Origin of the sequence: Marinovum algicola (genome assembly GCF_900109145.1) — a bacterium.
Lineage (GTDB): Bacteria > Pseudomonadota > Alphaproteobacteria > Rhodobacterales > Rhodobacteraceae > Marinovum > Marinovum algicola.
Genome location: NZ_FNYY01000030.1, coordinates 1 through 48,135 on the forward strand (window position 1 = coordinate 1; position 48,135 = coordinate 48,135).

At 62.0% G+C, this 48,135-nt stretch carries 44 protein-coding genes and 2 pseudogenes; 24 read left to right on the forward strand and 22 right to left on the reverse strand.

Annotated elements, in window-relative coordinates:
- Window positions 1–315 precede the first annotated feature (315 nt).
- The 5 genes and pseudogenes from BMW90_RS23655 to BMW90_RS23675 all read left to right on the forward strand — a co-directional run.
- Window positions 316–2,100, forward strand: a pseudogene (locus BMW90_RS23655) (strawberry notch C-terminal domain-containing protein); the annotation flags it as partial.
- 122 nt (window positions 2,101–2,222) lie between these two features.
- Window positions 2,223–2,609, forward strand: a complete 387-nt coding sequence (locus BMW90_RS23660) for a DUF6878 family protein (protein ID WP_074839938.1) — start codon at window positions 2,223–2,225, stop codon at window positions 2,607–2,609.
- Between the two features lies 1 nt (window position 2,610).
- Window positions 2,611–3,072 carry a DUF6915 family protein gene (locus BMW90_RS23665; protein WP_074839941.1) on the forward strand — a complete coding sequence of 154 codons (462 nt, stop codon included), beginning with the start codon at window positions 2,611–2,613 and terminating at the stop codon, window positions 3,070–3,072.
- Between the two features lie 100 nt (window positions 3,073–3,172).
- Window positions 3,173–3,475: a hypothetical protein gene (locus BMW90_RS23670; protein ID WP_074839943.1), complete on the forward strand. Its 303-nt coding sequence runs from the start codon at window positions 3,173–3,175 to the stop codon at window positions 3,473–3,475.
- Window positions 3,476–3,599: 124 nt separating this feature from the next.
- On the forward strand, window positions 3,600–4,328 hold the full coding sequence (locus tag BMW90_RS23675; RefSeq protein ID WP_074839945.1) for a DUF736 family protein: 729 nt from the start codon (window positions 3,600–3,602) through the stop codon (window positions 4,326–4,328).
- 159 nt (window positions 4,329–4,487) lie between these two features.
- On the opposite strand, the gene BMW90_RS23680 is transcribed toward BMW90_RS23675, so the two are convergent.
- The 5 genes from BMW90_RS23680 to BMW90_RS23700 are packed head-to-tail and all read right to left on the reverse strand — an operon-like array spanning window position 4,488 to window position 7,994.
- Entirely contained in the window at window positions 4,488–5,210 is a 723-nt protein-coding gene (locus BMW90_RS23680) for a DUF6602 domain-containing protein (RefSeq protein ID WP_074839947.1), read from the reverse strand.
- Between the two features lie 12 nt (window positions 5,211–5,222).
- Window positions 5,223–6,122, reverse strand: a complete 900-nt coding sequence (locus BMW90_RS23685; protein ID WP_074839948.1) for a CBASS oligonucleotide cyclase — start codon at window positions 6,120–6,122, stop codon at window positions 5,223–5,225.
- A complete protein-coding gene (locus BMW90_RS23690; protein ID WP_074839950.1) occupies window positions 6,119–6,622 on the reverse strand; it encodes an HORMA domain containing protein in 504 nt (167 codons plus the stop codon). Before BMW90_RS23690 ends, BMW90_RS23685 begins: the two co-directional genes overlap by 4 nt.
- Window positions 6,619–7,089 carry a hypothetical protein gene (locus BMW90_RS23695; RefSeq protein WP_074839952.1) on the reverse strand — a complete coding sequence of 157 codons (471 nt, stop codon included), beginning with the start codon at window positions 7,087–7,089 and terminating at the stop codon, window positions 6,619–6,621. Before BMW90_RS23695 ends, BMW90_RS23690 begins: the two co-directional genes overlap by 4 nt.
- Window positions 7,089–7,994, reverse strand: coding sequence for an AAA family ATPase (locus BMW90_RS23700; protein WP_074839955.1), 906 nt, complete (start codon window positions 7,992–7,994; stop codon window positions 7,089–7,091). Before BMW90_RS23700 ends, BMW90_RS23695 begins: the two co-directional genes overlap by 1 nt.
- A gap of 181 nt (window positions 7,995–8,175) precedes the next feature.
- On the opposite strand from BMW90_RS23700, the gene BMW90_RS23705 reads away from it, so the two are divergent.
- The 8 genes from BMW90_RS23705 to BMW90_RS23745 all read left to right on the forward strand — a co-directional run bounded on the left by BMW90_RS23705 (window position 8,176) and on the right by BMW90_RS23745 (window position 18,942).
- Complete coding sequence (locus BMW90_RS23705; RefSeq protein ID WP_074839957.1) at window positions 8,176–9,237, forward strand: helix-turn-helix domain-containing protein; 1,062 nt, start codon at window positions 8,176–8,178, stop codon at window positions 9,235–9,237.
- A 7-nt stretch (window positions 9,238–9,244) separates the two neighbouring features.
- Window positions 9,245–9,730 carry a PIN domain-containing protein gene (locus BMW90_RS23710; RefSeq protein ID WP_074839959.1) on the forward strand — a complete coding sequence of 162 codons (486 nt, stop codon included), beginning with the start codon at window positions 9,245–9,247 and terminating at the stop codon, window positions 9,728–9,730.
- A 597-nt stretch (window positions 9,731–10,327) separates the two neighbouring features.
- Window positions 10,328–11,257 carry a DUF2493 domain-containing protein gene (locus tag BMW90_RS23715; protein WP_074839962.1) on the forward strand — a complete coding sequence of 310 codons (930 nt, stop codon included), beginning with the start codon at window positions 10,328–10,330 and terminating at the stop codon, window positions 11,255–11,257.
- 537 nt (window positions 11,258–11,794) lie between these two features.
- Complete coding sequence (locus BMW90_RS23725; RefSeq protein WP_074839964.1) at window positions 11,795–12,001, forward strand: hypothetical protein; 207 nt, start codon at window positions 11,795–11,797, stop codon at window positions 11,999–12,001.
- A gap of 518 nt (window positions 12,002–12,519) precedes the next feature.
- A complete protein-coding gene (locus tag BMW90_RS23730; RefSeq protein WP_074839966.1) occupies window positions 12,520–13,113 on the forward strand; it encodes a transposase in 594 nt (197 codons plus the stop codon).
- Window positions 13,100–15,433 carry a relaxase/mobilization nuclease domain-containing protein gene (locus tag BMW90_RS23735; protein WP_074839968.1) on the forward strand — a complete coding sequence of 778 codons (2,334 nt, stop codon included), beginning with the start codon at window positions 13,100–13,102 and terminating at the stop codon, window positions 15,431–15,433. The genes BMW90_RS23730 and BMW90_RS23735 overlap by 14 nt, the downstream gene beginning before the upstream one ends.
- Window positions 15,434–15,441: 8 nt before the next feature.
- Window positions 15,442–17,445, forward strand: a complete 2,004-nt coding sequence (locus BMW90_RS23740) for a type IV secretory system conjugative DNA transfer family protein (protein ID WP_074839971.1) — start codon at window positions 15,442–15,444, stop codon at window positions 17,443–17,445.
- Between the two features lie 111 nt (window positions 17,446–17,556).
- Window positions 17,557–18,942, forward strand: a complete 1,386-nt coding sequence (locus tag BMW90_RS23745) for an IS1182 family transposase (RefSeq protein ID WP_074839973.1) — start codon at window positions 17,557–17,559, stop codon at window positions 18,940–18,942.
- A 417-nt stretch (window positions 18,943–19,359) separates the two neighbouring features.
- Here the strand turns inward: BMW90_RS23745 and BMW90_RS23750 are convergent, their stop codons facing one another.
- The 13 genes from BMW90_RS23750 to BMW90_RS23810 form a co-directional block, all read right to left on the reverse strand.
- Entirely contained in the window at window positions 19,360–20,859 is a 1,500-nt protein-coding gene (locus BMW90_RS23750; RefSeq protein WP_074839975.1) for a CoA-acylating methylmalonate-semialdehyde dehydrogenase, read from the reverse strand.
- Between the two features lie 77 nt (window positions 20,860–20,936).
- Window positions 20,937–21,743, reverse strand: a complete 807-nt coding sequence (gene iolB / locus BMW90_RS23755) for a 5-deoxy-glucuronate isomerase (protein WP_074839976.1) — start codon at window positions 21,741–21,743, stop codon at window positions 20,937–20,939.
- On the reverse strand, window positions 21,736–21,960 hold the full coding sequence (locus BMW90_RS23760; protein WP_244526604.1) for a hypothetical protein: 225 nt from the start codon (window positions 21,958–21,960) through the stop codon (window positions 21,736–21,738). The genes iolB and BMW90_RS23760 overlap by 8 nt, the downstream gene beginning before the upstream one ends.
- The gene (gene iolE, locus BMW90_RS23765; protein ID WP_074839978.1) at window positions 21,945–22,874 is read right to left on the reverse strand and encodes a myo-inosose-2 dehydratase; all 930 of its coding nucleotides are present in this window, start codon (window positions 22,872–22,874) and stop codon (window positions 21,945–21,947) included. The genes BMW90_RS23760 and iolE overlap by 16 nt, the downstream gene beginning before the upstream one ends.
- A complete protein-coding gene (gene iolD, locus BMW90_RS23770; protein ID WP_074839980.1) occupies window positions 22,874–24,706 on the reverse strand; it encodes a 3D-(3,5/4)-trihydroxycyclohexane-1,2-dione acylhydrolase (decyclizing) in 1,833 nt (610 codons plus the stop codon). The genes iolE and iolD overlap by 1 nt, the downstream gene beginning before the upstream one ends.
- A gap of 94 nt (window positions 24,707–24,800) precedes the next feature.
- A complete protein-coding gene (locus BMW90_RS23775; RefSeq protein ID WP_074839982.1) occupies window positions 24,801–26,711 on the reverse strand; it encodes a bifunctional 5-dehydro-2-deoxygluconokinase/5-dehydro-2-deoxyphosphogluconate aldolase in 1,911 nt (636 codons plus the stop codon).
- Entirely contained in the window at window positions 26,704–27,696 is a 993-nt protein-coding gene (gene iolG, locus BMW90_RS23780; RefSeq protein WP_074839984.1) for an inositol 2-dehydrogenase, read from the reverse strand. Before iolG ends, BMW90_RS23775 begins: the two co-directional genes overlap by 8 nt.
- A 34-nt stretch (window positions 27,697–27,730) precedes the next feature.
- Window positions 27,731–28,504 (reverse strand): TIM barrel protein, encoded by a 774-nt coding sequence (locus tag BMW90_RS23785; protein ID WP_074839986.1) that lies wholly within the window; start codon window positions 28,502–28,504, stop codon window positions 27,731–27,733.
- A 1-nt stretch (window position 28,505) separates the two neighbouring features.
- The gene (locus BMW90_RS23790) at window positions 28,506–29,465 is read right to left on the reverse strand and encodes a sugar phosphate isomerase/epimerase family protein (RefSeq protein WP_074839988.1); all 960 of its coding nucleotides are present in this window, start codon (window positions 29,463–29,465) and stop codon (window positions 28,506–28,508) included.
- Complete coding sequence (locus BMW90_RS23795; RefSeq protein WP_074839989.1) at window positions 29,462–30,487, reverse strand: Gfo/Idh/MocA family protein; 1,026 nt, start codon at window positions 30,485–30,487, stop codon at window positions 29,462–29,464. Before BMW90_RS23795 ends, BMW90_RS23790 begins: the two co-directional genes overlap by 4 nt.
- Before the next feature lie 95 nt (window positions 30,488–30,582).
- Window positions 30,583–31,407: an ATP-binding cassette domain-containing protein gene (locus BMW90_RS23800; protein ID WP_074839991.1), complete on the reverse strand. Its 825-nt coding sequence runs from the start codon at window positions 31,405–31,407 to the stop codon at window positions 30,583–30,585.
- A gap of 11 nt (window positions 31,408–31,418) precedes the next feature.
- Entirely contained in the window at window positions 31,419–32,456 is a 1,038-nt protein-coding gene (locus tag BMW90_RS23805; protein ID WP_083416190.1) for an ABC transporter permease, read from the reverse strand.
- Between the two features lie 89 nt (window positions 32,457–32,545).
- Window positions 32,546–33,505 carry a substrate-binding domain-containing protein gene (locus BMW90_RS23810; RefSeq protein WP_074839993.1) on the reverse strand — a complete coding sequence of 320 codons (960 nt, stop codon included), beginning with the start codon at window positions 33,503–33,505 and terminating at the stop codon, window positions 32,546–32,548.
- Window positions 33,506–33,941: 436 nt separating this feature from the next.
- Between BMW90_RS23810 and BMW90_RS23815 the strand changes: the two genes are divergently transcribed.
- Complete coding sequence (locus BMW90_RS23815) at window positions 33,942–34,970, forward strand: LacI family DNA-binding transcriptional regulator (RefSeq protein WP_211569028.1); 1,029 nt, start codon at window positions 33,942–33,944, stop codon at window positions 34,968–34,970.
- An 18-nt stretch (window positions 34,971–34,988) separates the two neighbouring features.
- Here the strand turns inward: BMW90_RS23815 and BMW90_RS23820 are convergent, their stop codons facing one another.
- A complete protein-coding gene (locus BMW90_RS23820) occupies window positions 34,989–36,044 on the reverse strand; it encodes a LacI family DNA-binding transcriptional regulator (protein ID WP_074839995.1) in 1,056 nt (351 codons plus the stop codon).
- A 142-nt stretch (window positions 36,045–36,186) separates the two neighbouring features.
- Between BMW90_RS23820 and BMW90_RS23825 the strand changes: the two genes are divergently transcribed.
- From BMW90_RS23825 to BMW90_RS23855, 7 genes are all read left to right on the forward strand, one after another.
- Window positions 36,187–37,212: a sterol desaturase family protein gene (locus tag BMW90_RS23825; protein WP_074840021.1), complete on the forward strand. Its 1,026-nt coding sequence runs from the start codon at window positions 36,187–36,189 to the stop codon at window positions 37,210–37,212.
- Between the two features lie 8 nt (window positions 37,213–37,220).
- Entirely contained in the window at window positions 37,221–38,291 is a 1,071-nt protein-coding gene (locus BMW90_RS23830) for a Gfo/Idh/MocA family protein (RefSeq protein ID WP_211569032.1), read from the forward strand.
- A 17-nt stretch (window positions 38,292–38,308) separates the two neighbouring features.
- Window positions 38,309–38,620: a MocE family 2Fe-2S type ferredoxin gene (locus tag BMW90_RS23835; RefSeq protein WP_074839997.1), complete on the forward strand. Its 312-nt coding sequence runs from the start codon at window positions 38,309–38,311 to the stop codon at window positions 38,618–38,620.
- 45 nt (window positions 38,621–38,665) lie between these two features.
- Complete coding sequence (locus BMW90_RS23840) at window positions 38,666–39,853, forward strand: NAD(P)/FAD-dependent oxidoreductase (RefSeq protein WP_074839998.1); 1,188 nt, start codon at window positions 38,666–38,668, stop codon at window positions 39,851–39,853.
- A gap of 19 nt (window positions 39,854–39,872) precedes the next feature.
- Entirely contained in the window at window positions 39,873–40,691 is an 819-nt protein-coding gene (locus BMW90_RS23845; RefSeq protein ID WP_074840000.1) for a 3-methyl-2-oxobutanoate hydroxymethyltransferase, read from the forward strand.
- A 124-nt stretch (window positions 40,692–40,815) separates the two neighbouring features.
- A complete protein-coding gene (locus BMW90_RS23850; RefSeq protein WP_074840002.1) occupies window positions 40,816–41,676 on the forward strand; it encodes a sugar phosphate isomerase/epimerase family protein in 861 nt (286 codons plus the stop codon).
- 31 nt (window positions 41,677–41,707) lie between these two features.
- Complete coding sequence (locus tag BMW90_RS23855; protein WP_074840004.1) at window positions 41,708–41,962, forward strand: hypothetical protein; 255 nt, start codon at window positions 41,708–41,710, stop codon at window positions 41,960–41,962.
- 351 nt (window positions 41,963–42,313) lie between these two features.
- Here BMW90_RS23855 and BMW90_RS23860 read toward each other — a convergent pair.
- Both BMW90_RS23860 and BMW90_RS23870 read right to left on the reverse strand, forming a co-directional pair.
- Window positions 42,314–43,473 (reverse strand): IS3 family transposase gene (locus BMW90_RS23860; protein ID WP_244526606.1). Its coding sequence is split into 2 segments (ribosomal slippage): window positions 42,314–43,224 and window positions 43,224–43,473, totalling 1,161 coding nucleotides; the frame shifts between segments, so codons are not numbered across the junction.
- 35 nt (window positions 43,474–43,508) lie between these two features.
- Window positions 43,509–44,294: a LysR family transcriptional regulator gene (locus BMW90_RS23870; RefSeq protein WP_074840006.1), complete on the reverse strand. Its 786-nt coding sequence runs from the start codon at window positions 44,292–44,294 to the stop codon at window positions 43,509–43,511.
- An 87-nt stretch (window positions 44,295–44,381) separates the two neighbouring features.
- Between BMW90_RS23870 and BMW90_RS23875 the strand changes: the two genes are divergently transcribed.
- The gene (locus BMW90_RS23875) at window positions 44,382–44,576 is read left to right on the forward strand and encodes a hypothetical protein (RefSeq protein WP_074840008.1); all 195 of its coding nucleotides are present in this window, start codon (window positions 44,382–44,384) and stop codon (window positions 44,574–44,576) included.
- Window positions 44,577–44,713: 137 nt separating this feature from the next.
- On the forward strand, window positions 44,714–45,886 hold the full coding sequence (locus BMW90_RS23880) for an IS5 family transposase (protein WP_074840027.1): 1,173 nt from the start codon (window positions 44,714–44,716) through the stop codon (window positions 45,884–45,886).
- A gap of 474 nt (window positions 45,887–46,360) precedes the next feature.
- Here BMW90_RS23880 and BMW90_RS23885 read toward each other — a convergent pair whose 3' ends face one another.
- Window positions 46,361–47,491, reverse strand: coding sequence for a phosphotransferase (locus BMW90_RS23885; protein WP_074840010.1), 1,131 nt, complete (start codon window positions 47,489–47,491; stop codon window positions 46,361–46,363).
- 415 nt (window positions 47,492–47,906) lie between these two features.
- On the opposite strand from BMW90_RS23885, the pseudogene BMW90_RS26905 reads away from it, so the two are divergent.
- Window positions 47,907–48,135 (forward strand): annotated as a pseudogene (locus tag BMW90_RS26905) (tyrosine-type recombinase/integrase); the annotation flags it as partial.

The window sequence follows — 48,135 nt, forward strand, 5'->3', positions numbered from 1 at the left end:
TCGGCATCCAGATCGGCCAGACGCGCTCGAACCCGCGCCATTTCCTCCCCGATGTCGCTCTTTTCTGCCACCCGCGGTTTCCACCCAATCTTTTCCCTTCCGCCAAGCATAAAGCGCGAAACGGACTGGCGTAAGCGGGTCTTCCCGATCGTCAGCACGGCCACTGAGCGGAGAGTTGGAGGGGGAGTTCATGGAAGATGTCCTTCTGCGGTTGAGAGCAGAGGCGTCATGATTATCCAAAGTGGAAACCCGAAAATGAATCAGCAGAACAACAGGTTGAAATCCCGAACTCCGCATAACGGTGACGCGGCATATTACGTCCTGGGCTACCTCGAACAGGCCTTCCCGATCCATGCGCAAAAGCTGGTCGAGATCGACGGCAATATGGTGGCGGAACCTTTGCGGGATGAGACCGGGGCGCTGGTTGTCTCGCGCGAGGCGCTCGCTTTGCGTGACGCGGCCATGATGGAGTTGATGACGCTGGCCCCAATCCCTTCGGCGCTGGATCAGATCCTCTGGGCCCTTGGCGACGAGGCGGTCGCGGAAGTCACGGGCCGATCGATCCGGCCACTGAAGGCCGAGGACGGTCATCTCTTCATTGAGAAGCGCGCCGCCAGCAGCAATTCGTCGGAGACCCAAGCCTTCATGGACGGCGAAAAGGATATCCTGATCTTCTCCGATGCCGGCGGCACGGGCCGATCCTATCACGCGGCGCAAACGGCGAAGAACCAGAAGCGGCGGCGGCACTACCTGTTGGAGCCCGGCTGGCGCGCAGATGCGGCCATCCAGGGGCTGGGCCGCACGCATCGCTCTGCCCAGGTCAGCGCGCCCTTCTTTCGGGTCTGCACCTCGGATGTGCATGGCGAGAAACGTTTCACCTCGACGATCGCCAAACGCCTCGACCAGCTGGGGGCCCTGACCAAGGGCCAGCGCGAGACCGGCTCGCAGGGCATGTTCCGCGAGGAGGACAATCTCGAAAGCCCGATCGCGCGGGCGGCACTGCGTGGGTATTTCGCCGATCTTGCCGCCGGGCGCGCTGAGGCGATGAGCTACGAGAGCTTCACCGACTGGACAGCCCTGCGGCTGATCGACAAGGACGGTGTGCTTCTCGAGGAGCTTCCCCCGATCCAGCGGTTTCTGAATCGGGTGCTTGCCCTTCCCATCCACATGCAAAACGCGCTCTTTGCCGAGTTCATGCGCCGGATTGCCGATCAGACGGAACGGGCGCGCGCGGCGGGCACGCTCGATCTCGGCGTCGAAACCCTGCGCGGCGAAAAGATCGAACAGGTCTCCACCGAGGATCTCTGGACCTGCCCGAAATCCGGCGCCGTAACGCGGATCATCGGGCTGGAGGTCACCGACCCGGTCCACGTCCTTTGGGCAGAAGAGGCTATATCGCGCAATCCCGACAAGCTACCGATGATCAATCGCGCTTCCGGCCGCGCGGCGCTCATCTCTGCGCGCCCTATGCAGATGTATGACGAGGACATTGTCACGCTGATGCGCAAGGCGGTGCGGCCAAACGGGTCCAGCTATCTGGAGGAGGCGCGGTTCGAGTCCTCGGCCTGGGAAGACATCGGAAGGCCCGAGTTTGCAGGGCTTTGGGATACCGAGGCTGCATCCCTGCCAAAAACCACCACGACCAAGCTCTACCTGCTGACCGGACTGCTGCTGCCGATCTGGAAGGATATTCCGACCACCAATGAGCGCATCTACCGGGTCACGCCGGACGGGGCGACCGCCATGATCGGGCGCACGCTGAGCGAAGAAGGGGCGGCCGCGCTGCGCGCCCGCTTCCTCGTCTCCAATCCGCAAACACCGCAGGAGATGTTGACCGCCGCCCTCGGCACCACCGCACCTGTCGATCTGGGCCGGGGTCTGACCCTGACCCGTCGCCGGGTCGCAGGCGAGATGCGTCTCGAGCTGGGTGGTGCGGATCGGGGCATGATTGAAGGTCTCAAGGCCATGGGGTGTTTCACAGAGATCATCGCCTTCCAGTTGCGGGTGTTCCTGCCGCATGGGGATGGGATCGACGCGGGAAGCATTCTGGCCCGGATCGTTGGGCAGGGAGCCGCTAGAGCTGCAGAACAAGCCGCCTGAAAAGTGAAAGAGGGCTGTGGGCCGGGCGTCGCGGATCTGGATTTCACCGGTCTGCGCTTTCCGGGCGCGCGCAGACCAATGCCACGCCCGGTCCCCCCAAATTCAGACAAGAGGACTGACCCATGACCAATCCCCAAATCGATTATGCCGCAATGGCGGCTCAGTGGCGTGCAGAGCGCGAAACCACCTTGAAGGCATCCCGAGCGGAGCTGATCGCGCAACTACGTGCGCTTGGCATCAGCGAGGTCACTGCCGAATACGAAGGCTATGGCGACTCCGGCAATGTCGAGGATGTGACGGTGCAGCCTGCGGACGTTAACCTGCCGGAGGCGCTTGTCACAGAAGTTGGCGATTTCGCCTGGTCGCTTGCCTATCACCATCACCCGGGGTTCGAAAACAACGAGGGCGGCTATGGCACGCTGACCTGGGAGATCACCGGCGACAGCATCACTCTCGATCACGCGGACCGCTATGTCGAATGCGCGCACAGCTATGACGAGGGGCTGTGATATGGCCCATCCCCTGCATCATGCCGAGAGCTCCGCCCGGAAATTCGGCGGGGTGCCGTCTGACTATCAGGCTGTACACGACTGGTTCGATGCCTCGAAAGAGCACCTCGCGCTCTTCACGCACCGAGCCATGCGCCACCATGCCCAAGGCCTGTTTGATGCCGAACGTGTCTTCGGCCTGACCCTGACCAATAGCGCAGGTCGGGACATTCCCGTGCGCTGGATCGGCGAGCAGCATGTCCGCGAAGACTGCCAGGGCCGCATCCCGAGCATGGCGGACTGGCTGCGACGGATCCAGCCTGAGCCATGGATGGCCAATGGCCACATCGACCGGCATTCCGGCGATGAGCCCTGCGGCGACCCAAGGGTCGCCTGGGCCTCCGAGGTCGCAGCCGGAAGAACGGTTCTTGGCCTGAAAGATTGGATGGCGGCGCGCGCGACGCAAGCCACGCAAAGCGCCTGACAGGTCTCGGCCGTTTGCCAAACAAATGCTGCATGGAAGCCCGGTCGGAAGATCGGGCTTCTTGCGTCGTTTCCCCACCAATCTTCTTAAGGAGGATCACATGACACTCGATGAAATCAAAGCCGCGGTCGATGCCGGCCAGACCGTGCATTGGGCCAATACCGGCTACGTTGTCCACAAGGACCGGCTCGGTCAGTACCTCATCATCTATCTACCGAATGGTAGCTGCATCGGCCTGACCGACCGGGGCGGGCACCGGTTGAACGGAAAAGAGGCGGAGTTCTTCATCGCGCCATCGGAGGACGCCGCAGAAAATCCGGGCAGCCAATCAAGACCAGACGGGCAGGGGAGGGGCGCAGCACCCGGAGGCACGGGGGCATTCCCTCTCGGACGGCAGCTCTGAGCTTTGGGCGGGGCTGAAAGGAAAGCAGGCTTTCTGATTTGTGATCCCATGAGGGATCGAGAAAGCAATCCCGGATGCGCTGGCAAGGACGTCAGACACCGGCCAATCCAAAAGGAACCATCCCATGTTCGCAGGAACCCTCATCCGCAATGTCGAGACCGCAGCCGCTCAGTACACCGGCATGATCCACTCGACGCGCTTCGATATTGCCATCCAGTTGGAGGCGCGGGCCAAGATGTCCGAGCGCAGCCCGGATTTTGACTTGACGGCAGTCAACAAATCAGGCCGCAAGGTGCGCATCGGCACGGCCTGGAACGAGACCGGCAATACCAGCGGCAACCCCTACATCTCGATGCAGATCGATGTCGGCTTGGGCCCGTTCCGCGTCAACGCGGTGCAGACGAAAGAGGCGCGCGCGGCCCAGAGTGGCGAATTCGAGATCATCCCGCTGGTCTCGAACGGCCTGATGAAATCCGGCTCGCTCTCGGGCGAGCTCACCGCCATGGACGCCGACAACGCCTTCACGGGCTACATCGCCAATATGATGTTCGATCTGGAGTTCATGTTGATCGAGAACAGCTACAAATCCGAGGAGACCCACCCCGATTACCGCATCGAGGTCAGCTCGCCCCGGGGCACACCGATCCGCGTCGGCTCCGCCTGGATTGCCAAAAGCAGCCGCACGGGCAATGACTACCTGTCGCTGCTGATCAACACGCCCGATGGCGACCTGCGCGTCAACGCCGTGCAGAACGAAGAACAGCGCGGCGGGCAGACCTTCTCGATCATCCCGTTCATCGACAGCGGTGATCAGCCGCAGGACGCCGGCGCGGGGCTCTCGCTGGTCGCCTAATTGGCGCGCGAGGGGAGGACGATCTGAACACAAAGGGGAACCGTGGGATCACGGTTCCCCTTTTGGCGTGTTTGTTTGGGTATATGATTGCTCTACCCGTTAGGCAGGGTTTTTGTGGCGTTGGAAGGCATGCCAAAATAAATATTAACTCTACGGCTACTATTTGGTCAGCCAATCTCCATAGGCATCGATATCAATCATTGGTACGGTGCCGCTGAACTGGAGGCGTGAGATCAGCGCAAACAAGAAGGCTGTTGCCGGTTTCGACCCCTCGACAAGGTCATATTCGCCCTCTTGGTCGAACAGGAAATGCCCGTGGGACGCTACACACCCGATGTCCAACCTTCTATCGCCAGCGCCTTCGTTGAGTACCTTCTCGAAAGATGCTCCCAAAGGAGGCTTCCACTCGCTCTCGAAGGTCAGAAGACCACCAATAATAGGAATGAGTTGTTTTGGTGGATAGACCCCACCAGCGTGTGGGATCGGTAGACTGGTCCGATGCAAGCTTCTGACTGATGCGACCTTGTCTTGAGCATATTTGACAAGATTTGCGTCTGCCGTCTGCTTGGCCTCGAAAACGGCATAAACACTCTCAGCCGGGACAATGAGTTGCTTCTCGTACGTGAAAATAAAAGGCGAGTACTGGCGGTCAAAAACGACAGCATCAATCTGGTCGCTGAAATTCCCAGTGCTATCGACGACGTGCGCGCTCGCAACCTGATATCTTTCGGGCAGGTACTGGGCGAGCAAATCAATCCAAATGGCTTCGCTTGCATCGCCTTTTGTACCCGGATGCTTGAAGGACTTCCGCGCTGTCGACAGCCGATGCTGAATATCCTCGTGCAACGACGATAGAAGCAGTGATAGAGACCACTCAGCCATTGGTTTTTCCTTCTAAGACAGCGGGAATTTTGGCCCGAAGAAAGAGCGCCACGCTTTCAGAGCGTCCCCGTTCTTGCCCTGGCGCGCCAAGTGGATTGCGGCAGCGATGTCGCGGTTCGCTTGATCCAGAATTGTCTGGGCGCGTGTTACCATCGCCGCGTCCATTCGATCGCTGACAGAAGACCCGAGCCCGGCCGGATCTGGCCAATCCTCGTGAATTCGGTCGCGCAACGTAGCGAAGAATGCTTGGATTTCGCGATCGTGTGAGCCGCCCCACCCGCCATGTAGACACTCCATCGCCATGACCTCGATCAGAAAGGATGGCTTGATAGGTTTTTCTCCATGGCGGACGTTTTGGTTCCAGTACTTCACCATGCGCACTAGGCCTTTCCACTCATTGCCATAGGCTTGGTGGGCCGCAACAGCCTTCTGTGCATGGATTTCGGGATTTGTTCCCATCCACTTCCCGGTTGTGTTGTTGGGGATCTCGTAGTCGTCTCCGTTTGCGAATGCGGGCACGGCATCCACGCTTACAACCCGGTAGTCTGTGTTGTCGTCTGAATCGACAACAACACCGAAATCTACACCTACGGAGCGTCCCTGTTTCTTGACGGCGCTGCTTCCATAAACGTCAACCAACTTATCGTAGAACGCGGTCAGTATCTTGTCAGGGTGTTTGTCTCGATAGTGGTCCTCGTCCTTTCCGAGAACGAAGAAGATATCGACATCCTTGAGTGGTTTGGACTTGGTCCAGCGGGCATAGCTTCCTGTCAAAAAGCTACGGTCGATCTGAAAGGCTTTATCCAGGTGCTCGCGAACTTCCTTCTGCCGCTTGGATGCGTTCTGCCGCTCACTCTCGTTCAACTCCAGTCGGCTTTTGAACTTCTTGAATGCGTCCGGGAGTGAAATCATGATGCCTGCCTCCAATACGATGCAGTCGCTCCCAGACCATTGTGTTCGATGGTGGAGCCAAGGCTTTGACGAACCATACCGTCCGTAGAGCGAGCAGTGGTTCGGTACCAACCAGGGACATCAGGTCGTCCAGGCTTTGTACGTAGAAGGAGGTCATACTTGGCGCTTGCCGGTGCCACGCCCGCTTTGCGAATTGCCCAACGGAGTTGATCGGTGTCCGTCCAGAAGTTTCCATCTCCAGCAGACCAACTGTAGGCCACGTCAATGTCCCAACGCAGGATCAAATTATTGGATGCCGGATCGTATATCTCCAGTGTGATCTTCTCGAGGTCTTCGCTCTCCAACCATACCTTAATGCCGCGCATGTTGATTTCCGTGTCATTCACGAAATTCGTCGGGTCCATGCCACTCAGACGGATAATGTCTTTGAGGCTCTTGAGGATGTTATCAGCCACATAGGTGACAGACTGGGTGCGGGAATATGTGATGACCGATGTCATGGTTTCAACAACCCCTCAAGATCAATTTCGAGCGTAGCACCCTGCGAATTGTTGGCGGTATCTTGCTTTTTGGTTTCGTTTTTGTCGCGGGCTGTGATGCGCTCACTTTTCTGTTTCAAACCCGATTGAACCCAACCGAGGTCATCGGGCTCACAGGGCAGCGAAATCGACCAATCACCTTTTAACGGGTCAAACCCGAGAACGTCTTCGTTCACGTCCGACCCATCGATCGCATCGTCATCGTATAGACAGTAAATGCGCGTCTGCGGTCCCTCACAGCTGACAATGATTGGCGAGTTTTCGCAGGCTTTGTCCGCAATTATGCTGCTTGCAATACCAGCGACACTGCCGAGTTCTTGCTGCGCTCCGGTATTTGTCCGGGTGAGCAAGGCGCTGATGGCGGCCCATGTCGCGAAGGCGTCGCGATGCGGAGAGCTCCGGAATGTTCGGCGGGTTACGGTCGGCATCACTTCCCCCGATTTGCTTTTTTGTTGGTTTGGGCTGATTTCGCGGCTGCTGCCAACTGCGACAGTGTTAACGAACCAGGATTCAGGGCCACCTGAGTGTTCGAGGCGAGCGCGTTTGCAACGGTTTTTCGGATCGCCCTTCCGTCAAGGCCGACGAATTCGCCGGCACAGGTATCGAAGCTACGGTCTCTGGTAAGCTCTTCTACCTCAGGATACGTGCTGCCTAGCCCCAACAGACATTCCCGCAAAATGGTCTTGCAGGCTTCCTTTGCAGGAAGGGGGACTTCAAGAACCAGATCGCATCGGGAAACGAAGGCATCGTCCACCGCTTCCGGGTAGTTACTGGTCGCCACAAACAGCAGGTTTTTGTGGGATTCTGCCAGCAGGTCAAGCTGAACCAGAACGGCGTCCGTGGCTCGATGAATGTCGACTGGGTTGGCATCGAGACTGAGCCTGGACCGGTCGACCGCAAGTGTTTCCACCTCATCTAGCAGCACAATCGTTGGGCCTGCATTGGCAAGCTCTGAAAGGGTCTGCGCGAAGAGGTCGGAAACCGCCCGCTGCGTTTTCCCCATTGCGGAACTCGTCAGGCCATGCGCTTCAACCTCGACCAGTTGGAAGTTGCCTCCCTTGAAAGCCGCTGCTGTCCGGTTGGCCAAGCCTCTTGCAAGTGACGTTTTGCCTGTCCCTGGCGCGCCAACTAAGAGGATAACGCCATGGAGCGGCAACACGGCTCGGCTCATCTTTGGTCGCATAGTGAAGTTCAGAACCGCCTGAGAGAGCAGGTGCTCCTTCATCTCGGCTTCGACGATGATTGAGTCCCAAAGTTCTGCCAGGCCGGGGTCCGGCAGCGCCGTGATCTTCTGAATTCCTTTTGGCAAGTCGCCCGCAAATGGCGCGTTCATGACTGCTTCCTCGCTTCTTTGCCTCTCTAGCGCCTCTTGGGGCGATTGGGCGGTTTACAAATTTGCCTTCCGTTTGGCCTCGTGTTACAGAATAGGGACAAAAAGCCGCGCTTTCAAGCGTTGTGGTTTACACAATATCAATCATATGGGTGAAATGTAAACCACCCACTGGGAGGACGCTATGATTGGCAAGAGACTCAAAGGAGCCCGGGCGGCATCTGGCCTTTCGCTCCGTGCACTTTCCGATGCCATGGATAACAAGGTGTCCGCTCAAGCCATAGGCAAGTACGAGCGCAATGAAGACATGCCCGGATCGGGCGTGCTGCTGAGTCTTGCCCGAGCACTCGAGGTCTCTGTGGATTTCCTACTGAGCGACGACGAGCTTGAGTTGGAGGGCGTAGAGTTTCGCAAGTCAGCCAGCTCGTCGGCCAAGGAGATCGCGACGATCGAAGCCAAGACGCTCAATATGGTTGAAAAGTACCTGGCTGTCGAAAGCTTGCTGAATCTTTCGAGCCAGGAGTGGGATGCCCCGCACGAAGCGCCCTACTGGGTGACCGATGTTCGTGATGCAGAGGACGCGGCTCGAAACATGCGTGCCTCTTGGCAGCTTGGTCATGACCCGATTCCAATGCTTGCCGAACTCCTCGAGGAGCACGGGATCAAGGTGTTGTCTCTGGACGTTGATCGTATCGATGGCCTTGCGGCCAAAGTCCGTCGAAAAGAGCATCACTCCGCGCGGGTGATCATGATCAAGAAGAAGACCTGGTCTGAACGGAAGCGCTTCAGTTTAGCTCACGAACTGGGCCACATGGTTCTTAAGGTCGCCGAAGGGTGCGATTCAGAACGCGCCGCAAATCGATTTGCTGGTGCGTTCCTCGTTCCGGCAGAAGTGCTACGGCAGGAGATTGGTGCCCGCAGAACGGACATAAGCATTGGTGAGCTCATTAGTCTGAAGGATCGGTTTGGCGTCAGCATTCAAGCGCTGACGTATCGATGCAAGGATTTGGAGATCATCAACCAGGCAACATTTGCGCGCCTTTTCAAGGTCTATAAGCAACGAGGTTGGCGGGATGAGCCGTTCGAGGAGCCGAATTCCATTCCTTGGGACCGAGAAGAACCGGACCGCTTTCAAAGGTTGTGTTTTCGTGCCCTCTCCGAGGGGTTGATTGGGTTGTCTCGTGCGGCTGAGCTTCTCGAAATACGAGTAAAAGAACTGGAAGAACGTTTGGACCACATGGCATAGTCGCTGTGTGCAAGTTCTTGTTTCTGATACCTCCGTCCTGATCGACATCGAGAGAGCCTCGCTGACAGCGAGGCTCTTTGACCTCCCCTATGATTTTGTTGTTCCAGATATTCTTTATGAAGCGGAACTTCTCGACTGGATGGGCCCTGATCTGATCGATCTGGGACTAAGAGTGGAAGAGCTCACGCCGGAAGAAACTGCACGCGCGACTGAGCTTAAGCGGGCGAAAGCTATGCTATCGACGCCAGATGTCTTTGCATTTTGCCTCGCGGCTGAGAGGGGTTGGGTTCTCCTTACCGGAGACGGAGCACTCAGGGTTGAGGCGGAGCGCCAAGAAATCGCGATGCACGGCGTCCTGTGGGTCTTCGATGAAATGGAACGTCACGAGGTTTGTTCGACCGTCCTCCTCAAGTCGGGCCTCGAGGCGGTTCGTGATCACCCGAGATGCAGACTTCCCATTAGGGAAATCAATAGGCGCCTTGCGAGATACTAGCTTGTTTATTCAGCTTGCTGGAAGGAAAATGTTGCGAAGCTCTTCTTCGCTTTAGCCTTGCGGCCTCCCCTGCTCGGCTTCGCGTGTCGCAGGGGAGAACGGCCCTTCGGTCCGTCGCGCATTCGGCCATGCGGCCTCACCGCGGCGTTGCGCCCGGCATCCCGGTTTGCCCGCCTCGCGAGCACGTCCCTCCCCGGCCGCTCCGCCGGATTGCGCTCTGGTCTGTTTTGGCCCGAGGCCAAAACGATCCCGCCGCTCCATTCGTCTCCCGCGTCCGGTCGGGCCGTTTGCCTGCTCGTGTCGGGCAAACCTACCGTCAAAACACACACACATGAGCGCGGAAGCATATCCTCCGGATGGCCCCCAAATCAGCCCGCGTCAAGGATCGCAAAACTTTTCGGCGAGGGCGGGGCGAGTGGCATGGGGTGGTCCTGTGCGGGAGGGCGCGCATGTGTCCGGTGCCGCGCTCGGAAAACTTTTGCGCCCGGCAAGCCGGCGGCTGCGCCGTCCCTGACCCGGGCAGATTCGGAAACCAGGCATTCGGCCATGCCCCCACACTCACGTGGTGGCCTTGCAACTGAATACTGGAGACCAGACATGGCTTACGACACCGCGAACACCTACGAGACCATCGAACTTTTCGGACTGACCGAGAAGAACGCACAACTTCCGATCCCGGAAGATCACGTTCTGACCGACCGCATCATCCGCGAGAGCTTCGAGGCTCTGCTCGGTCAATTGCGAGGGACCGGGCTTGAAGCAGAAATCGAACCGCTGGCCCATGGGCTCGCGACGATCCTGCAGCGGCGCAAGGTGGCACTTGGCAAGGAGATCGACCGCACCGCCGACAAAATCGGCGCGCTGGCAAAATCCCACGACGGATCGGAGATCGCCGAGACCGCGCTCGAAGAGGCGCAGGCGCGCTTCCTGCAGCTGCGCGAGATTGTCAGCGCCATCGAGGTGATGAGCGAGGCGGCGGCGGAATGCTATGAGATCGAGACCGGCCACGCCTTCATCCCGCCAGCCGGGTCGCGCGCAAGCGTCCGGGCGCAGGAGACCGGGGCGGTCTTCGAGGCGCGGCAGCTGCTGGAGCAGCACGACCGCGAAACCGCCGAGAAGTCGAAAGTCGAGGGGGTGCCCCTGATCGTCTCAGGCGCCACCGACTGGACCGATGTCGATGTGATCTTCAACACGCTTGACAAGGTTCGCGAACGGATCAAGCAGAACCGCAACCAGGAGATCTTCCTCTGCCACAAGGGTGGCAAGCACGGGGCGGAGATGATTGCGGCTCGGTGGGCCCGGGCACGCGGGATCGCGCAGGCGCGCTTCGATCCGCGCTGGTCCGCGCACGGGCGGGCGGCACCGTTCAAGTGCAACGACGAAATGCTGGACGACAAGTTCGCGGCGACGGGGGTTGTCCTCTTCGGCGGCAACGGGGTCGCGCTGAACCTCGGGCAGAAGGCGGAAGCGAAAGGTCTCACGGTCATGCGGGTTGCGGACCCGGCGAAGAAGACGTCGCAGGATTGAAGAGAGGGGGTCGCGCTTGGCGCGGCCCTTTCGTCATTTCTCATGGCGCGTGCGGTCGGTCACGCGTGATCGGCAGTCTGCGGCGGCCAGCACCGTTATCCCTCTACCCAGTCCGTCAGAGTGCGGCCCATCCGCATCGGTACGGGCTGGGGATGGTGCGCCCCGCACGCACATCGTCAGCGGGGCAAGACGCGAGGGGTCGAGACGTCCCACTTGAGGCTGAACACCTGCGCGTCCCTCGGGTGGTGTTTCGGAACATCGCATCCACGCGGGTGGGCTCGGTCAGCTCCTCGGCCAGGCTTGGCGGGACGAGGACGCGGATGGTTGCGGCGGGGTGATGGCATGGGTCATCCGGGTCACTCCTTTTTGCTATGCATGTGGATCGCACGGGGTCGGCCCGTTCGTGCCCTCAGCTCACGCTTCGGCAAGCACAAATACGGCTTCCACGGCTTGCCGCGGACCCTCCGCATTTGCGCTTGCGACCGGGCCTCTTGCCCCCGTGCCGGGTGATCCCCATCGCAACAAGGAGTAACCCAAATGACCAACCACTACGTCGCCACCGTCCCCGTCAAGTTCACCGACACCGATGGCCAGGAGCGCACCCGCTTCCAAAGCGTGGGTGCGATGTTCCGCAACACCCGCAACGGGGATGGATCGGAGTTCTTCAGTCTCAAGCTCGACTTCCCGGTCGCGGTCTCGGAGCTGGTGATGTTCCCGCCGAGCGCGAAAGATCCCCAGGACTAAATCCTCTGACGAGGATGGGCCGCCCCAGGACGATCTTGGGGCGGCCCGATCCCTGTTCCAGGGATGCCGGTCCCTGCGCGTTCAACGAACGCACTCCGCCCGGAATGATCAGGCCGCGACAGACCGGCCAGTCAGCCTCAAGGGGGCCATCCACAAAAACCTATCGGCCAGGGCCTCCCGGTTTTTGCGGCAGAGATTTGGGGACCCAAATCTGGCCCTCCTTGACCCTGCCTGTCCGCCCTGTCGGTGGGGTTTGCGCCCGCCCGCGGTTCCGTCCGAACACATGCGTGTTCGGCCAGACCCTCGGGCGGGGCTGGTGGACGGGACCCCTAGGACAGGTGGGTCGCCCGGTGGTGAGGGCGGCAGAGCCGCGTCCCTGCGGGCCGCGGGGGAAGCGGACACCAAGGCTGCCTGAGCCTGAATGCAACATAAGTATATAATTGACAGCTAGGTATATTATCGTAAGGTGGGAGCAGCCTTGGTGGAAGGTGGCAGGAAATAGGGGGTCTTTCTTCCGCATGTCCCGAACAAAACGCCTGACAGAGATCGAGAAGATGCAGATCGTCCGCGAGGCCGCGGAGGGTGTGTCGACGTCTGAGCTGGCTGAGCGTTTCGAGGTCACATCGCGGGCCGTGCGCTACGTCCTGAAAGCCGATGCCGAGCGCCAGACGGATGCTGCGATCCCGGTCTCAGCGGTCAGTGTGAAGGTCACGGCTGCGGAGCTTGAGTCGCTCGACGAGGTGCTGGCCGAGGCGGGGATCGAGAGCCGGGCCGAAGGGCTTCGGCGGCTCATTCAGGCGGCGGGCGGCGTGTTCGTTCCGGACGCGCAGATGGCAGCAGAGATGGCGCGCTACAGGGCCTCGCTGCATGAGGTCGGCAACGGCGTCGCCCAAATCGCCAAGCAGATGACGCGGGCCAACCGGATGGGGCAGGGGGCCGTAGGCGGCACGAGTGCCGAGTTCTCCGAATTGCGCCTTGCGCAGATGCGCGGGCTGGCGCGGTTCATTCTGGATTCCGCTGACGAGATCGATCTGCTCCTGCGCCGCCGTCGGGACGCCATGCAGCTGGAGGCCACAGCCGCGTTGAGGGAGTTTGCCCATGCGGCTGAATGATGCCGTTGACGCTGTTACCGGGGAGGTCTTCCGGGATGGCTGGAGCCGCATTCGGGGCTCGATGCAGGGGCTGCATGTCGCAAAGCAGAGCCAGCTTGTACGCGCGGCAGCAGGGCATCGGCCAGCCGTCTTCAAGGCGATCCGGGGCGGCGGTACGCATACCAAATCACAGCTCACAAACCAACTCGATTACCTCACAACCAAGTCTACCCATATCATCGACAGTAGCGGGTTCCTGGATGGCAAGGCGAAGCTCGAGGCGCAAGACATCAAGGACCTGACAGAGCGCTTTGCCAAGCGGTGGGATGCGGGCTTCAAGCCCAAGCTGGGCCAGACCACCCACATGCTGATGTCCTTCCCCATCGGCACGCGGGGCGAGGATGTGCGCGACATCGCGACGGACGTGGCCGAGCGGTTCTTCCAGACCGAGGAAGGGCATTTCGACTACATCATTGCGGTGCATGAGGACCGGGATCACCCGCATGCGCATCTGGTGCTGAACCGCCGCTCGCAAGAAGGCGAGTTCTTCTTCCTCGGCCGCAATCACCGCTTCAACTATGACGACTTCCGCCTCGCCATGGTCGAGGAGGCGGAGAAGTACGGCGTGCGGCTGGAAGCCACGCGCCGGGTGGATCGGGGTGTGGTGCATTACCCAGCCCGTACCAGCGAAGTTTATGCCGCGAAAGAAGAGGGTCGCGCGCCCCGCGAGCGGGAACGTGTGGGGGCCGATCTGACCCGGACGCTGGCGGAGATCGCCAACACCAGAACCGTCTACCATTCGCTTGCCGCGGAGGCTTCGCGTGAAGCCCGCGAGGATATTGCGGCAGCCCTCTTTCGCGCGGGCGAAGTGCTGGCGCGCGGCGGGCAGGTGGACCGAACAGGAGATGTGTATATGGCCGAGGATCAAAGTTTTGAGGATCTGAGAAGCCTCTATGCGGAGAAGCTCGCGCGGGTGCAGGGCATGATCGCCGAGAAGCCCGACGCCGAGCGGCCCGCGCTGGAGAAAAGCCTCACCGCCATCCAGGCGCAGGTCCAGGATATGCAGCCCTTGGGGCTGCGCTCGGGCTCGCTCTCAGACGCGCCGTCTGAGGGCGGGATCTATTCCGAGGCCAATATTGACGCCAGCCAGCGCGAGCGTCTGGCAGAGCCCGATCTGAGATCGCGCATTGACGCGGCACTACACGGCACCGGGATCAGCACATCGGAAGTGGTGGCCCGGATCGAGACGGGCGCCTCAAATGCAGCGCTCGAGCATCAATGGATCGCAGATGATCTCGCCAAGGTGGCCGAGGCGCGCGATCTGAATCTCGAACGCCGCGCCGATCTGGAACAGGCGCGCGACATTCTCAACGATGTGCACGTCGAACTTGGCACGCTCTTGGAGCGGGAGAACGTGCTGCGCCGGGATGGTGTCATGGAAGCGGAAGCGGTCAGCGAGCAGTTCCATTATCATGAGGGCGCGGTGCGGGCGATGGAAGGAACAATCCGTCAGGAGATGCGCGCCGAGGGTTTGACAACGCAGCAGATCGAGGACCGGGACTGGGAAGTGGTCTCACGGGCGGAGCGCCGGATCGAGACGGAGCAGCGCGCGTATCTCGAGGCGCACCCGGATCTGCTCGCACGCCCTGGCGATGTGATTGACCGGTCTGAGCCCTACAGGGAGACCATCACCGATGCGGCCCGCGCCAGCGAGATCACCCGCGAAGTTGACCGGATCATGGAGGGACGCGATGTCCGCACGCCCGTTGCAGATGCTGTCACGGATGAATTCAGGGAGCGCTATCCGGACATGCCGTCCCACCTTGCCCGCGGGCTCGGCGCGACCTATGCAGCCGTCGTCGAGATCCGCGACACGGAGGCCATCAACGAGGTCCGCCGCGAAAACGAGATGCGCGACGGGCTTGGGTCTGGCACGCGCGACGCACTCCTCGCAGCCAGCGGTGAAACTGCGCCGCAGTCTGACCGTGCCGACCGCCTTGCAGACGAGATTACGCGTGTTCTGGACCATGAGCGGGCGGGGGAGTTGTCCGCGCCCTTCGAGACCGAGGCGGAGCGGGACGCATTTCGCGACGAGATCGCGCGGGTGCTGGACGTTTGCCAACTCGACCGGCTCACTTGGGGTGATGCGGATGCGCTGGAGAAGGTTCTCGAGGACCGCCTCGACCGGCTCTATGTCGCCAAGGTCTACCTGCAATCGGATGCAGCGACGGCCAACACGGAGGCCTTGCGCCAGGTGGTCGATGATCTCGCCGACACCGAATACGAAAAACACCGCATTGGCGATGTGGATGGCGAGACCGAGCGGGGACAGGTCCATTGAGCGCGCCCATGGGAAAGGCGCGGATCGCGACCGGTGTCTTGTTGGTAACGCTGGTGACCGCCGCCATGGGCTATACCATCGCCTCGGCGGTGCTGACCTACCAGGATCTTGGGTTTGGGGCCGAGATCGACTTTGCTTATATTGCGCAGAACTACATGGCGATCCTCGATCGCCGCCCGGAGGCCGCGCAACTTATTCACCTGATCATCGGCAGCTTCGCCGCCGCCGGCCTGATGCTGAGCCTCGCCCTCTCGGGGTCCGCCCTGACACGGTTTGGCCAGACCCATTGGCAGACCGCGCGCGAGATGAAGGCCAATGGCTTCTTCGGGGCGCCGGGCACCGGGTTCATCCTCGGCAAGCTGGGGCCGCCGGGCTCCCGCGCCAACTACATCTGCTCCAAGGTTTTTCCGCATGCGCTGATCGTGGCGCCCACGGGCCGTGGCAAGACCACGGGCTTTGTCATTCCGAACCTGCTGACCTGGCAAGGCTCCGCCGTGACGCTCGATGTGAAGGGCGAGTGCTTTGAGGCCACGGCCCGGCACCGTGCAGCCCAAGGCGACAAGGTCTATCGCTTTGCCCCCACCGATTGGGAGGGCAAGCGCACGCATCGCTACAACCCGCTCTTGCGCATCTTCGAACTGAAAGATCCCGCGCGCCAGCAGATGGAACTGCAGCTCCTGGCGACGCTTTTTCTGCAAAGCGACAATGACCGGGTGCAGGGGCTGCTCAAGGGCGGGATCGATCTCTTCGTGGCGGCAGGCCTGCTGGCCTTCCAGCGCAAGCGCCCCACCTTGGGCGAGATCTACCGCATCGCGGCCTCGGGCGGGAACAAGCAGAAGGAGTATTTCGCGCGCGGCCATGAGGTCGATAACAGGGCCGCCAAGTTGATCTTCACGCGGCTGGCCTCAACCAACAACGATACGCTGACCTCCTATGTCTCGCTCCTGATGACATCGGGGCTCGACCAATGGCAGAACCCGGCCATCGATGAAGCGACGGCAGTCTCGGACTTTGATTTCCGGACGATCCGCAAGAAGCCCTTTTCGGTCTATCTCGTGGTCCAGCCGCTGATGGTGAAGCCCCTCGCGCCGCTGATCCGGCTCTTCTTCTCCGATCTTCTCTCGGCCATGCAGGAAAAGGACCCCGGACCGGATGAGCCCTGGCCCGTAATGATCATGCTCGACGAGTTCAACCGTCTCGGCAAGATGCCCATCGTGGTCGAAAGCATCGAGACCCTGCGGACCTATCGTGGTCACCTTGCCGTCGTCACCCAAACCATCCCCGCCCTCGATGAAATCTACGGCGAGAACACCCGCCGCGCCCTGCAGGGCAATGCGGGCGTGAAGCTTTACTTGACGCCGTCCGATGAAAAAACCGTCGAGGAGCTGAGCAAAGCGGTTGGCAAGACCACGAAGACCGTCATCACGCGATCCCAGTCCATCGGCAAGAACCCCTTCGAGGGCCGTAGCCAGTCCACCCGGACCGAAGAAAGCTCTCTCCTGCCCGAGGATGAGGCGCGCCGCCTACCGCTCGACGAGATCGTCATGGTCATCGATGCCCAGATGCCTGTCCGCGCGAAGCGGATCCAATATTTTGACGATCGGTTGTTCAAGGCAATCCACGGGGCGCAGACGGGGGAGTTGCCGTTTCCGGACCCGGGGGGAGGTGGATCGCAGGGCACGCTGCCGCTGAGTGTGCGCGCCATGCCGATGACGCCGCCATCGGACGGGTCAGGCGGATCCGAGGCCGACGTTGAAGCCGCACGCCAGGCTGCTGATGGCCAATCGTCAGGGCAAACCGATGTCACCCCAAAGAAGACTGCGCCTGTCGTTCAAGCCGTAATCGCCGAGGAACAGCGACAGATGGAAATGGATTTTGGGGGCCAGGTTGCGGATGCCGAGACAGTGGGCGTGGATGATGAGGCGCAGATGCGCTCTGCTGTCGATGGATTGGATGAAATGGAAGAGATGCTGCGAGAGGAGGAGGGTGGCAAAAAGCCAATTCACCGGTAGGGCGGTGGGCATGGTCTGACGGTCATAGAGGGCGTATTTCGTTGAAAAACTCGTGCTTGATCGAAGGGCCGTCGGCTGATTCAATTCCTGTAGGGCATGGGAGGATCGGCGATGATGGGACCGCGGCAAGAGGCGCAACCGGCGCTTTTCTACGAGTTCTCACTGGAGGATCATGTCCCGCATAACCACCTGCTGCGCTCTATCGATCGGTTCGTCGATCTCGCCGGTATCCGCGCCTACCTTGCCGATTTCTACAGCCACACCGGGCGTCCATCGGTCGATCCCGAGCTGCTGGTCCGGATGCTGTTGGTGGGCTATTGCTTCGGCATCCGGTCGGAGCGGCGGCTCTGCGAGGAGGTGCATCTGAACCTGGCGTATCGCTGGTTTTGCCGCCTCGATCTGAGCGATCGCGTCCCGGACCATTCCACCTTTTCCAAGAACCGGCACGGCCGTTTCCGCGAGAGCGAATTGCTACGTCACCTGTTCGAGATGACCGTCGCACGCTGCATTGAAGAGGACTTGGTCAGCGGCCAACGCATGGCAATCGACGCCAGCCTGATCGAAGCGGATGCGAACAAGCAGAACTCGACGCCGAAAGAGGACTGGGATGCGGAACAAATCGATCCCGCCGATGCGCCCCGCGCCGTGCGCGAGTATCTCGATACCTTGGACGAGGCCGCTTTTGGCGCCGCCAGCGAGGTTCAGCCCAAGTTCACCTCGCATTCCGACCCTGCCAGCCAGTGGACGGCGGCCCGTAAAGGTCCGGCTTTCTTCAGCTATTCCGACAATTACCTGATCGACACGGATCATGGCGTCATCGTCGACGTTGAGGCAACCCGCTCCATCCGGCAGGCCGAGGTCGGATCGACGAAGACCATGCTGCGGCGGGTGAAGACAAGGTTCGACCTACATCCTGAGCGCCTGATCGCCGACACCGCCTACGGCACCGGGCCGATGTTGGGTTGGCTGGTCGACCGCAAGATTGCCCCGCATATCCCCGTTTTGGACAAGTCGGGTCGCAACGACGGAACCTGGACCCGCACGGACTTCGAATGGGATGCTGAGAACGATCAATACATTTGCCCAGAAGGCCACGAGTTGAAGCAGTTTCGCCGTAACTACTCGGACCCCAATCGGGGGCCGACTGGCATGGGCACGGCCCGGTATCGCGCCCTGAAAGAGGTCTGCCAGGCCTGTCCATCCAAGGCGAGATGCTGCCCTAACGCCGACGCGCGCAAGATCACCCGCGAGGAACATGAGGACGCTCGCCAAATCGCCCGTGATATCGCCAAGACCGAGCAGTATGCGGTCTCAATGAAGCTCAGGAAGAAGGTCGAGATGCTCTTCGCTCATCTAACGCGGATCCTTGGCCTGAACAGGCTCCGATTACGTGGCCCATGCGGGGCGAATGACGAATTCCTCCTCGCCGCCACCGCCCAGAACCTCCGCAAATTGGCCAAGATCCTTCCCGCACCGCAGCAACCGCGAAAAGCCTGACAGGAAAGGCGCTCGCGCCCAACTCAAGCGACGGAATTCTGCGCCCGCGAACGTGTGTTTTTCCACGGAATCGGCGGATAGTGTGAATTCGCCGCTCTGCAGCGAGGATCTTGAGAAACCGCCAAAGCGGACCTTCAAAACCGAGAATTCTGGTCGGTCCTCGATTGAGTCAGTCATTCAGGGGAGCGGACGTTCGCTGCGGCTTCGAGGGCGTCGCTGGTCACCAAAAAAAGGAGACGTTCATCTGACGTCCATATCCGCGGCCAGACCGCTAATCTTCCAGTTTCCGGTGGCAAGTTTCGGTTTCACCGCGGACCCTTGTCCCTGGTGTGCAACGGTCTGGCGAGACCGGCGCCTGAATGACAACAACGGAGTCGATTGGCGCCATGGACTCGGCGCCAATCGACCGTTTTACAGTCACCCCATCGTCGGCATGACGAATTCCGGGTCGCTGCGAACGCCAGAGGGCCAGCGGGTGGTGATGGTCTTGAGCCGGGTGTAGAACCGCACGCCCTCAGCGCCGTGCATGTGGTGATCGCCGAACAGCGAGGCCTTCCAGCCGCCGAAGGAGTGGAACGCCATCGGCACCGGGATCGGCACGTTGACGCCGACCATGCCGACCTCGATGTCATGCGCGAAGGTGCGGGCGGCGTCGCCGTCGCGGGTGAAGACCGCCACGCCGTTGGCATATTCGTGGCCGTGGATCAGGTCGACCGCCGCCGCATAGTCCTTGCGGCGCACAACCGACAGGACCGGGCCGAAGATCTCTTCACGCCAGACCGTCATGTCCGGGGTCACCTCGTCGATCAGAGTGGGGCCGACGAAATAGCCGTTCTCGTAGCCCTGCGGCGGGGTGAAGCCGCGGCCATCGACAACGACCTTGGCACCCTCGGCCTCTCCCTTGTCGATTAGGCCGAGGATCTTTTCCTGCGCCATCTTGGTGACCACCGGCCCCATTTCGGAGGACCGGTCCGCCGCCGGGCCGACCTTCAACGCCTCGATCTTCGGCACCAGCTTTTCGATCAGCGCGTCGGCCACCTTGTCGGTCACCGGCACCGCAACCGAGATCGCCATGCAGCGTTCGCCGGCCGAGCCATAGGCGGCGCCCATCAGCGCGTTGGCGGCCATGTCGAGATCGGCGTCGGGCAGGATCACCATGTGGTTCTTGGCGCCGCCGAGCGCCTGTACGCGCTTGCCGTTCTTTGTGCCGGTCTCATAGATGTATTTCGCGATCGGGGTCGAGCCGACGAAGCTGATCGCCTTGACATCCGGATGCTCCAGCAGGGCATCAACCGCGCCCTTGTCGCCCTGGACGACGTTGAACACGCCTTTCGGAAGGCCGGCCTCGGCCAGCCATTCGGCGATCAGGATCGAGGCCGAGGGGTCACGCTCGGAGGGTTTCAGGATAAAGGTGTTGCCGCAGGCCAGCGCCACCGGGAACATCCACATCGGCACCATGGTCGGGAAGTTGAACGGGGTGATCCCGGCCACCACGCCCAGCGGCTGGCGCAGGGAGTGGCTGTCGACGGCGGTGCCGACATTCTCGGTGATCTCGCCCTTCAGCAGGTGCGGCGCGCCGACCGCGAATTCGACCACCTCGAGGCCGCGGGTCACCTCGCCCTTGGCGTCGTCATGGGTCTTGCCGTGCTCGGCCGAGATCACCTCGGCCAGTTGGTCGGCACGGTCCCAGAGGATCATCTTGAACCGGTCTAGGATGCGCGCGCGGCGCAAGGGCGGGGTCTTGGACCAGGTTTCCCAGGCGGCCCTGGCGGTGGCCACGGCGCGGTCGACCTCTTCGGTCGAGGCCAGCGCGACGGTTTTTTCAGCCTCGCCGGTGGCGGGGTTGAAGACGGGCTGGTTGCGGCCCGACGTGCTGGCCACGCGTTCGTTGTCGATGAAATGTCCGATTTCGGTCATGGCTGTGTCCTTCGTTGTTATCCTGGTTGTCCTGTCGCCGGTTCCGCCCGGCCTGATTGCAGCAACACCGTGGGCCGTCACCCGTCGCGTTCCATGATCCATTCGACTTCCGGCGCGGGGACGAAGCGCCAGTTGCGGCGGGGGCCGGCCATGACGTTGAGGTAGTACATCTCGAACCCGTAAGGCGCGCCGCAGGGGTGGTGGCCGCGCGGCACCAGCACCACGTCGCCGTCCTTGACCGCCATGGTCTCGTCGAGCAGGCCGTCGTCGGTATAGACGCGCTGGATGCCGAAGCCCGAAGAAGGGTTGAGGCGGTGGTAGTAGGTTTCTTCGAGATAGGTGATGCGGGGGAAGTCGTCTTCGTCGTGGCGGTGACTGGGGTAGGAGGACCAGTGGCCCGCGGGGGTGAAGACTTCCGTCACCAAGAGCGAGTCGCAGTAATCCTCGTTCTCCATCGCGATATTGTTGATGTGGCGGGTGTTGGTGCCTTTGCCGCGTTCTGTCAGGCTGATGCCGCCCGGCCCGATGCGGCGTGCCGCGTGGCCGCCCTTGCCCGGCGCGGAACAGACGGCGAGGACGCAGTCGGTTTCGGCCTCGACGGACCACTCGGTGCCGTTCGGCAGGTAGAGGCAATGCGGCGAGGACTTCTCGAACACGTTCATGCGCTCACCGAGAGTGCCCCAGTCCTGCCCGGCCCCGGTGACCTGTGCCTTGCCCTCGACCATGACGAGGATGACCTCGGTGTCGCCCGTCGCCTCGGCGGCGGTGTCGCCGGGCTTCAGGTGGTAGAGCGAGAAGCCGACGTAGCGCCAGCCGGCACTTTGCGGTGTGATCTGGTGCACCTTGCCGCGGGCGCCGAAGGGTTTGCGCAAGAGGTCAGCCATTGTCGTGATCCTTGTAGTTGTCTGGGTCGAAGACCAGGAAGAATTCGTAGTAGCACCATGCCCCCGCCGCGCCGAAGAGCAGCGCCCACCCGGGGCTGCCGGTGACCAGTTCGAACACCGCCCAGCCCAGCACCGCAGCGGTGACGATCACCCGCCGCCCCCGGGGCGCAAAGAACGGGCTGCGGATGTTGACCAGGCGTTTCAGATTGTCTGGCATGGTGTCTCGGCCGGCGCGACATTCAGGCCGGAGCGTTTGCAGATCTCGACGATGTGGTCGTAACCGATCTTGGAAAACGCGTAAGGCGGCGCTTTCGCGGGGTCCTGCTCGGCCTCGACGACGATCCAGCCGTCATAGTCCATCGCCTTGAGCTTGTCGGTGATGGCCTGGAAGTCGATGCAGCCCTCCGGGTCGCCCGGCACCGAATAGACCCCGGCGGCGACGCCGTCGAGGAAGCTCTTGTTTTCCTTCTGCACCCAGTCGAGAACCGGCTGCCGGACGTCCTTGAAGTGGACGTGATGCACCCGGTGGCCCCACTTGTCGAGCACGGCCACCGGATCGGCGCCGGCAAAGTGCAGGTGGCCGGTGTCATAAAGCAGGGTCAGCGCCGCGTCGGAGCCTTCCATCAGCCAATCGATGTCCTCGGCGTCCTGCACCATGGCACCCATGTGGTGGTGGTAGGCGAGCACAACTCCCTGATCGCGCGCCCATTTCGCCAAATCAGAGAGCTTGGCGGCATAGGCCATGACCTCGGCGCGGCTGAGCTTCGGGCGGCGTGACACGGGGGTGTCCTGCGCCCCCTGGATGGTGTTGGAGCACTCGGCATAGACGATGCAGGGGGCGTTCAGCGCGGCGAATTGTTCGACCTGTTCGCGGATGGCTGCCTTCTCGGTCTCGATGTCGTTGACCAGCAGGTTGCCCGAGCACCAGCCGCCGCAGAGCGCCACGCCGTAGCGGTCGAGATAGGCGCGCAGGCCTTCGGTGTCGGCGGGCATGCGGCGGCCGCGCTCGACGCCGGCATAACCGATCTTGGCCGCGTCCTGCATGGCGCCCTCGGTGGTGTAGTCCTTCGTCAGCTCCGGCAGGTCGTCGTTCTGCCAGGCGATGAGCGAAATGCCGATTTCCACAGCCATCAGTCGACCCTCTGCATTTTCTTCTTGGCTTCGTAATTGGCGCGCGCGGTGTTGACCTCGTCGCGCTCCGACACTTCCGGCACGCCCACGTCCCACCAGGTCCCGCCGTGTTCGGTGGAGGGATAGGGATCGGTGTCGATCACCACCACGTAGGGGCCCTTGGCCTCGAAGCGTTTGGCCAGCGCCTCTTCCAGCTCGGCAATCGAGCCGACCTTGACCGAGGTGGCCCCCATCGCCTCGGCATGCTTGGCGAAGTCGATGTTCGAGTTCTCGCCGCCGATGGAATGATCCAGCAGGTTGTTGAATTCGGCCCCGCCGCAGCCCATCTGCAGCCGGTTGATGCAGCCGTAGCCGCGGTTGTCGGTGATCACCACGGTGAAGGGAATGCCCATCATCGCCGCGGTGGCCATCTCGGAATTGGCCATCATGTAGGTGCCGTCGCCTGTAAAGCAGATCACGTCGCGCTCCGGCTGGGACATCTTGATGCCCATGGCGCCGGCGATCTCGTAACCCATGCAGGAGAAGCCGTATTCCATGTGGTAGCTGCCCGGCTTGCCGGCTTTCCACAGCTTGTGCAACTCACCCGGCATGGTGCCCGCGGCGCACATGACGACGGTTTCCGCAGTGGCCTGCCGCTGCACCGCGCCGATCACCTGCATGTCGGTGGGCAGTTGGTTGCTGTCTTCCGGTGCATCCGTCAGCGGGTCGACCTTGCCGAACCAGTCCGCCTTGAGCCCCTCGGTCTTGCCCGGCGCGCTGTGGTCCCCCAGCGCTGCGCCCAACTCCTTCAGCCCGATCAGCGCGTCGGACATCAGCGGCGCGGCGCCGTGTTTCATCGCGTCATAAGCGGCGACGTTGAGCGAGACCAGCTTGCGCTCCGGGTTGGCAAACAGCCCCCAGGAGCCGGTGGTGAAGTCCTGGAACCGCGTGCCGACGCCGATCACCAGGTCGGCCTCGGCGCAGACGGTATTGGCCGCCGCGCCCCCCGTGACGCCGATGGGCCCGAGGTTCAGCGCATGGTCCCAGGGCAGCGCGGATTTCCCCGCCTGGGTCTCGGTCACGGGGATGTTGTGGGCCTCCACAAAGGTTTTCAGCGCCTCGGTCGCGCCCGCGTAATGCACCCCGCCGCCGGCGACGATCACCGGGTGCTTGGCGGCGCGGATCATCTCGGCCACCTCGGAGAGTTCCGCCTCGTCCGGGCGGATGCGGCGTTGGCGCCAGACCTTTGGCTCAAAAAAGCTTTCCGGGTAGTCATAGGCCTCGGCCTGCACGTCCTGGCAGAAGGCCAGGCAGACGGGGCCGCATTCCGCCGGGTCGGTCATGACACGGAAGGCGCGCGGCAGCGCGGTCAGAAGTTGCTCGGGCCGGGTGATGCGGTCAAAGTAGCGGGTCACCGGCTTGAAGGCGTCGTTCACCGTGACGGTGCCGTCGGTCCAGTCCTCGACCTGTTGCAGCACCGGATCGGGGCCGCGGTCGGCAAAGACGTCGCCGGGGATCAAGAGCACCGGCAGACGGTTGACATGTGCCAGCGCCGCAGCCGTCACCATGTTGGCCGCACCGGGACCGATCGACGAGGTCACGGCCATCGCCTTGCGACGCCCCGATTGCTTGGCATAAGCAATGGCGGCATGCGCCATGGTCTGTTCGTTATGGCCGCGCCAGGTGGGGAAGTCGCCCTTCATGGCATGCAGCGCTTCGCCGATGCCTGCCACGTTGCCATGGCCGAAGATCGCCCAGCAGCCTTCGATGAAGCGCTCGCCATCGCTGTTTTGCTGCGCCGCGATATAGCGCACCATTGCCTGCGCGGCGGTCAGTCGGATTGTCTTGCTCATGCCGGTTGCTCCTGAAAGGAGCGACCAGTGCGCGAAAGTCTTTGCTGCGCAAAGACGTGCGGCACCCGGTCGCCATGCTGGGTGGTCCCTGTTGTCATGCTGCGTCCTCCCTGGCCCTTTCACGGGCCTCATCCCAGATGGTGCAAAGGCGGGTGAACTTCTCGGCCATCTCGGCCACCGCTTCCCTGTCGCTGATGTTGCCCGCCAGCCAGTTCCGCGCGGCATTACCGAAGATCGTCCGGCCCACGGCGAAGCCCTTGACCAGCGGCTGTTTCGCCGCCAGCCCGAAGCTTGCTGCCAGCTCATCTTCCGGCGCGTCCAGCCCCAGCACCACGATGCCGCGGGTGCGCGGATCGTTGCAAGTGATGGCATCCACCGCGTTCTGCCATGCGGCCTCGGTCTTGAACGGCTCGAGCTTCCACCAATCGGGATAGACGCCCGCGTCATAGAAGGTCTGGATCAGCGTGGCGGAGGTGCCATCATCCACCGGGCCGACCTTGGAGGGGATGATTTCCAGCAGGAATTCAAGATTGTTGCGCCGTGCCGCGGTGAACAGGCGGCGGACCCGGCGGATATGGGTCTGCATCGTCTCTTCGTCGTCGTCGGGATGGACAAAGACCAGCAGTTTCACCACGTTCTCGCGCGCCCATTCGCGGAAGCGGCCAAAATCCTCGCCCAGATCCGGCTCGAACTCGATGGGCCGCGAGCCGGGCAGTTCCGTGGGCCGCCCGATCCACAACCCCGTGCCAGAGGCCCGGTGCAGAGCCGACCGTCCGATGCGGTTGTCGCAGAGAATGCCGTAACCGGGCTTGCCGTCCTGGACCTTGAGCGCCGCGTCGAGGCACAGCTCCTTGAAGGCGGCACCCTTCTCCAGCGCGTAGCCGTCCATATCTTCCAGCTGCAGCCGGTGGTCGAAAGCAAAGGTCTTCACGCTCGACCAGTCACCATGCCGGTTGGTCGCCCAATGCACCTGCTCCAGCTCGGCATCGTGGCGCAGGTCGGGCCGCTTGATGCCCCGGTCGAAGAAGAATTGCAGCTCCTCCCAGCTGGGATAAGCCGGGGTGCACCCGTGGCGGCTGACCGCGAAAGCCCCGCAAGCATTGGCATATTTCAGCGTGGTGGGCCAGTCTTCTCCGTCGAGCCAGCCCTTCAGGAGCCCCGACATGAAGCCATCGCCCGCGCCCAGCACGTTGAACACCTCGATCGGGAAACCGGGACCGGCCTCGCCGTCATCCAGGCTGTCGGGGATGTCGCCGGTGAAGGCCACCGCGCCGTCCGCGCCACGCTTGCAGACCAGCGTCGCCTTGGAGACCCTGCGCACCGCGCGCAGCGCTTCGATCGTATCGGTCGAGCCGCCCGCGATGTGGAATTCTTCCTCGGTGCCGACAATCAGGTCGAAAAGGTGCAGCGTTTCCTGGAGCTTGGCTGTGACGGCGGCGCTTTCGACAAAGCGGCTTTCGCCTTCGCCATGCCCCGCCACGCCCCAGAGGTTGGGCCGGTAATCGATGTCCAGCGCCGTCTTGAGGCCGTTTTCCCGCGCAATCTCCAGCGCCTTCCGCGTCGCCGCCTCGACCTTGGGGTTCGACAGATGCGTTCCCGTGGCCACCACCGACCGCGCCCGGCGGATGAAATCGGGATCGATATCCTCGGCGGTCAGCCCCATGTCAGCGCAGTTCTCGCGGTAGAAGATCAGCGGAAACTGCTCCTGGTCGCGAATGCCCAAGAGCACCAGCGCGGTCAGCCGGTCGGGGTCCACCTTGACCCCATCGGTGCTGACCCCCTCACGCGCCAGCTGCTCGGTGATGAACCGCCCCATATGCTCATCACCCACCCCGGTGATCACGGCCGACTTCAACCCCAACCGCGCCGTCCCGCAGGCAATGTTTGTCGGAGAGCCACCGATATACTTGTCAAAGCTCCCCATATCCTCCAGCCGCCCACCGATCTGCGCGCCATAGAGGTCGACCGACGACCGGCCAATGGTGATGAGATCAAGATCAGACATCGGAGAGCCTCACCGGTTGACCGGACTTGGCGGATTGCGTGGCGGCCTCGGCCATGGCCAGCGCGGCGACACCGTCATCGAGCGTCACGGGCAGAGCGCCACCGGCCTTCAGGGCCTCGACAAAGGCGTTCCACTCGGCGGCATAGGCGGGCATGTAACGTTCGAGGAAGAACAGCACCGGCTTGGCGCTGGTGACGCCATTCGCGGTGGATTTGGACACCAGGTTCTCGACCAGGTTGCCGACCTGAAGCATCCCGTCCGCGCCCTGCACCTCGAGCCGCTGGTCGCCATACCCAGCGCGGCGGGTGTTGCGGATGGTGGCGATGCGGCCATCGGCGTATGTCAGGGTGACGGCGGCGGTGTCGAAGTCGCCCGCCTCGCCGATTTCCTTGTCGACAAGGCACGAGCCCACGGCGGACACCGTGACCGGCGCCGCGCCCATCAGGAAGTTCGCCATGTCGAAATCATGGATCATCATGTCGCGGAAGATGCCGCCCGAGACCTTGATATAGGCAATCGGTGGCGGCGCCGGATCGTAGGAGGTGATCGCCAGCATCTCGGTCTTGCCGATCTCGCCTGCGTCCAGCGCCTTCTTCACCGCGGCGAAGTTCGGATCGAAACGGCGGTTGAAGCCGATCATCACCGGCTTGCCGGACTTGGCGGCATTGGCCTGGCATTCGCGGGCACGCTCCAGCGACAGGTCCACCGGCTTTTCGCACAGCACCGCCTTGCCTGCCTGCGTCGCCTGTTCGATCAGGTCGGAATGGGTGTCGGTCGAAGTGGCGATCAGGACGACGTCGATCTCGGGATCGGCAATGATCTCGTCCGTGGTGCGCGCGGTGGAGCCGTATTGCTTTGCCAGCTTCTCGGCGGCTTCGGGGAAGTAGTCCGACACCGCGGCCAGCGTGCTGTCCGGGTTGGCGGTGATGGCAGTGGCGTGAACACCGGCGATGCGGCCTGCGCCGAGAAGTCCGACTTTGATCATGGGTTCAGGTCCTTCATGGGGGAGTCTTGTGGGGTCAGAGGGTGAAGGCGGCGCGGAAGGCGTCGAGAGCGACCTCCGGGTCACCCTTGGCGAAGGCTTCCATGCCGACCGGGCCGTCGTAGCCCATGTCGGCCAGCGCGCGGGCGATCATCTGCCAGTTCATCTCGCCGGTGCCTGGCTCGCAACGGCCGGGATTATCTGCGACCTGCACCTCGCCGATCCACGGCAGGCAGGCCTGCGCATGGCGGATCACGTCGCCCTCGCCGATCTGGGTGTGATAGAGATCGAGGTTGATGCGCAACTGCGGGCGGTCGACGGCGGCGACCAGCGAAAGCACGTCGGCGGTGGAATTGAACGGGCAGCCGGGATGTTCGCGCAGGTTGAGGTTTTCCAGCGTGAAGGTGACGCCCTCTTCCTCGGCCATGTCACAGATGCGGTTCAGCGTATCACGCGCCTTGAGCCACATCCCCGGTGCCACATGGTTCAACTGCTGGATCGGCAGCCCGTGGTCGCCGAGGCCGGTGCCGTGCAGGTTCAGCCGGGCGACGCCCAGCCGCTTGCCGACCTGCGCGGTTTCGCGGGCCGAGTGCAGCAGCATGTCGGCCCCTTCGTCATCGGCCAGACGGCCCTGAAGATAGCCGTTCATAATGGTGAAGGTCGCGCCGGTCTTTTCCAGCGCGTCCAGATCCCATGCGGGCCAGTTCCACAGGCCCACGCCGAAGCCCATTTCCTTCAGACGGGCGGCACGCCAATGGATCGGTTTCTCGGGCCAGAGCATCTCGGCGCAGGCGGCAAGTTGAAAAGCCATGTCAGATATCCTGTGGTTTGTAGTCTGCAGGAGCTGCGGGCATCACGTTCTGCAGAAGCGCCACGGATTTCTCGAGCCCTTCCAGAGAGTTGAGCAGCACGTCCTCGTGCTCGATGCTGAGCCAACCGTCGTAGCCCGCCATCTTGAGCCGGTAGCAGAACTGCCGCCACCATTCCTCGCCATGGCCGAAGCCAAGCGTGATGTAGCTCCACGACCGCGCCGGGATGTCCATAAGCGAGCCGTTTTCCAAGAGCGAGTTGGCGGCCTGCACGGGTGCGTTCAGAAGCGTGTCCTTGGCGTGCACGTGGTAGATCAGCTCGCCAAGCGCATCAGCGGCGGCCAGCGGGTCCGCCCCCATCCAGAAAAGGTGCGAGGGGTCGAGGTTTGCCCCGATGACGGGCCCGACCGCCTCGCTCAGGCGCCTTAGGGAGGAGGTATTGTAGACGCACTGATTGCCGTGCAGTTCGAGCGCAATGCGCTCGACGCCATTCTCGCGGGCGAGCTCTGCGATCTCGGTCCAGAACGGGATGAGCTTTTCATCCCACTGGTATTTCAGGATCTCCTGCGTCTCGGGCGGCCAGGAGGACACGACCCAGTTGGGCATGGTGTCGCCCGCAGACCCGGCGGGCAGCCCGGACATGGTGCAGACCGTGGTGATCCCCATTTCGCCCGCGACGCGGATGGTGTCGCGCAGACCCTCGGCTTGCGTCGGATCGGTCGGGTGCAGCGGGTTGCCGTTGGCGTTCAGGCTGATGATCTCCAGCCCGCGGCTCTCGAATTCCGCGCGGAAATCCTGTTGCGCCCGGGCATTGCCCAGCATCGCCTTCAGGTCGAAATGCGGCGCGGTGGACCAGCCGCAGGTGTTGACCTCGATGCCCGAGACCCCCATGCGCTGTGCGTTGTCCAGCATCTCGGTGCGGCTCATGCCGCCGAGGCTGTCTGAGACGAAACCGAGTTTCATGCCGCTTTTCCTTGTCTTGCGGAGTAGAACTCCGGCTTGGTCATGAGTTGGATCGGCTGTTTCTGCCCGGTTTCCAGCGCTTTGGCCCCGGTTTCGGCGACAATGGCGGCGCAGTAGCCGTCCCAGCAATCCGAGGCGATGGCGGGGAAGTCGCCCGTTTCGACGAAGCGCAGGAAATCGCGGTTCTGGCGCACGTAGGCCTCGTGATAGCGCCCGCGCCAGTCGGCGTCGTAGCGGGTGGCAGAGGCGAGCTTCATGTCGGTTCGGCTGTAGGCCACGTTATTCATGGCGATACTGCCGCGCTCGCCCACCAGCTCGGCGCGCACGTCGTAGCCGTAATCGGCGTTGTTATTGACCTCGATCGTGACAAGCTGGCCGTCGTCCGTCTCAAGCACCATCACCACGGGCGCGACCCGCGCATCTGAGCGTTTTGGCTGCATGGCGGTTACAGAGGTGAATTCGGCATTCAGCACGTGGCGCACCACGTCGAATTCGTGCGGAGCCGAGTTGGTGATTGCCATCGCGCCGGTGAAATCGGCGGCAGGCGTTTCCACGTTGCGGTGGAAGTTGTGCATCATCAGCGCGCGGCCCAGGGCGCCCTCGGCCAGCGCCTGTTTCATTTCGATATAAGCTTGGTCATAGCGGCGCATGAAGCCCAGCATGACGTGCCGCGCGTCGGCGGCCATTTCGGCCTCGATTACATCGATGCATTCGGCGGGCTTCTGCGACAGCGGTTTTTCGCACAGCACCCGCTTGCCGGCCTGAATGCAGGCTTTCGACAGCGGCGCATGGGTGAAATCGGGCGAGGCAATGATGACGGCGTCAACATCATCGCGGGTTATGACGACCTCGGGGTCGGCTGCCACGTCCTGCGCGCCCAGCCTGTCGGCAATGGATTTGGCGCGGGCGCTATCCATGTCGCAGATCACCTGGAGCGTGGTGCCCGGCAGGTCCTCGGCCACGATCTTCGCGTGGTCTGCACCCATCAATCCGGCGCCGATGACGGCAAGTCTGATGCTCATGGCAAGTCTCCTCCGGGCGGGTTGGCGCGAGGGCCGGCCCGATCAAGTGAAATGGGGGTGTTCGTGGGGCGGGCGGTGGGGCCCGCCCCGGCGTCTCAGGCCGCGGGCTGCGGCGGGTGGCCGTCGTGGGTCTCCATGTACCCTTCGATATTGGCTTCCAGATCCGCCATGCTCTCGCCGCCTGCCATCAGATCGGCGATCTCCTCGCGTGTCTTGTCGCCCTTGCGGAAATCGGCGGCAATCGCGCCGCGGATCAGGACGGCGAAGTGATCGCCCACCGCCATGGCGTGCATCACCTGGTGGGTGATGAAGATCACCGCGAGACCGCGCCGCTTGGCCTCGTTCACGATGCGCAGCACGTGGGCGGCCTGTTTCACCCCGAGCGCGGCAGTGGGCTCGTCGAGAATCAGAACCCGGGCGCCGAAGTACACCGCACGAGCGATGGCCAGCGACTGACGCTCCCCGCCCGATAGGCCACCGACCAGGCGGTCGCCGTCGGTGATCCGGGTGATGCCCATCTTCTGGACTTCCTCAACGGCGATCCGGTTGGCCTTTTCGCGGTCATAGACCTTGAACGGGCCGACACCCTTGGTGGGTTCCATCCCCATGAAGAAGTTGTGGCCCACCGACATCAGCGGATAGGTGCCGCCGAACTGGTGCACCGTGGCGATGCCGCGCTCCTGCGCATCACGTGGGCTGGAGAAAGAGGTGGGCGTGCCGTCCATCAGGATCTCACCGCGGGTGGGCTGGTGCACACCGGCGAGGGTCTTGATGAGGGTCGACTTGCCGGCGCCGTTGTCGCCCAGGAGGCAGAGCACTTCGCCCTCGCCCACCTTCAGACTGATTTCGTGCAGGACGTCGATTGGGCCGAAAGACTTGTCAACATTACGAAGTTCGAGAACAGGTTTCTTGTCCGACATGGGAACTCTCCTTACTTCTTCTTCGATGTCGACCAGCTGGTCGCCAGGTTGCGGAAGGTGTCGTTCATGAGAACCGCGATCAGAAGCATGACACCGATGATGAGGAACGACAGGTTGCGGTCGATCTCGGTAAAGCCGATGGCCTGGGTGACGATGGCCAGCGTCAACACACCAAAGACTATTCCCATCACGGTGCCAAACCCGCCGGTCAGAAGCACGCCGCCGACAACGACCGAGATGATGGTGTTAAAGATCAGTCCGAAATTCGCCTGGCTGGTGGCGGAGTTGAAGGTGATGACCTGCAGAGCTCCGGCAAAGGCGGCGCAGGTAGAGCAGAGCATGAAGAGACCGATCTTGAGGTTCCGTACCGGAATTCCCGCATTGCGCGCGCTTTCCTGGTCTCCGCCAAGCGCAAAAACCCAGGGACCCTTGGGCGACTTGTGCAGGAAGTAGTAGAACACCGCGACGAGGCCGGCCCACCAGAACACCGACGAGTTGAAGCCGAAGACCTTGCCGCCGAAGAGCGATTTCGCCCAGGCAGGTGCCTGGTAGAACGAGTTGGTGTTGTTGATGAACAGTATCGACAGGTAGAGCGTCAGCCCGGCCACAGCGAACAGCGTGGCAAGCGTTACGATGAACGACGGAACCTGCGTCCGGGTGACGATTGTGCCATTCACGAAGCCAATTAATGCACCGATACCGAGTGCGACGAGGATGCCGACGAGTACCGGCAGTTCGTAATGACCCGAGACGATCGCGACAGTCATCGCGCCCGCGGGCAGCACCGCGCCGGTCGAGATATCAAGCTCGCCCGCGATCATCAGGAAGCCGACGGGGATGGCGATGATGCCCACGAGCGAGGCAAAATTCACCCAGGTCGTGATGCCGGGAACCGACAGGAAATTGCGGCTGAACCCGAAAATCGCGAAGATGACGAATACCACAACGAAGCCCATGAAGGCCCCGGCGGCCGGGCTGCGGAAAAAGGCGATCAGGGAAAAGCCTTCGGAGGCTGGTTCCGTGGCTTTAGTTGAAGTGGTGTCGGTCATGTGAACCGTCTCCCGAAATGGTGCGAACAGAGCAAGCGATACCGCTTGGGATGGGTCCGGCCAGCTGGCCGAACCCTGATTTACGGGGCTTAGCGCGCGCCGAGCTTCACGCCTTCGATAGCGGACTCGACGTTCGACGCATCAACGATAGCCGGGCCGGTCAGAACCGGCTGGGTCACGATCTCGGTGCCGAACTTCAGGTTGGCGAAGAGCATCGAGGTCGCCAGGAAACCCTGCAGGTAGGGCTGCTGGTCGATGGCCATGGTCTGGGTGCCGTTCGAGATGCGGTCGAGAACTGAGGCAGACATGTCGAAGGTGCCCAGCATGACGCTGTCGCCCTTGCCCAGCTGTTCGATGGCAGAGGCCGAGGCGTCGGCGGCCCATGCGGCCAGATTGATCACGGCGTCGATCGATTCGTCGGCGATCAACTCGGCCTTGATGGCTTCCGAGGTACCGACCATGTCGCCGTCGAGGTTGGCCGGAACACGCACGATGTAAGTTTCTGCGCCTGCTTCCTTGGCGCCGTCCTCGACACCCTTGCAGCGGGTTTCAAGGTTGATCGCGCCGGGAATCTGGATGTGGCACATGATCTTGGCGGCGCCCTGCTCGGCCAGGTACTTGCCGCCCGCGACACCGGCCAGGTACTCGTCCGAACCGAAGTAGTTAAGCGCGCCGTACTTGTCCATTTCGCCCTGACCGGCGTTGTAGGAGGTGATCACGACGCCCGCTTCGTTGGCGGCGATTAGCGCCGGCGTTTCCGATTCCGGCAGCCAGTTCGGAATGGCGATACCGTCGGCACCCTGCGCCACGGCCTGCTCGATCAACTGAACGAGGTCCGGGCCGAAGTTGTCGTAGTTCTGGGTCAGCAGATAGTTGACGCTTCCGCCATTGGCCTCGACCACCAGGGTCGCATCGTCGACGCCCTTCTTAATCAGGTTCCAGAACCCATCTTGGGCCGAGCCGCCGATCACGGCGATGTCCTGCGCCACGGCGCCGGTGGACATCAGTGCGGCGGTCGCCGTCGCTGCAATGGTTTTGGTGAAGTTCATGTCGAGTTACCTCCCTTTGGTTCTGCCGCGATCCTGCGGCTCGACATATCTCGACCGTGCGGGTCAAACGGTACCGACCCGGTCGTGAATTCCAGATTTTACGGACCTTGCCGAAGCTGCGTTTCCCCACGCAGCCCGGTCAGAGCCGGCGTCGTCCTCCCGTTTGCCGGATGTCAGATGATTACCAGATAGGCAGTCGCCGGAGAACATTGTTTCCCGATGCGATCTGATGCGATTCACATCAATTTTCACTGAGAGCGCGGCTAAGTCCCTAAATATGCTATTAAAATCAGCTTCTCGAGGCATGACCACCCATTTTTGATGTATTTCACATCAAATAGGTTGATGTGGAACGCCTCGCAAGACAGGGGCGCCACGTGTATGCTGTTCGCTACCGATGCAATGCGGATCGGACGCAGCTCTCCGGAGAAACATTTTGTACGACGAAGTAAAGAGCACTTCCTGGCGCGGTCCGACAATTAGCGAGATCGCCGAAGTTGCTGGTGTCGGCTCGGCGACCGTGGACCGGGTGCTGAACAACCGTCCCGGGGTCAGCGAAAAGACCCGGCGCCGGGTGCGGGACGCCTTCGAGAAACTATCCGCCGAACGCGGCGCGGCCGACCGGCCGCTGACTTTACGGCTCTATTGCGATTCCGGCGCGTCCTTCAATGCGCTGATGGAACAGGCGGTCGACCGGGCCAACCGCACCCTGCCGGGCGTTCAGATCGACGGCCAATATGTCTCGACCCATCAGATGGATCCGATGCAGTTCGCCCGCAAGATCGAGGACGAGGGCGCCGAGGCGGACGGCGTGATCGTCATTGCGCGCGAACACCCGGCAATCAACCGTGCCGTGCGCAAACTGGTCGGAAACGGCCATCCGGTCGTGGCGCTGACCACCGATCTTCCGTCATCGCGGCGTTTGGCCTATATCGGCAATGACCAATACGCCGCCGGCAGCGTCGCCGCGCACCTGATCGGCCGGGCCCTGCCGGAAAAGCGCAACAATATCCTTCTGATGATGAGCGTCCCGTTCCGATCGCAGCAAGAACGAGAGATGGGGTTTCGCCGAGTCCTGCGCAGCGAGTTCCCGCATCTGAAGATCGAGGAGCGGGTGACTTCGGATGACAGTACCGAAACCACCCGCGAACAGCTCGCCGCCTATGTCGAGGCGCACGGCTGCCCGGCGGCCATCTACAATCTTGCCGGGGCCAATCGGGGCGTCGCCGAGGCGCTGGAAAACCGCGGCAAGACCCATGACACCATCTTCGTGGGCCACGAGTTGACGCAATACTCGCGCGCCCTGCTTGAAAGCGGTGTGATGGACTATGTCATCTCGCACGATTTCACCGCCGAGGTGACGTCGGCGGCGGAGTGGATTCGCAGCCAGCTGGGCGGGACCGAGATGTCCGAACCAGCAGCGACGCAGATCTCGATTCACACCCGGTACAATTGCGGTCCCTGAGCCCGGCAGGCCCCGCCGTCAGACAGGCGGCGCATCCGGCAGGTTCTGCGGGCCGTAAAGGACGATCGGGACATCTGAGACATAGGGCGGGTTCGCGTGCACCGCACCTTCGAAGCCGTAATGGTGCATCACCACCTCCAGCGCGTATTGCGCCTGAAGCTCCGGGCTTTGGTCGATGGTCAGGGTCATCAGCCCGTCGCGCAGGCAGCGCCAAGTGAACCCGGTCAACTCATGCCCGATGAACAGCGGCCGCCGAGGCAGGATGTTCGCGCCCATTGCGGCGATCACGCCCCGATTGGCGCCGCCTGCATTGTAAACCCCGACAGTCTCGGGATGTCGGCGGAAGGCGTCCTTCAGCTTGGCCTCGGACAGCAGCGAATCGTCGCCGCCTCGCACTATTTCGGCAAGTGCGAGCCCCGGACCATCGGCGGCAAGCTGGTCCGAGAAGCCCCGAATGCGCTCGGCATGGGCCTGGAACCCCTCGTCATGGCAGAGCACGATGACCTTGCCGGTCGGTTCAACCCTCGGCGCCATCCGGCCCATGAAATAGGCTGCCGAACGCCCGGCCTTGACATGGTCGGTCCCGGCATAGGCCAGCCGCGTCGACCCCGAAACGTCTGAGATCAGCGTCACGACCGGACATTCCCTGCGCTGCAACGCGACAATTGTGTCACGTATCACCGGGTGGTCCGGTGCGCAGACGATGACCGCGTCATATGAGCCTTTCAGCATCGCCATGGCGACGGAATTTGGCTCCTCATCTGCCAGCAAAGTGCGGTGAATGGCGATCGCCTTGTCGAACCGCTGGCCAAGCCGCCCGACTTCGGTTGCCATGCGCTTCAACAGTGGCCTGTCGACTCGTGACAGGATGACATTGACCCGAACCGTGCGGCGATAGGCCGAGGGAAGAATCCGCCGCAAGCCAAGCTCTCGTGCCGCATCGATGACCTGCCTGCGAACCTCATCACTGACGTTGCCGCGCTCGTTGATGACCCGGTCGACGGTCGCTGTGCCGACGCCCGCTTTCGTCGCCACATCCTGAAGCGTGACCCGGCCTGAAGTTTTTTTCACCATGTTCCAGAGGCTTGCTCAGCGCGGCCCATACCGCTGATTGAAATCAATCAATACGCTGCGCGACCATCTGTCAATCTCTGGTGTAGACGTCAGGAGAGGTGCCGAAGCGCCGCCTGACACCAAGATGCACATGGGGGATGCCATGGACGACACTCTCTACGGAACCCGCGACAAGCGCGGCAACTGGACGCCGAACGAAACCCTGCGGATCGCCCCGTTCTGGGAAGGCCGCTTCAACAAGATCGGTCGCTTCCTGTTCGATCTGGTCTGGCCGTGGAGCGCCTTCCACATGGCGACCGCACTGCTCTATTGGGTCTTCGTGCTACCCGACGTGGCCACGATGCAGACCCTTTCATGGGGCTGGGCGATCTGGCTGCTCGTCGTCAACATGGCGGGCATCTTCCTGCTCTACGGCGGCATCGAGCTGTTATTCTACATCCGCCGCAAGCAAGAGACCCGGTTCAAGTTCAACCACAAGTTCCCGTCGGAAAACCCCTCGGACGTGTTCTGGTTCAAGAGCCAGAACCTCGACAACTTCCTGCGCTCGTTCTTTGTCGGCATCCCGATCTGGACGCTGATCGAAGTGCTGATGCTCTGGGCTTTTGCCAACGGTTGGCACGTCTTCGGCTGGGTCAACTGGGAGGACAACTGGCTGTGGCTGGTGGCGCTCACCTTCCTGGTGCCCGCGATCCACGAGGTGCACTTCTTCTGCATCCACCGGCTGATCCATTCGCCGTTCCTCTACAAGCACATCCATTCGGTGCACCACAACTCGATCAACCCCTCGCCCTGGTCGTCGCTGTCCATGCATCCGATCGAGCACACGCTCTATTTCGCCGAGATCGTCTGGCATTTGATCATCCCGTCGAACCCGATCGTGATGATGTTCAACAGTCATATCGTCGGCTACGGCGCGCTGAACGGGCACATCGGCTTCGACAAGTTGGAACTGACCGACGAGACCACTCTCGATAGCCATGCCTATGCTCATTACCTGCACCACAAGTATTTCGAGGTGAACTACGGCGCTGACGGCATCGTGCCGCTCGATAAGTGGTTCGGATACTGGCACGACGGCTCGAAAGAGGCCGAAGACGCGATGAAGGAACGCTTCCGCGCCAAGAAGGAACGCATGAAGGCCAGGAAGACCGGCGCATCGGCGACCTGAAACGCGGCTTGAACGCCAGACGCGAACATCGAACGGAAAGCAGGCACGACATGTTGAGGATTGGCGTCGTCGGATATGGAACCGGGGGGCAGCACTTCCATGCCCCCTTTATTGAAGCCGCGGAAGGTTGCGCTCTGGCCGGGGTGGTCGCGCGCGCTCCGGGCACGGTGGCGAAGGTCCGAGCCGATCTGCCGGACCAGCCGGTCTATGCTAGCCTGGGCGAGATGATCGCACGCGGCACGGTGGATGCGGTCACGATCACTACGCCGCCGGAGACCCGGCATGACCTTGTCATGGAAGCGATTGAGGCCGGGCTGCACGTGATTGCGGACAAGCCGTTTGCCCCAAATGCCGGTGGCGCCCGAAAGCTCGACGCGGCTGCGAAAGCCAAAGGCGTGGTTCTGGGCGTCTACCAGAACCGTCGCTACGACAGCGACATGCAAACCCTGGCAAAGCTGATTGCGGACGGGCGCCAGGGCAAGGTCTGGCGGGTGCATTCGAGGATGGATTTCGACGATCCGGCGACGCTGGAACACGGGCCCACCGGCGGGCTGCTGCGCGATCTCGGCTCGCATCTCGTCGACCAGATGGTCTGGCTTCTGGGGCCGGTCGCATCTGTAGATGCGCAACTCGATCACTTCGATCTGCCAGAGGGACGCACCGAGGCCAGCTTTACCATCACCCTGCGCCATGAAAACGGTACCCACAGCCATATTTCTGCCAGCAAGCTGAACCGCTTCGACCAGCGCGAACTGCGGGCCTATGGCGATGCGGGCTCATACGTCTCTCACGGAACTGATGTGCAGGCACAGGCGATCTTTGCCGGCAAGCGGCCCGTTCAGGACCTGGACGCATGGGGGTACGAGCCAGAAAGCCACTGGGGGACCTTGCGCACATGTGACGGCGCAAACCGCATCCCCTCCGAACAAGGCCGCTATCACGACTATTACGCCGCCTTTGCCCGCGCCGTGCAGGATGGCACGCCGCCGCCGGTGACCGCCGCATCCGGCGTGCGCACGCTGCAAATCCTCGACGCCGCACGGCAAAGCGCGGACGAAAACCGCTCACTTACTCTGTAACCAAAGGAGAATTCACCATGGCCGACTGGATCGACGCCTGCGCCGCCACCGACATCGACGAAGAGGACGTTATCCGTTTCGACCACGGCAAGCGCACCTTCGTCATCATCCGTGATCACGAAGACAACTACTATTGCACCGACGGGCTGTGCACCCACGAGGAAATCCATCTGGCGGACGGGCTGGTGGTGGAGAACACCATCGAATGCCCCAAGCACGCTTCGATCTTCAATGCCGAGACCGGCGAAGTCGACACGCCCCCGGCTTGCGAGAACCTGCACACCTATCCCACCAAGGTCGAAGGTGGCCGGGTCTTCGTCGAAATCTGACCCTTCGCAGGCTGCGCGTATCTATCCAAACGAGGAAACCGATCCATGACGGCAATCGTGATCATTGGCGCCGGTGAATGCGGCGTGCGCGCAGCCTTTGCGCTGCGTGAGCAGGGCTTTGACGGCAACGTCACGCTGATCGGGGCGGAGACCCCCCTGCCATATGAGCGTCCGCCGCTTTCCAAGTACCTCACTGCCGCGGCCAAGCCGATCCGGCCCGAGGACGCCTATGCGGAAAAGGCAATCGACCTGCGGCTTGGCACCCGGGTTTCGCGCCTCGATCCGGCGAGCCGTTCGGTGGCGTTGGACGACGGCGAGACGCTGACCTATGACAAGCTGCTGCTGGCTACCGGTGCGCGCGCACGGTTGTTTGCTGGCATGGAGGGCTGCCTGACCCTGCGCAGCGACCGGGATGCCGCGGCCATCCACACGCGCCTGAAACCCGGCGCGCGCATCGGCATCATCGGCGGCGGGTTCATCGGCCTCGAATTGGCCGCCACCGCTCGAAAGGCCGGTGCCGAGGTCACGGTCATCGAGGCCGGGCCACGCCTTCTGGGCCGGGCCGTTCCGGAAGAGATTGCCGCAGTGGTCAGGGACCGACACGCGGTCGAGGGTATTCGGCTGCTGATCGGCGCCGGCGTCACCATGGCCGATGCGCGGAAGATCACATTGACAGACGGACAAGTGCTCGACTTCGACATGGTGATCGCCGGTGTTGGCGCATTGCCTGACACCGCCCTCGCCGAAGCTGCTGGGCTCGCGGTGGACAACGGTGTCGTGGTGGACCGAGACTTCCGCGCCACTGACCCGCACGTTTTTGCCGCCGGCGACTGCTGCAATTTCGCATGGCACGATGCGCGCGTGCGGCTGGAAAGCTGGAAGGCGGCGCAGGATCAGGGCGCCCATGTAGCGGCGTCCATGCTGGGACGCGCCGAGCCTTATGCCAAGGTGCCGTGGTTCTGGTCGGACCAGTACGACCTCACCCTGCAAGTGGCGGGGCTGTTCGACATGGCGCTCCCGGTGCGCAGCCGCGAGACCGGCGACGAAACCCGCCTCGTCTTTCAGTGCAACGCCGCGGGACACCTCGCTGCAGCTGCCGGGATCGGACCGGGAAACACCATCGCCAAGGATCTCCGCATACTGGAAAAGCTCATCGAACGCGCCGCCATTGTCGACCCCGATGTGCTGGCAGATCCGTCCCAGAACCTGAAACGCCAATTGAAAGCTGCCTGACCGGCAGCAGGAGAGACCGATGTACCACAACCGCCCCCATGTCGAAGACATCCGCGCCATGAAGAAGCGCGGCGAGACGATCTCAATGCTCTTCGTCACCACCCCCGACGAAGCCGCTGCCGCTTCGGAGGCGGGCATCCACATGCTGTCGATCGAAGGCCGGTTCTTCGATGCCGAGATGCGCGAAGCCGCGGGTGACTGCTTCGTCCAGGTTGGTCTCCCCTATGGCGGTTGGGGGCAGTTCAACGGCCGCGCTCTCGCCATCGCAGAAGACTATCTGCGCGCGGCCTTTTACTACGCGTCTCTCGGCGGCGATTGTTTTTATTGCTCGGCATCTTATGACATCCAGAAAGCGCTGTGTGACAACCACATCCCGGTCGTCGGCCATATCGGGCTGATTCCGTCCTACATCACCTGGACCGGATGGCGTGCCGTCGGCAAGACCGCGGACGAGGCGTTGGCGCTGTGGAAGCATACGCAGAAGCTGGAGGAGATTGGCGTATTTGCCGCTGAACTCGAGGTGGTGCCCGACCGCGTGGCGCAGTTTCTGACGGAAAACTCCTCTCTGGTGATGCTCGGCATGGGTGCGGGAAAACATGCCGACGCGCAGTACCTCTTCACCGAAGACATCTGCGGTTACGGCAAGAACCACAAGCCGCGCCACGGCAAGGTCTACCGAAATTTTGCGCCCGAGTTGGAACGCTTGCAGGCCGAACGCATTGCGGCTTTCCGCGAGTTCCGTGCCGACGTCGATTCCGGCGGCTACCCGGGACCGGAGCACAGCGTCGCGATGGACGACGGTGCATTCGACACCTTCACGGCGCAGGCACGGACCTGAGAGCTGATAAGCCGGGGCGTGCCGCCGGTCGCGCAGGCCCCTTCCTCCCTTTCTCATCCGCTTCTAGCATGCCGCAGACGCCGACCGGGGCTGTGCGGCGCCAAACCTATGGGAATACAAGCACATGCCCGACCTTCACATCCTGCAATCGCTCTGGGGAATGGAGCGCCACCACTCAGACGGTCAAGAATGGAGCACGGAGGAGCAGTTCGAAATGATCGCCGCGGCCGGGTTTGACGGCATCTGTACGCATTTCCACACCCGATCCGAGATCGAGCCCTGGATCGGCCTGGCCCGCGATCGCGGCTTCGTCATCGAAGGCCAGGCCTTTCCGCGTGGCGTCGAGGACCTGCGCCCGGCACTTGAACTGGCTGCCGAGCATGGTATCCACCATCTGACCATCCAGCCCGACGTGCGCCCCTATGATGTCGCCACGAGCCTGCCGATCCTGGCTGGCTGGCAGGAACTGTCGCAGGAATACGGCGTGCCGGTTCTTGTCGAAACGCATCGGGGGAGGATGACCAACGATCTCTGGTCGACACGCGAAATGATCGACCGGCTGGGTGACCTGCCTCTCCTGGCCGACCTGTCGCATTACGTCTGCGGACAGGAGATGACGATGCCGATTTCTCCGGTGAACCAGGCGATGATCGCGCGCATTCTGCGCCATGCCCATGGTTTCCACGGCCGGGTGGCGAGCGCCGAGCAGATACAGATTGAAATCGGTTTCGACTGTCACCGCCCCTGGGTCGATCAGTTCATGACCTGGTGGGCGATGGGATTCAGCGATTGGCTGGGCCGGGGCGCACCGGGCGGCAGCCTGACATTCACGATCGAACTGGGGCCGAAGCCCTACGCCATCTCGGGCGCGGACGGCAACGACCTTACGGACCGCTGGCAGGACGCCCAGAGTCTTCACAAAATGGTGCGCGACCTCTGGTCACGCGTGACCGGGGCGGAGCTGTCACTTTCCGAGGCATCCTAAAGACCGCAGCGCAGGATGATATGAAAAATTGATGGTGATTCGCCAGCCGATGCTCCAGTTTCCAGACCGGCAGATGTCGAACCAACGGGCTATTGGCCCTGCCACACAGGAAAAGACCATCCAGTCGTTCTTTTGCGGACACCATAGCCACCTCGCAGGCATGCTCCACGAAGCGCAAATCGGATCCCTAGCATTCGATCTCTCCGTGCTGCTGCCCCGGATTGTTTTAAATGCTGCGGCCTGCTGGAACGGCCGCTTCGGGGAAGCTGCAAATGCGGCGTTCTGACCGAGGGCCAAGGTCGGCTCTGGGCCGTCCTTACCGCTGCCGAGGCGCCGAGCGCGGCCGATGCCGCGCCGCATCCGATGACGGCTCAGAGCCCAGGCTATCGAATGTTACGACTCTTACCAACGTCCCTTTTGCGATTGCTCCAGCGAACTGGCTGTTTGGACTCGACGAGCGGCAACCCTATTGCAATTTATTGACTGTGGCCCAATAGACCCTCGTTCGTATTCATTAAGTTGCGCGCAATCCTGGGGGCGGCAAATTCGATGAAGCGGCGAACCTCGAGACGTTTGTACGCCACTGAAGATGCAATCAGCCAGACTGAAAGTGACCTGCCCCCCGAGGCTCCCTCATTCATAAAGCGAGTCTGCAGGTTGGATTTTGGTATTCGGGTTCTCCGTCTGGCGCAAGCGCGCCGGGCGCGGAGCCCGCAAATTGCTCAAGCGCTCGGCGCGCTTGTTGCGGTGTCTGGTTGCTCAGCGATGAGTGCGGCCTGACTGTGTTGTAGTCATAGCGCCAGAGGGCCAGCTTGCGCCGGGCGTCGTCCAGGCTGTCGAAGATCTCCTCGTTCAAGAGTTCATCTCTCAGGCTGCCGTTGAAGCTTTCGATGAACGCGTTTTGCTGCGGCTTGCCGGGATCAATGTAGTGCCAAGGCACCTCCTGCTCGTCGGCCCATTTCAGGATCGCCCGGCTTGTGAACTCGGTCCCATTGTCACTCACAATGCAGCCGGGCTTGCCGTAGAGCCGGATCAGGGCGCTCAGCTCCCTTGCAACCCGCGCGCCTGATAGACTGGTATCTGCAACCAGGCACAGGCATTCCCGCGTGCAGTCGTCGATCACGGCGAGGATCCGGAACTTGCGTCCGGCACCGAAGCTGTCGGACACGAAATACAACGACCAGCGCGCGTTGGCGCACGAGGCCGATGGCATCGGTGTTCTGGTGCCACGCGCCCGTTTCCGGCCGCGCCGCCGTTTCACCGACAGCCCTTCCTCGCGGTAGATGCGATAGAGCTTCTTGTGGTTCATCGTCATACCTTTACGCTCCAAAAGAACGCCGATCCGGCGATATCCGAACCGGCGTCGCTTGCCAGCAATCTCCTGCATCTCCTTGCGGATGTCAGCACAGTCTGGCGGGCGTTCTCGCCGGACTGTCTTGGGGTCGACACCGATCAGCCTGCAGGCCCGGCGCTGCGAGATGTCATGATCCCGCATCACCTGGAGCGCCGCATCTCGCCGCTGGGTCAATGTCGTCAGTTCTTTCCCAGCAAATCCTTCAGCACGACATTGTCCAACATCGTGTCGGCCAGCAGGCGTTTGAGCTTGGCGTTCTCGTCCTCCAGCGCCTTCAGCCGCGCGGCCTCAGACACTTCCATCCCGCCATACTTGGACTTCAGCTTGTAGAAAGTCGCAGGGCTCAGACCGTGCCTGCGGCACACTTCCGCAGTCGGCATTCCTGCTTCCTGCTCTTTGATCATCCCAATTATCTGCGCCTCAGTGAAACGGCTCTTTCGCATGTGTCTGCTCCTTCAGTGTTGGCGCAGACTCTACATTACGATGAGGGATTTGGCGGGGGGCAGGTCAACAGGTCAGAGCCGGGCGGTGGGTCGAAACAGCGGACAAGGTTCGGATTTGTAGCCTCAATCGTCACCGGCATCGGGGCAATACCCTGCCCGGTCAGGACCGCCATCAGCATGTCGTTGAATGTGGCGCAACGCACGATGTTGCGACGTTCACTTGGGAAATGGTTCAGAAGATGGACAGGATGATCTTCCATGTCCTTGCGAAATTCCGCAGGCAGCGAATGGGTGGCCGCGTAGGCGCGCGAGGCATAGTAGGTCCACTGTGTTTGACCGACTTTCTGGGCAATCAGCCTGTCGTCAGAGATCGCCGGTGCCATGCGCAGGGCGACGTCGGCCTCTCCTTTTACCAAGTCCAGACTTCGTTCCGAGAAAACGAACTTGAACCTGACGCCCGGATGTTTCTCGGCAAATTCAGCGACCACCGCCCCGATGTGGCCAAACGTCTCGTTCTCGAATGAGGTGATGAGGATGGGTGCGCTGTCCCGGCCCCTCTCTGCCTCTGCCTCAAAAGACAGGGCGGCTGTTTCGATGGCTTCGGCGAAAGGCAGCAATGCGGTCGCGTGTTCGGTCGGCTCCGCACCGCGTGTGGTCCTTTCGAACAGTACCACGTCGAGGGCGTGTTCAAGAACGTCGATGCGCCGCGCGACGGTCGTCTGATTGATCCCCAAATGCCGAGAGGCCGCAAGAGTCGACCCCTCGCGCATTACCGCGAGGAAAACTCGCACGTCTCCCCAATCCCTGAAACGGCTCTGCATCTTTGCATATCAGCACAGCGTCGTGACGGATACCAGAAGAACCCTCCCTAACGTACATTGGTTCAAACGACATGATGGAGACCAAAGATGACCGCCCTGACCCTTTCTCCTTTCTCGTTTCTCGCCTGGACCTTTCGGAAATACGAACGTGCCGCGGACGACACGGCCAGGTTCGATGATGTCGAGCGGCGCAAGATCGTTGGCGACTTGATTGCTGCAGGCGCCTGCGAAAGCGAATACGGTGTAGAGATGCTGATGTCGGTCTGTCCGGACCGGTTTTGAAGCGCGGTCTCATCCAAGGATAGGGATGCAAGAACCGAACTTGTTGCACGGCACCTAACAGGTTGCTGAAATAGTCCTGTCTCGACAGCGGTTTGAGAACATGATTCACCCTCGGCACGGGAACGGTGGGGGTGATCATGCGCGGGATGGACGAGACGAGCGGATCGCTGTTCAGCTATGTAGATCTGGAAGAGCGCATCCCTACGCGACACCCGCTGCGCAAGATCAGACAGGTCGTCAACGACGCGCTCGCCAGCCTCGATGCCGAATTCGAGGCGCTTTACACCGATTTCGGTCGCCCTTCGATTCCACCGGGGCGGCTGATCCGGGCGAGCTTGCTCCAGATCCTGTTCTCGATCCGATCCGAGCGGCAGTTGATGGAGCAGATGAATTACAACCTGATGTTTCGTTGGTTTGTTGGCCTTGGGATCGATGATCCCGTTTGGGTGCCGACCGTGTTCACGAAGAACCGCGACCGGCTGCTGAGCACGGAGATGTCGCGCAAGGTGATGGCTGCGATCCTGGCCCATCGCGAGATTGCACCCCTGCTGTCGGACGAGCACCTTTCGGTCGATGGCACGATGGTCAAGGCATGGGCGTCGATGAAGAGCTATCAGCCCAAGGCCGATGCCGCCCCGCCTGACGATGACGGGCCCGGCGATCCACCCGCCCCGGATACCCCCCTTGAGACCGCGCCTTCCGAGACCCCAGCAGAGACCGACCCGATGCCCCGCAACACCAAACCTCTTCGCAATGCCGAGGTCGACTTCAAAGGCGAGAAGCGCTCGAACGCGACGCATGCCTCGACCACCGATCCGGATGCACGCCTTTACAAGAAATCCCCCGGCACGGGTGCGGTGCTGTGCTTCATGGGCCACGCGTTGATGGAAAATAGGCACGGGTTTGTCGTGCAGGGTGATCTGACCCAGGCCGACGGTCATGCCGAGCGGCGCGCGGCGCTGGACATGATCCACCGCCATTCCCCCGGATCGACCCGGCGGCTGACGCTGGGTGCCGACAAGGGATATGACGCGGCCGGGTTCGTCGCCGACCTGCGTCAAGCCTGTGTCACACCCCATGTCGCCCAGAAATCGAGATACTCAGCGATCGACGGGCGCACGACCAGACACGCGGGATATGCACTGTCCCAGAAGCACCGAAAGAAGATCGAGGAACCGTTCGGCTGGGCCAAGACCGTCGGAGGCATGGCACAGACCATGTATCGGGGCGTCGAACGCGTCCGATCACGCTTCATCCTGACCATGGCCGCCAACAACCTTGCCCGGCTACCGCGCTTGCTGGGGGCATGACGGGAAAGATGGACCGAGGTGCGAGCCGCGGACGCGCCGACAGGCATGACCCATCAGACGAACCGGCCCTGATGACAGGACAGCGTTCCGGCTCAGCAACTATTTCAGCGCTCTGCTAAGCGGCGGAATTGTCCGCGCCTCGTGTGTCCGGCGCCTCCGCAGCGAAAGTCGAGGTTGCCGGGACCGGTCGCCCCGTGCCAACCGCGGCGATGGCGCGAGGCGAGCCCAATTTCTTCCATCGCTGCGGAAGTCATTAATTTCTGCTTTTCGGGACCGCAGTCAAAAATTTCCAAAACCATCCGCAGTATCGCCAAAGGTTTCCGGCACGGGTTCCTCCTATGGTTTCGACACCTGCGCTGGACGTGAGATGATCACCGTTTGACACGTCGATCTCGGGCATACGCTTCCCAAGCGTGACCGTTACGGATCACACCTTGTATGCCGTTCCGGCTCTTTCGGTATTTTCCCACACCCTCAGCGCCTTGCAAGCTCCACCGCCTCCTCGCCCAGATCGAGAAAAAACCCTTGGATGTCGGACAGATTTCCGATGAACCGGTCCGGCTCTGTCCCGGTGATCTCCTTGACGACAGGCGAGAACTCGGGGTCGCGCAACAAAGCAAGCCATGGCCCGAGGGCGCCCAGTGCAAACATCATCGCGGTCGTTGCGCAGAAGCCAAGGCGGACATCCGCAGATGCGCCCGGCCAGTCGATCGAACGCATTCCATCCAGGTAGCTGGAAAACATTCGCACGGATATGTCGTTCGCCTCGTCCGACCGGATGTCGCGAAACATGAGCGACGCGCCGACGGCGGCGGCAAGTTCCTTTCCGACGACGCCGTGACCCGCGAAGGCCCAATCGATCGCGAAGATTACCGGCTCCGCTTCGTCTGTTTCGCGGACGAGCAGGTTTCGCTGGAAAGCATCGTGGTGGCAGAAGCACTTGGGGAGATCAGCCAAAGCGGCGCGGAGCACGCCGATGTTCTGCCAGAGGTCCACCGTCCTTGCCAGGTTCGTGCCTGCGAGCCAGCGGGCAAGGACAGGGTCGCCCCTGAGAGTGTCCGGATCGTTCAGTAGGTCCGCCGCGATGTCCGTCCAGCTATGTGCCCGCCCGATCGCCATCCAATCGTGGCGTTCGATGTCCGGCATGCCCGCGGCACTGGCGGTAAACCGCCCCAACGCATTAGCGGCGCGCGAATGGGTCTCGGCTGTCCAATGCGGTTGGGCATCGGGGATCGCTTCGATGAAGATGCGCGCGGTGGGGTCTTCGGAATAGGCGACGCCGTAGCACTCCGGCGGCCTGATACCGTCAAACCGGCCGTGGAGATACCCTGAGTCGTAGGCCAGCGCTTCGCGTTTCCAGTAGAGCCACGAGCCCGGTTCGCGCCCGGGTGGCAATACCCGGCAGACCTTCTCGACGACCTGACACTCCTGATCGCCCGCACACGTCTCGAGCAATCCGCTGTGAAGGATAAGGCCCTCGCCCCCGGCCATTGCGTCGGCGAAACCTTTGCCCAGTGCGCGCCGATCCGAGCTGAGAACCCGCGCGTCCGGGTCACCGACCGCGCGGCGCAGGGCTTTCAGAAGCGGAATATCGTCGCGATCCATTCGAGCAGCATAACGCACTATCTGCCAGCGATCACGGTTCACCGATTTTTTGGCGCACCTCCAAAAGATCCCATTTGCGCAGGCGCGACGAATGCTCACTCTGCCCCGCGTTTTGTGAATTCGAAATACATCCGTTTTCGCAGTCGCAGCGAATGTCCGAACTCACGGGCCGCATCGCAGCATCTCGTTGGCCTCTGGAAGGCAGGAAAGGGCCGTCTTTGCCGGTGCTGAAGAGTCGAGCGTGGCGGATGCTGCGTCGCATCCGGGGTCGGTTGAGAGCACAAACCTACCAATATGCCGCGTCACCGTTATGCGGAGTTCGGGATTTCAACCTGTTGTTCTGCTGATTCATTTTCGGGTTTCCGCTTTGGATAATCATGATGCCTCTGCTCTCATCCGCAGAAGGACATCCTCCATGAACTCCCCCTCCAACTCTCCGCTCGGTGGCCGTGCCGGCGCTGACGACGTCGCTCTGGTCAGCGCCTATCTCGCAGACAATCCCCGGCTCTCGAAGGGCGCCGTGGGTGCCGCCCGGCATTTTCTGAAGTGGGCACGCGCCCGGAAGATCCCGACCAGAGACCTCGATGCATCGGCGGTGGATCGGTTCCTACGCCATCGCTGCCGTTGCGGCCGCTACAGCCCTT

Bases quoted from the DNA above. Each gene is read 5' to 3' on its own strand.
- BMW90_RS23805 (WP_083416190.1), bottom strand. From the start codon at position 32,456: ATGACCGACACCACTTCAACTAAAGCCACGGAACCAGCCTCCGAAGGC.
- BMW90_RS23685 (WP_074839948.1), bottom strand. From the start codon at position 6,122: ATGATTTCACTCCCGGACGCATTCAAGAAGTTCAAAAGCCGACTGGAG.
- BMW90_RS23700 (WP_074839955.1), bottom strand. From the start codon at position 7,994: ATGAACGCGCCATTTGCGGGCGACTTGCCAAAAGGAATTCAGAAGATC.
- BMW90_RS23740 (WP_074839971.1), top strand. From the start codon at position 15,442: ATGGGAAAGGCGCGGATCGCGACCGGTGTCTTGTTGGTAACGCTGGTG.
- BMW90_RS23795 (WP_074839989.1), bottom strand. From the start codon at position 30,487: ATGAGCATCAGACTTGCCGTCATCGGCGCCGGATTGATGGGTGCAGAC.
- BMW90_RS23730 (WP_074839966.1), top strand. From the start codon at position 12,520: ATGTCCCGAACAAAACGCCTGACAGAGATCGAGAAGATGCAGATCGTC.
- BMW90_RS23725 (WP_074839964.1), top strand. From the start codon at position 11,795: ATGACCAACCACTACGTCGCCACCGTCCCCGTCAAGTTCACCGACACC.
- BMW90_RS23790 (WP_074839988.1), bottom strand. From the start codon at position 29,465: ATGAAACTCGGTTTCGTCTCAGACAGCCTCGGCGGCATGAGCCGCACC.
- BMW90_RS23715 (WP_074839962.1), top strand. From the start codon at position 10,328: ATGGCTTACGACACCGCGAACACCTACGAGACCATCGAACTTTTCGGA.
- BMW90_RS23760 (WP_244526604.1), bottom strand. From the start codon at position 21,960: ATGCCAGACAATCTGAAACGCCTGGTCAACATCCGCAGCCCGTTCTTT.
- BMW90_RS23810 (WP_074839993.1), bottom strand. From the start codon at position 33,505: ATGAACTTCACCAAAACCATTGCAGCGACGGCGACCGCCGCACTGATG.
- BMW90_RS23775 (WP_074839982.1), bottom strand. From the start codon at position 26,711: ATGTCTGATCTTGATCTCATCACCATTGGCCGGTCGTCGGTCGACCTC.
- iolE (WP_074839978.1), bottom strand. From the start codon at position 22,874: ATGGCTGTGGAAATCGGCATTTCGCTCATCGCCTGGCAGAACGACGAC.
- iolD (WP_074839980.1), bottom strand. From the start codon at position 24,706: ATGAGCAAGACAATCCGACTGACCGCCGCGCAGGCAATGGTGCGCTAT.
- BMW90_RS23670 (WP_074839943.1), top strand. From the start codon at position 3,173: ATGACACTCGATGAAATCAAAGCCGCGGTCGATGCCGGCCAGACCGTG.
- BMW90_RS23885 (WP_074840010.1), bottom strand. From the start codon at position 47,491: ATGGATCGCGACGATATTCCGCTTCTGAAAGCCCTGCGCCGCGCGGTC.
- iolB (WP_074839976.1), bottom strand. From the start codon at position 21,743: ATGGCTGACCTCTTGCGCAAACCCTTCGGCGCCCGCGGCAAGGTGCAC.
- BMW90_RS23880 (WP_074840027.1), top strand. From the start codon at position 44,714: ATGCGCGGGATGGACGAGACGAGCGGATCGCTGTTCAGCTATGTAGAT.
- BMW90_RS23665 (WP_074839941.1), top strand. From the start codon at position 2,611: ATGGCCCATCCCCTGCATCATGCCGAGAGCTCCGCCCGGAAATTCGGC.
- BMW90_RS23835 (WP_074839997.1), top strand. From the start codon at position 38,309: ATGGCCGACTGGATCGACGCCTGCGCCGCCACCGACATCGACGAAGAG.
- BMW90_RS23855 (WP_074840004.1), top strand. From the start codon at position 41,708: ATGGTGATTCGCCAGCCGATGCTCCAGTTTCCAGACCGGCAGATGTCG.
- BMW90_RS23690 (WP_074839950.1), bottom strand. From the start codon at position 6,622: ATGACATCGGTCATCACATATTCCCGCACCCAGTCTGTCACCTATGTG.
- BMW90_RS23675 (WP_074839945.1), top strand. From the start codon at position 3,600: ATGTTCGCAGGAACCCTCATCCGCAATGTCGAGACCGCAGCCGCTCAG.
- BMW90_RS23875 (WP_074840008.1), top strand. From the start codon at position 44,382: ATGACCGCCCTGACCCTTTCTCCTTTCTCGTTTCTCGCCTGGACCTTT.
- BMW90_RS23845 (WP_074840000.1), top strand. From the start codon at position 39,873: ATGTACCACAACCGCCCCCATGTCGAAGACATCCGCGCCATGAAGAAG.
- BMW90_RS23750 (WP_074839975.1), bottom strand. From the start codon at position 20,859: ATGACCGAAATCGGACATTTCATCGACAACGAACGCGTGGCCAGCACG.
- BMW90_RS23820 (WP_074839995.1), bottom strand. From the start codon at position 36,044: ATGGTGAAAAAAACTTCAGGCCGGGTCACGCTTCAGGATGTGGCGACG.
- BMW90_RS23840 (WP_074839998.1), top strand. From the start codon at position 38,666: ATGACGGCAATCGTGATCATTGGCGCCGGTGAATGCGGCGTGCGCGCA.
- BMW90_RS23680 (WP_074839947.1), bottom strand. From the start codon at position 5,210: ATGGCTGAGTGGTCTCTATCACTGCTTCTATCGTCGTTGCACGAGGAT.
- BMW90_RS23800 (WP_074839991.1), bottom strand. From the start codon at position 31,407: ATGTCGGACAAGAAACCTGTTCTCGAACTTCGTAATGTTGACAAGTCT.
- BMW90_RS23745 (WP_074839973.1), top strand. From the start codon at position 17,557: ATGATGGGACCGCGGCAAGAGGCGCAACCGGCGCTTTTCTACGAGTTC.
- BMW90_RS23660 (WP_074839938.1), top strand. From the start codon at position 2,223: ATGACCAATCCCCAAATCGATTATGCCGCAATGGCGGCTCAGTGGCGT.
- BMW90_RS23870 (WP_074840006.1), bottom strand. From the start codon at position 44,294: ATGCAGAGCCGTTTCAGGGATTGGGGAGACGTGCGAGTTTTCCTCGCG.
- BMW90_RS23705 (WP_074839957.1), top strand. From the start codon at position 8,176: ATGATTGGCAAGAGACTCAAAGGAGCCCGGGCGGCATCTGGCCTTTCG.
- BMW90_RS23825 (WP_074840021.1), top strand. From the start codon at position 36,187: ATGGACGACACTCTCTACGGAACCCGCGACAAGCGCGGCAACTGGACG.
- BMW90_RS23785 (WP_074839986.1), bottom strand. From the start codon at position 28,504: ATGGCTTTTCAACTTGCCGCCTGCGCCGAGATGCTCTGGCCCGAGAAA.
- BMW90_RS23850 (WP_074840002.1), top strand. From the start codon at position 40,816: ATGCCCGACCTTCACATCCTGCAATCGCTCTGGGGAATGGAGCGCCAC.
- BMW90_RS23695 (WP_074839952.1), bottom strand. From the start codon at position 7,089: ATGCCGACCGTAACCCGCCGAACATTCCGGAGCTCTCCGCATCGCGAC.
- BMW90_RS23735 (WP_074839968.1), top strand. From the start codon at position 13,100: ATGCGGCTGAATGATGCCGTTGACGCTGTTACCGGGGAGGTCTTCCGG.
- iolG (WP_074839984.1), bottom strand. From the start codon at position 27,696: ATGATCAAAGTCGGACTTCTCGGCGCAGGCCGCATCGCCGGTGTTCAC.